Below are 56,040 nucleotides of genomic sequence, written 5' to 3'. Positions count from 1 at the left end.
CGCCGACGCCATCGTATTCGACGGCTAGGTGAGCAGCAGCGCCACAGCGATCATGGCGGGAACGGCCACGATGGTGGTGATCAGCACGGTGTCCTTGGCTACGGTGATTCCTGCTTGGTACCGGTTGGCCGCGACGAATACGTTTTGGGCAGTGGGCAGCGCCGAAGTCACCACCACGGCGAAGAGCGCATGCCCCTCCATGCCCAACGCAAAGCGGGCAAAAACGTACGCGATCAGCGGGTGGACTATGAGTTTGAAGCCGCTGGCCAGCAGGGTGTCCAGTCTCCGCCCGGCTTCCTTCTGCAGGGGTTTGGAACCGTTGAGGCTCATGCCAAAGGCCATCAGCATGGCGGGAATCGCGGCTCCGCCAATCAAGTGGATGGGTTCCAGGATGAGTGTCGGCACCTGAAAACCGGTCCCCGCTACCAGCAGGCCGAGCGCAGAGCCCACGATCATGGGGTTCCTGACGATCATCAGCAGGAAGCGCAGGGGAGTGGTGCGGTGCGAACTGGTGCTGGCGTCCAGGGCCATCAGGTACATCGGCGTGAAGAATGCGAGCTGGAAGATCAGCAGGGGCGCCACATAGCTCGCGTCGCCCAGGACAAACACGGCGATGGGGATGCCGAGGTTGGCTGAGTTGGCCAGGGAAGCGCTCATGGAGGACATGAGGGCTTCGGGCATGGCCCGTTTCAGCCAGAACTTCACGATCAGGAAGAACAACAAGCCGGTGAGTACTGCGCCCACGGCGGTGACCAGGAGCGGCGCGGCGAAGACGTCATGCAGCTTGGCCTTGCTCAACGTTTCGAACAGGAGGGCAGGGCTGGCAACGAAGAATGTCAGGGAGCTCAGCACCGACCGCGCGTTCTCGCCCAGGATGTTGCGCCGCCCAACGAACATGCCCACCAGAATGATGGCCCACACCACGAAGAACCCGGACAGGACGCCAATCATGGCGTTGTGCGGGCGGAGGGCTGTTGGGTCACGAAAGACAGCTTAACCATAAACAGGACCTGAGTAAGCGTTTTCTCGCGAGGGTTCCGTCATGCGGACGGAGGAGATCTTGTGCAGCAGGTGACCCTAAGCGGTGGTCCTGGGCGCCGTATCTGTACTAAAACGCGCTCGACGTCGGCGCCTGGCTTGAGTGTCGACGTCGGCCGTTAGTTTGTGCCCGGCGTCCCGGTGGCTCCGTTTGCCGGCTCGAGTGCGGTTATCAGCCGGGCCACTTGATGAACGGCGGCCCTGATTCGGGCAGGGTCGCTCATGGTGACGAATTGAAGCATGAGGCCGTCGAGCGCCGCGAAGATGGCAAGCGCAGCTTCGTTGCCCGTGTCCAGTCCGCGACGGGTCAGCGCCTCTTCAACCGTGCTGACGTAGCTTGCGTAGAGCCGCTCAACCAGCGTGCGGATCTGCGGGTTGCGTCTTGACTCGAGGACCATTTCGAACTGGAACAACTGAAGCTCGGGTTCGGCGGAAACGGTAGCGATGAGTGAATCGGCAAAGTTCCCGTCGGGTTCGGCGAGCCCCGAGAGGCCGGTTTCCTGGATTGATCGTTGCACCGACCACTCCATGGTGGCGGCCAGAAGCCCTTCCATGGACCCGAAGTGATGGGTGATCAAGGCGTGGTTGACGCCGGCGCGCGCGGCAACTGATCTGTAGCTCGCTCCGCGCAGGCCCTTTTCTGCCACAACGTCCAGCACGGCAGAAAGCAGCGCATCCCTGCCGTCCCCGTAGGGTAACTTGCGCGCTTCCTGGCTCATAAGGCGAGTCTAGCGGCGAAGAAATCGGAGGGGCGAACCCATTGACACCTCAAACTATACAAACGTATAGTTTGAAATGTGGTCCGGATCACCCCTGCCACCCAGAGCAGCTTCAGCCTCGCCGCTCGGACGTTCGTCCTTCGGCCGCAAGGCTCCCTATCCCTCCGCACTGGCGACGGCGCCAGTGCATTCCGGAAAGAACAGCCTCATGAACGAATCCAGTCAGACCTCGGCACAGGCAGGTCCCCAAAGCACAGGTTCCGCGGACGGTCCCCAAGGCGACAGTCCCGCGGCCGGGGTAGTCCGGCTCCGGGCCAATAAGCTTGGCGTCGTTGCCATAGCCTTCTTCGCCATTGCCGCAGCCGCACCCATGGCGGCTGTTGTGGGAGCCAGCCCCGTCATCTTCTCGGCGAGCGGCCCCGGAACCCCTGTGATCTATGTGATCGCTGCCCTTTTGGTGGCCCTGTTCTCCGTGGGCTATTTGAGGATGAGCCAACACATCACCAACGCCGGCGGTTTCGTGGCCTACATCGCCAAAGGCTTGGGCAACAAATGGGCCACAGGAGGCGCGGGGATTGCCATCCTGACCTACCTCAGCCTGCAAATCGGCCTATGGTCGCAGTTCGGAGTCTTCGCCCGGCAACTCGTGGAAAGCCTCACGGGAATAGGACTGCCGGTCTATTTCTGGATCGTCGCACTGTTGGCGTTGACCACCTTCCTGACCATGAAGGGCGTGGATGCCAGCCTCAAGGTGCTGGGAGTGCTCATCCTTGGTGAAACGCTGGTGGTTGCCGCCCTTGTTGGCTCCCTTGTTATCCAAAAGGGGCTGGGGATCTTCACGTTCGCAGGGTTCACGGGAGAGAACATTTTTGGGCCGGGCCTGGGCATCTCGTTGCTGTTCGCCTTCGCCTGCTTCACCAGCTTCGAAGCCACGGTGGTCTTCGCGGAAGAAGCCAAAGAACCGCGGCGTACCATCCCACGTGCCGCTTACCTTGTCATCGCGTTCATCGGCGTCTTCTACATGGTTTCCACGTGGGCCATCAGCGGTGCCGTGGGCATCGAGGGGATCCAGGCGATAGCCACCGAAAACCCCTCCGGAATGATCTTCGATCTTGCAGAGTCCAGCGCGGGTGCCTGGCTAAGCATTGCCATGCAGGTGCTGGTTGTGACGAGCTTCATCGCGATGCTTCTGGGGCTGTCCAATATGTTTTCCCGGTACCTGTTCGCACTGGGCAGGGCGGGCGCACTCCCGGCCAAGCTGTCCTCAGTTTCCAAATCGGGGGCACCATCGCTTGCAGGGCTGGTCAACTCCCTGGTTGTCCTGGCCATCATCAGCGCTTTTCTGCTGGCCGGTGCTGACCCGATCGCCACCGTCTTTGCCTGGTTTGTGGCCTTGGGAACGGCAGGATTTATTTCCATCCTGCTGCTGACATCGGCCGCAATCCTGGTGTACTTCGCCAGATCCGGAACCAGGGACAACGTGTGGGTCACGGTAATTGCTCCAGCTCTCTCATTCCTGGCGTTCATCGTTGTGGGCTACCTGACCCTGGACAACTATGACGTCCTCCTGGGTGGTGCAGGAGGGGTTGCCCGATGGCTCCTCCTGGGCATCCCGCTCATCTTTGTGGCCGGCCTGATTCGGGGCATGCGCAGGCCCGCCATCAACTACGCTGCGGAAATTCTCTGAGCGCAACCCTCCGCGTAAACCAACTGCCTGAAACAAGCAAAGGACCCATCACATGACCACCACCGAAGTCCAGGATTACGTTCCCGAGGAAGAATGGCCGCCGGTTTCCACCATGCTGGACGGCTTCGGGGACCAGACACTGCCTGCTTCCCCCGCGCTGGCGAGCACAAAAATCGCCCTTGAGGCAGCTGATGGAACGACCATCGAGTACAGCTTCCTCACTGCGTCACAACTTACGTGGACCGAGGGCACTGCCAGCGGGACCGCTGATTACAAGGCCATTGAAGCCCGCCCGGGAATCTTCATCATCGACTTTGTCCGTGGGCAGGGGCCCCGAGGCGGCGCCCAAGGCAGCGGCCAGGATACCAACGCCGAAAACGTCACCATTATTCTCGACCGATCCACAGATGCAGTGACCACTGCGGTATCCCGTTTTGTCACTGTTGACGGCAAAGTCCGCGGAACTACTGACTTCACGCATTCCAACGCCGGCGGACAGCCCACTGTGCACCAGCGGTCCTCGGAACTCGTGGGCAAGCGCATCTTCTACCGCTACAGCGACGTCGAGTCCTACGAGCACATCTACCTGAATCAAGGGACTTTCACCTGGCATTGCGTGCGGGGCGGGGAAGCGGGACTTGCTGACACTGACCGTTGCATGACCTGGGCCGTTACAGAGGACCTGTACATCTTCTTCTGGACAGAACAGGTGATGACTGTTGAAGCCGTGCTCCTGATAGATCTGCGTGAGCAGCGTTCCATCGGGCGGATGTTCGGCTGGGACAATCCCTCCGCCCAACCGGTGAGCCTCCCCTTCAATTCCAGGCTCAGCGTCCTGAACAGCACGGCCTACCCGCAAGACACCCACAAACACTGAACACCCCGCAAATACTGACAGGAGCAACACCATGTCCCAGGTCTTCCATGCCCAGCTTGACCACGCAGCGTTCGAACCGTTTGCGTTGGGATCTGTCCAATGGCTCAGGCGTGCAGGTGCGAACGGAAACGAAACGCTGAGCGGCGGGATCTGGAAAGTCTCTCCGGAAGAAGCCCCGGAACCCTTCGACCTGCCCATCGGCCAGGACGAAACCATATACATCGTCTCGGGGCACCTGCGGATCGAGGTCAAGGACGGAAACATCCTTGAGCTGATGGAAGGTTCCATGGCCTCCCTCTCCAAGGGGGCAATGACCCGTTGGACAGTCCTGGAGCCAACCATCGAATTCTTCGTTTACAGCTAAGGCAAGGACAGAGTGGAAACCTCCGACGTCATAGTTATAGGTGCCGGCTTTGCCGGGCTCACGGCTGCAAGGGAACTCTCACGCAGCGGCCACGCCACCATCGTGTTGGAAGCGAAGGACCGGATTGCCGGACGAACCCATCTGGCGGAACGCCTTGGCCGGAACCTGGAGCTCGGGGGAACCTGGGTTCACTGGACCCAGCCCTACGTTTGGGCGGAAATGGGGCGGTACGGGATCAAGGCCTTACCGGGCCCGGAGTTCACCAAGGCCCTCTGGACCCTGGGCGGCCAGCGTCACGAAGGATCACCTGAGCGCTTGATGGAATTGCTGGACGGGCCAAACAGGTTGCTGTTGGCTGACTCACGACGCTATTTCCCCATGCCGTGGCAGCCCTTGGATAACCCCGATGTGGCGGACATCGACGGTATGACGCTGTCGGAGGCCATCGACCGCCTGGGTCTCCCTGAAGATCAGCGCCGGCTCTTGAGGTCCTTCTGGACGCTGAATTTCAACGGCAGGCTGGACGAGGCGGCCTACACCCAGGCGTTGCGCTGGTGCGCAGTTGCCAGTGGGGACTGGCAGCTTATGTTTGAGGCCTGCGCCAGCTTTAAGATCGACGGCGGCACCCGTCGGCTCGCCGAGGTGATCCTTGCGGACTCATCGGCACAGCTTCGGCTGAAGCAGCGGGTGGTGTCCGTCGAGCAGGACGCCGGGGGAGTCGTGGTGGGAACTGACGCGGGCAAACAATACCGAGCCCGCCAGGTTATCCTCGCACTGCCGCTCAGCGTACTGAACGGCATCGACGTCCAACCACCGTTGTCGCCCGGTAAGAGGGAAGCGGCTGCAAGGGGACAAGCGGGCCGCGGCGCCAAACTGTGGATCAAGGTGGACGGCCGGCAGGAAAGGTTCGTGGCGTTCGGGCCCGAAACGGCAGCCCTGAACTTCGTCCAAGCCGAGTACATCGATCAGGACACCACCACCCTTGTGTGCTTCGGTCCAGACGCCGGTGCTGTGGACGTCGACGACGTCGCCGAGGCACAAGGACACCTCGACGCCATTGTCCCTGGATTGAAAGTGCTCGAAGTCGCCGGGCATGACTGGGTATCCGATGAATATGCACGATCCACTTGGCCCATGCATTACACGGGCTACCTCACCCGGCATCTGGCCGAGCTCCAGAGGCCCGAGGGGAGGATCCGTCTCGCCGGTTCGGATTTCGCCAATGGATGGGGAGGCTTCATCGACGGCGCCATCGAAAGCGGCTTCGATGCTGCCCGCCAGGTGGCATCCGCACTCACCAGTGAAACGCGCCCACCCCTGCGGGCTCCTGCTCCCGTGAGCTAAAGCAGCCCGCAAAAAGTTCGACGTCGGCACTCACCCGAGTGCCGACGTCGAACGCTGCTTCTGGAGCCTGTTGTGGAGCCTTAGCTGAGGTGCGCCGCGTTGCTGAGCGCGTGCGGCGGACGCATGAGCCCGGGGGTGTGGCCCTCTGCCGGGTCATTGCCGAGCTGCAGGATCTTGTTGTCCTTGCCTACGTGGACCACCTTGGGCTCGTAGGCCCTGGCTTCCTCCGTGGTCATTTCCGCGTAGGTGATGAGGATGACGGTGTCCCCAACGTGGACCATGTGGGCGGCGGCGCCGTTGATGCCGATGACACCGGAACCGCGCTCGCCGGCGATGGTGTACGTTTCCAGGCGGGCGCCGTTGGTGACGTCAACAATGGAGACGAGCTCACCGGGGAGGATGTCGGCCGCGTCCAGGAGGTCCAGGTCTACGGTGACGGAACCGACGTAGTGGAGGTCGGCATGGGTGACCGTTGCGCGGTGGATCTTGGACTTGAACATTGTGCGGATCATAGTGCCACCAGTTTAGCGCGGCACCCTCATCCGGCGCTGTGACGTACCAGACTCGGAGGCCTGCAGAACTTGTGGCTTCCTGACCCTGTTTGACGGAATGATGGCCGCAAAGCAACCCGTGCAGGTTGTTTCGCGGCCACCCTCGTATCAAAGCGGGTCAGGACGAGACGTCACTGACAACGCGTGCACCGCTAAACTCGTAGCGTTCCAAGCTGGTGCCCGCTGCAACCAACCGGCGCAGCTCGGCCAGCCCACCGGCCACCACCCCTGCTGCGCGGGCCTGGACCAGGACATTGCCTTGCGCCGTTCCCTCAACGGGCCCGGCGATCACGGGCTTGCCGGTAGCCTCGGCGGTGAGCTGGCACAGGAGCCTGTTCTGCGAACCGCCCCCCACAATGTGCACCACTCCGGTGTTGCGGCCGGTGAGCCGTTCGGCATCAGCCAAGGTCCGGGCGTACCCGGCGGCGAGGCTGTCCATGATGCAACGCACGACGGCGGCGGGCCGGTCCGGGAGTACGGCACCGGTGTTGCGCACGGCTGCCCGGATGCGATCAGGCATGTTGTCCGGAGCAGTGAAAGCAGGATCATCGGCATTGATCTGCGGACCACCGGCAGGAAGCGCTGCCGCCGAGTCGAGCAAGGCCGGGAGTGCTTGGGTATAACCCTCCGCGGCCCACGCACGCTGGCATTCGCTGAGCAACCACAAGCCACCCACATTGCGGAGGTAGCGGATGGTGCCATCAACGCCGCGTTCGTTGGTGAAGTTGGCCTTGCGACTCGCTTCCGTGAGGACGGGCCGGTCCAGCTCCACACCCACCAAGGACCAGGTTCCGGAGGAGATGTATGCGAAGTCTTCAAGCCCAGCGGGGACAGCTGCCACCGCAGACGCCGTGTCATGCGACCCCACGGCAACCACTGTGGTGTCGGCGGACAAACCCGTTTGTTCCAGGATTCCCGGCAGGAGCCTGCCCACGATTTCGCCGGGCTGGATGAGCGGCGGGAAGATGTCCCGGGGCAGCCCGAGTGCGTCCATGAATTCCGTGGCCCACTCACCGGCAACAGCATCAAACAGGCCCGTAGTGGACGCGTTGGTGGCTTCAGTCCGCCGCTCGCCCGTCAGCAGGAAAGCGATAAGGTCCGGGATCAGGAGGGCTTGCACCCCGTCCAGCTTGGGTTCCGCTGCGAGCTGATACAGGGTGTTGAACTGCAAGTACTGCAGACCTGTGACGGCGTACAGCTTCTCCGGGGAAATGAGCGCATGGACCCGTTCCACCGTGGCCCGGCTGCGCTCGTCCCGGTAGCTGTGCGGTTGCGCCGTGAGTTCACCGGCGTCGTTCACCAGACCATAGTCAACGGCCCAGGTGTCGACGCCGATGCTGACGATGCTCTCGCCGTTCGTGGCCGCTGTGTCAGCGGCAGCCGCCAAGCCCTTGAGTACCTCGGCGAACAGGGCGTCGAAGTCCCAGCGGAGGCCGCCGTCGAGCTCCACCACTCCGTTGGGGAAGCGGTGAATCGTCTCGAGCGACACCCCGGACGCCGTCGAAACGCGGCCCAACATGACGCGGCCGGAGGATGCGCCAATGTCGATGGCGGCAAAGACTGCGTTCTGGGCGGACACCGTCCCGGCGTGTGCCGGGGCGGTGCTCGCGGTGGTTCCGTTGTTCACTGACAGTCCTAGCGGAGGAACGCTGCCGCGACGCCGGCGTCCACTGGGATGTGGAGGCCGGTGGTGTGGGACAGTTCGTTGCTGGTGAGCACGGACGCGGCGTTGGCCACGTGCTCCGGGAGGACTTCGCGCTTGAGGAGAGTGCGCTGGGCGTAGTACTTGCCCAGTTCCTGCTCGTCCACGCCGTAGACCGCCGCGCGCTTGGCGCCCCAGCCGCCGGCGAAGATACCGGAGCCGCGGACCACGCCGTCGGGGTTGATGCCGTTGACGCGGATGCCGTGGTCGCCCAGTTCGGCGGCGAGCAGGCGGACCTGGTGGGCCTGGTCAGCCTTGGTGGCCGAGTACGCGATGTTGTTGGGCCCGGCGAACACGGAGTTCTTGGAGGAGATGTAGATGATGTCTCCGCCCAGGCCCTGATCGATCATGACCTTGGCAGCGGCCTTGGACACCAGGAACGAGCCCTTGGCCATGACGTTGTGCTGGAGGTCCCAGTCCTTCTCCGTCGTTTCCAGCAACGGCTTGGAGATGGACAGGCCGGCGTTGTTGACCACCAGGTCCAGGCCGCCGAACGCGAGCACGGCCTCCTGGATTGCGGCCGCGATCTGGGCTTCGTCGGTCACGTCGGCCTGGACGCCGATGGCGACGTCGGAACCGCCCAGTTCCTCGGCTACCTTTTGCGCGTTCTCAAGGTTGAGGTCAGCAATAACGACGCACGCGCCGTCGGACGCCAATCGGGTGGCGATCGCCTTGCCAATGCCCGACGCCGCCCCGGTCACCAGTGCGATGCGTGTGGCGTGCGACTTGGGCTTGGGCATCCGGGCGAGCTTGGCTTCTTCCAACGCCCAGTACTCGATGCGGAACTTCTCGGATTCCTCGATCGGGGCGTAGGTGGAGATGGCTTCGGCGCCGCGCATCACGTTGATGGCGTTGATGTAGAACTCACCGGCCACGCGTGCGGTCTGCTTGTCCTTGCCGAAGGAGAACATGCCAACGCCGGGGACCAGCACGATCGCCGGGTCAGCACCGCGGAGCGCCGGGCTGTTCTCGTCGGCGTGGCGGTCGTAGTAGGCCTGGTAGTCCTCGCGGTACGCGGCGTGCAGCTCCTTCAGCCGGTTGACGGAGTCTTCAATAGAGGCATCCGCGGGAAGGTCCAGGACCAGCGGCTTGACCTTGGTGCGCAGGAAGTGGTCCGGGCAGGAGGTTCCCAGGGCGCCCAGGCGCGGGTGCTCCGCGGACTCAAGGAATTCAAGCACGACGGCGTCATCACTGAAGTGCCCCAGCTGCGGTTTGTCCGTGGAAGCCAGGCCGCGGATCACAGGCGCGAGGGCCGCTGCCTTCGCCCGGCGCTCAGCTTCGGGGAGGGCGCTGTAGCCGGGGAGCTTGGCGCCGAAGGGCTCGGCCTTGCCGTTGTCCTTGATGTAGTTCTCGGCCTGGTCGATGATCCAGAGCGAGTTGGCCTCGGCCTCTTCACTGGTGGCACCCCAGGCGGTGATGCCGTGGCCACCCAGGATGGTGCCGATGGCCTGGGGGTTGGCTTCCTTGATGGCAGCGATGTCCAGGCCCAACTGGAAACCGGGACGACGCCACGGAACCCAGACCACTTTGTCGCCGAACACCTTTGAGGTCAGTGCCTCGCCGTCCACCGCCGTCGCGATCGCGATGCCCGAGTCCGGGTGCAGGTGGTCAACGTGTGCAGCGTCCACCAGGCCATGCATGGCGGTGTCGATCGACGGCGCAGCGCCGCCCTTGCCGTGGAGGCAGTAATCGAACGCGGCCACCATTTCGTCTTCACGCTCGACGCCGGGGTAAACGGACTTCAGTGCCTGCAGCCGGTCCAGCCGGAGTACTGCCAGGTTCCCGGCTTTCAGGGTGCCGAGGTCGCCGCCGGAACCCTTGACCCAGAGCAGTTCGACGTCCTGGCCGGTGACGGGGTCCTTTTCGGTGCCTTTGGCGGAGGTGTTGCCGCCGGCGAAGTTGGTGTTCCGTTTGTCCGCGCCGAGGCGGTTGGAACGGGAGATCAGCTCTTCAACTGTGTTGGTCTTGTTCTGCGTCATGCTTATGCGCCCCATCCGGCTTGCTGGCCGCCAGCGCGGTCCTCGTTGATCTTCTTCTGGTACCCGCTGGCCTTGTATGCGGCCATGGGATCGGCGGGGAGGCCGCGGGATTCGCGCCACTCGGCCAGGACCGGCCGGACATCGGTGTAGAAGGCATCGTTGAAGATGCCGTTGGCGGCCAGGACATCGCCGGCCCGCTGGGCTTCGGAGAGTGCTGCCGTGTCCACGAGGAGCGCACGGGCGGTCATCTCCTGGACGTTCAGGACCGAGCGGATCTGGCCCGGGATCTTCTCCTCCAGGTTGTGGCACTGGTCAAGCATCAGGGCGACGCCTGAATCCTTGCCGAAACCGCCCCCGCGGATGACCTCGTGCATGATGCGGAACAGCTGGAACGGATCAGCGGCGCCAACAATAAGGTCATCGTCAGCGTAGAAACGGGAGTTGAAGTCGAAGGAACCCAGCTTGCCGAGGCGCAGGAGCTGCATCACGATGAACTCGATGTTGGTGCCCGGAGCATGGTGGCCCGTGTCCAGGCAGACAAACGCCTTCTCACCCAGGGCCAGGGTTTGCGCGTAGGAAGTACCCCAGTCCGGAACATCGGTGTGATAGAAAGCGGGCTCGAAGAACTTGTACTCGAGGACCAGGCGCTGCTCATCGCCGAGGCCTGCGTAGATTTCCTGCAGTGACTCGGCAAGGCGGTCCTGGCGGCCACGGATATCGTCCTGGCCAGGGTAGTTGGTGCCGTCAGCCAGCCAGATCTTCAGGTCTTTGGAACCCGTGGCGTGCATGATCTCGATGCATTCCAGGTGGTGGTCGATGGCGCGCCGGCGCACGGACTCGTTGGACGAGGTGAGGGAGCCGAACTTGTACTCGTCGTCCTGGAAGGTGTTGGAGTTGATGGTGCCCAGGCCAACCCCCAGTCCTGCGGCGTACTCGCGGAGGGCTGCGTAGTCATCCACCTTGTCCCACGGAATGTGCAGGGCCACGGTGGGGGCCAGCCCGGTGAGTTCGTGGACCTTAGCGGCGTCGGCGATTTTTTCCTGGACGGTGCGCGGAGTACCCGGAGTGCCGAAGACCTTGAACCGGGTCCCGGAATTTCCGTAGGCCCAGGACGGCACTTCAATGGCCAGTTCCCCTAGACGGCCCAGGGCCGATTCTGTGGTGTTCATGCTTGTTCCTTTTGGTATTCGTGGGCTGGGTCTTTGTCTATGTGTGCGGTGCCGGCGGCATCTGTGACGCTGCCCGCGGCGGCAAGCTGGTCTTCGAGGTTGAAAACTTCCTCGACGATTTCGAAGCCCTGGTCCGGAGGGACGTCGCTGTTGGCGAAGAGGGTGGCCATTTCGGCCTGCCATCGGGCATTGACCTCTGTCACCGCCATGCGGGCTTGGGCGGCTTGGTAGTCATCGCACTCCAGATAGCCGATCAATTGGCCGTCAGGAGCGAGGAACAGTGAGTAGTTGTTCCACCCCGCGTTTTTCAGTGCTGACAGCATCTCCGGCCATACGTTGGCATGGCGTTGCTTGTACTCGGCCATCAGTTCCGGTTGGACTGAGGAGCGGAAACAAACCCTCATGTGCGGTTCTCCAGGGTTACTCGTCTTTGAATCGTTTCATTTGTTACGATTCAAATTACCCTCGGAAACGCGGGGGTGTCAAGGCGTTTCCAGCACATTGACGTCAGCCAACGGAGATCGGAAAGCATGTCCCAGACAGCCAGCATCAAAGACGTTGCAACCCACGCCCAAGTAGCAGTGGGCACTGTTTCCAATGTGCTGAATTATCCGGACAGGGTTTCCCAGAGGACAAAGGAACGCGTCCTCAAATCCATTGCAGAACTCGGGTTTGTCCGCAATGACGCCGCCCGCCAGCTCCGCGCCGGCCAGAGCCGGACCATCGGGCTGATAGTGCTGGACGTCGGAAACCCCTTCTTCTCCTCAGTCGCCCGTGCCGCAGAGGATGCTGCCACCGCACTCGGAAGCGTGGTGCTGGTGGGTGACAGCGGGCAGGACGCCTCCCGCGAAGCGCACTACATGGACCTCTTCCAGGAGCAGCGCGTCCAAGGGCTGCTCCTTTCCCCCGTAGGCGATGTGGCGGAGCGGATCGATACTCTGCGTGAACGGGGCGTGCCCACCGTTCTGGTGGACGAACTTGCAGACACCGACCGCTGCAGCTCAGTCTCCGTGGATGACCAGGAAGGCGGTTATCTCGCGGCCAGGCACCTGCTGGACCTGGGCCGCCGTCGTCTGGCCTTTGTTGGTACGCCGTCCATCCGCCAGGTCGCGAGCCGACTCAAGGGCGCGCAGCGTGCTGTGGCAGAGGTATCCGGGGCCAGTGTTGAGGTCCTGGATTCTGCTGGCCAGACCGTTCTGGCCGGCAGGCAGGTGGGCAACAGCCTGGTGGAACGCGCCCCGGAGCTCCGGCCTGAAGCCGTGTTCTGCTCCAACGACCTCCTGGCGCTCGGTGTCATGCAGTCGCTGACCATGTTGCGGACGGTCCGGATCCCGGAGGACATTGCGCTCATCGGATATGACGACATCGATTTCGCCATTTCCGCAGTGGTCCCGCTCTCGTCCATCCGCCAGCCCACCGAGGCCTTGGGCCGCACGGCGATCGAGCTGCTCGCGGAAGAACAGGAGAGCGGCGGCACCAAGCACCGGGCAGTGGTGTTCACGCCTGAACTTGTGGTCCGCCAAAGCACTGCCGGCGCACCCAACTAAGTAAGTTGGGGGTGCAGGCGGTGCTCCCTGGGCGCAGGCCTAGCCTCGCTTGACTGTTACGTCCAGAGGAAGCGTCGCGGGGGCTTCGATCGGCCACCGCCCGTTCGTGGCGATCCGGGACAGGTTCCGTTCACCGTCCGGGTCGTCGATATCCACGGGAATGAGCACCGTGTTCCGATCACCGATCTGGGTTGCCTTGGCGGTCAAGTGGGCAGCTTCCGTTGCCGCAACCAGATCGAAACGGGGTTCCCATTCGGCAGTGGTAACCACCAAGCGTAGTTCCTCGGTGGGCATATATCCCTCTCCGATCGACCAAATGAGGCGGACAACGTAGTCGATGAGAAGGTCGCCGCGTTCGACGCTGTAGCCGGGCTCGATCTCAAACTCCACTGCGTAGCCGGTGTTGCCTTTGACGTTTGGCTTGTCCCCTCCGGAAAAGCCGGTGACGGTGATTCCAGGCACCGCTTCCAAGGCTTCCCGGGCTTCTGCGCGAGTCTGTCCTGCTTCAGAGTCATGTGGCACGGTGCTGCACGAACTCAGCGCCAACATGCCCACAACTGCCACGCCAATGAGTTTCCTGAATCCGGTCTGCACGCCATTCCCCATAACTTCAACTTCTCATAGATCGAGGTGAAGAACTCTCCTCATGAATGGAGTGGAGTCGTGGCAGCTTTCATGACGGTGGCTACAGGGCGTAAATGCTCCAGGACGCGGTGTGCTCCGCGCCCGGTTCCAGCCGGATCAGGTCCGTCCCGCTGTTGAAGGCGTCCGGTGGGCACGTCATGGGTTCCACAGCCAGGCCCAGGCGGCTGGGCAGGGGTGCCGGCTTGTCAGCGGTATGGATCTGCAGCCAAGGGCAGCTTTGGTCCCAGGACATTCCGACGCCGGTGCCCGCCGGGTCCCGCAGCGACAGCTGCGCCAGCCCGCCGTCGAACGTTATTCCGGTGAAGGCGTGGTCTATTTCGGTGCTGCCGATGGTGCGCGCTGAACGGAAGTCGAAGGGATGGCCCTCAACCCCCGCCAAGCCCACGGGCAAGAGCCGATCCGGTGTGACTTCCAGGAACGAGTCCGCGCCAAATTCCAGGACCCACTCATCCAGCGGCGAGGAGCCGGCCACCAGGTACGGGTGCGGGCACACGCCGTAAGGAGCAGCGACGTCGGCAGCGTTGCGGGCCGTAACGGAGGTGTGAAGTCCGGATTCGTCCAGCGTGAACCGAGCCTCAAGCTCCAGGACGAAGGGGTAACCCGCAGTCGGACCCACTGTGCACGTCAAGGTGAGCGAGCCGGCGTCGGACTCCTTCAGCGTCCAGTCGAGCGGGAAGGCGAGCCCGTGCAGGGCAGTTGCGCGCTCGGGTTCATTGAGGGGCACGTGGTGCTCGACGTCGTCGAAGGTGTACGTGCCGTCTGCGATCCTGTTGGGCCACGGCGCGGCAATGATGCCGCGGTAGTCCGGGATCGGGCCGCCTTCGGTGAAGGGGACAATGAGGTCCCGGTCCTCGAACCGGAAGACGCGCAGCGCGGCCGCGCGGGCGGTCACGATTGCTGTGTAACCGCCCGCGCTCAGCGTGAATTCAGTGCTCACAGGCCGCCGGCCAGTTTGTAATACGCGGCGTTCCAGTTGAGTTCCTTCTTGAACTGTTTGATGGTGGTGCCTTCGTCGATGGTGAGGAGTTCGGTCTTGGCGATTTCGGCGAAGTCCTCGAACACCTCAAGGCCCACCTGCGTGGACAATACCGTATGGTGGGCGGCGCCCGCAGTGAGCCACGCGGCCGCCGAAGTGGCGAAGTCGGGCTTCGGTTCCCACAGTGCGCGGGCAACCGGCAGGTTGGGAAGCGGCTGGTCGAGATCGACGACATCCACCACATTGGCGACCAGGCGGAAACGGTCACGCATGTCCGAGAGGGCAACAACAATGCCCGGGCCGGCGTCAGTGTCGAACACCATGCGGACGGGGTCTTCCTTGCCGCCAATGCCCAGCGGGTGGATCTCAACGCGGGGCTTCGAGGCGGTCAGGGACGGGCAAACCTCCAGCATGTGCGCGCCCAGGATCTTCTCGCTGCCCGGTTCCAGGTGGTAAGTGTAATCCTCCATCAGCGACGCACCGCCGGGCAGGTCACCGCCCATGACCTTGGCAGCGCGGACCAGGATGGCGGTCTTCCAGTCGCCCTCTGCGCCGAAGCCGTAACCGTCAGCCATGAGGCGCTGGACGGCCATGCCCGGAAGCTGCCGCAGCTCGCCCAAATCCTCGAAAGAGGTGGTGAACGCTGCAGAACCATTGGCCTCCAGGAAGCTGCGCAGTCCCAGCTCGATCCTGGCGCTGTACCGCAGCGACTCATGGCGGTCACCGCCTGCCTTCAGCTCCTCAGCCACCTCATAAAGGTGCTCGTACTCGGCAACCAAAGCGTCGACGTCGGACTCTTCCGCGCCGTGCACAGCGTCGGCGAGTTCATTGACGGACCAGGTGTTCACTGAGACGCCGAAACGAAGCTCGGCTTCGGTCTTGTCGCCTTCGGTGACGGCGACATTGCGCATGTTGTCGCCGAAGCGGGTCAGCTTCAGCGTGCGGACGGCGGCCCAGCCGGCCGAGGCGCGCTGCCACGCACCAACCTGGCGGGCAACCTCAGGATTGGAAACATGTCCGACGACGGTCTTCCGCGGCACGCCGAGTCGCGACTGGATGTAGCCGAATTCGCGGTCGCCGTGGGCTGCCTGGTTGAGGTTCATGAAGTCGAAATCGATGTCAGCCCATGGCAGGTCCCTGTTGGCCTGGGTGTGAAGGTGCAGCAACGGCTTGCGCAGTGCATCCAAGCCCTGGATCCACATTTTTGCGGGGCTGAAGGTGTGCATCCAGGCCGTCACGCCAATCACGGAGTCATCCGAATTGGCTTCCAGTGCTGTGCGGCGGATTGCGTCGGAATCGGTCAGGACCGGCTTCCACACAAGCTTCACCGGAACGTCGCTGCTGGCATTCAGGGCGTTGGCAATCTCCTGTGACTGCGCAGCGACCTGCTTGAGGACATCCTCCCCGTACAGGTGCTGGCTGCCGGTAAGGAACCAGACCTCGTACTGCCCCAGGGAGGTGGAGTTGGCGGATGTGCTGTTGGCGCTGGGCATTGTGGTGGCTCCTGGTTTTCTGGATTTCGAGTGGCTTGCGGCGTCCGCGTCAGCGGCCGTAAACGTTCTGGTATCGGTCGAAGAGTGACTCGATCTTGGCTTGGTCGATAGGCAGGGGATCGCCGAGTTGGCGGGAGATGTGGACTGTCCTTGCCACTTCCTCGCACATCACCGCTGCCTTGACGGCGCTGCGGGCGTCCTTGCCTATGGTGAAAGGCCCGTGGTTCTGCATCAGGACCGCCGGGGAGTTGGAGTTTTTCAGGGTCTCAACGATGCCTTGGCCGATGGAGTCGTCCCCGATCAGTGCGAACGGGCCAACTGGGATGGGTCCGCCGAACTCATCACCCATCATGGTCAGGACGCAGGGGATTTCCTCGCCGCGGGCAGCCCAGGCGGTGGCATAGGTGGAGTGGGTGTGGACCACGCCGCCTACCTCGGGCATGTGCCGGTAGACATACGCATGCGCGGCCGTGTCCGAGGACGGGGAGAGGTCCGGGTTGCCCCAGTCCACAGTCCCGGCACTTCCGGTGTTGATGCCCCGCACAGGTGTGCCATAAAGATCAGTGACCACCATGAGCTCGGGCGTGAGGTCGTCATAGGAAACGCCCGAAGGCTTGATGACCATGAGGTCATGCCCGGGGATGCGGCCGGAGACGTTGCCGGCTGTCCAGACCACCAATTGGTAGCGGGTGAGTTCTGCATGCAGCTCGCAGACTTCCTTGCGGACTTTGGCAATGCTTTCCAGCAGGGCGCTCATGCGGAAGCTCCTTCGAGGGTGCTCGGCTGGGTTGGCTGTGCTGTGTTTTGCTCTGCTGTGTTTTGCTGTCCCGAACCTTGGATCGCGGCGCGTTGGATGGCCTTCAAGCGGTGCATGACGTTGTTGGTGCCGCGTCCGAAGTAGTCGTGCAGGGTTTTGTATTCCTGGAAGAGGACCTCGTAGGCCGCCACGTTTTCGGGGATGGGGGTGTAGACCGCGCCGGGAGCAGCTGCCATGGACGCCGCTGCTTCACGGATGTCCTTGTACTTTCCGGCGGCAACAGCGGCGTGGATGGCCGAGCCCAGCGCAGGACCCTGTTGGGACCCGATGGTGGAGAGCTGCAGGCCGGTGATGTCGGCGTAGACCTGCATCAGGAACTTGTTCTTCAGCAGCCCCCCGGCCACGATGAATTCCTTGACCGGAACACCTGAGTCACGGAAGGCGTCAACAATGGTCCGGGTTCCGAAGGCCGTTGCTTCCAGCAACGCCCGGTAGGTGTCTTCAGGCTTGGTGGCCAAGGTCTGGCCCACCACCACGCCGGAAAGTTCGTGGTCAACCAGCACTGAGCGGTTGCCCGATTGCCAGTCCAGCGCAATGAGTCCGTGCTCGCCGATTGCCTGCTTCTGCGCGAGTTCGGTCAGGTACTCGTGGATACCCAGGCCTTTGTCTTTGGCGGCCTGGTGGTACTCCGGCGGGACACCGTTCTTGGTGAACCAGCCGAAAATGTCGCCAACTCCGGACTGCCCGGCTTCGTAACCCCAGAGGCCGTCCACGATGCCGCCGTCCACTACCCCGCACATGCCGGGGACTTCGCGGAGGACGTCCCCGTTCATGACGTGGCAGGTGGAGGTGCCCATGATGGCTACGAGCTGTCCGGGTTCAACGGCGTTCGCAGCCGGGGCGCTGACGTGGGCGTCCACGTTGCCCACGGCCACGGCAATTCCTGCCGGAAGCCCCGTCCATGCTGCGGCTTCTTCGGTGAGGTATCCCGCGGCATCGCCCAATCGGCCGATGGTGTGTTCCAGCTTTTCCGCCACGAAGCCCTTGAACTCCGGGTTAAGCGCCGCCAGAAAGTCCTCGGAGGGGTACTTTCCGTCTTGGTAGATGCCCTTGTAGCCCGCGGTGCAGGCGTTGCGGACGTAGCTGCCGCAGAGTTGCCAAACGATCCAGTCGGCGGCTTCAACCCAGTGGTCCATGGCGCCGTAGACTTCGGGATCTTCCTCAAGAAGCTGAAGTCCCTTGGCGAACTCCCACTCGGAGGAGATCAGGCCGCCGTAGCGGGGAAGCCAGGCCTCGCCCCGTTCCTCAGCCAGCTTGTTGATCCGGTCAGCTTGAGGTTGGGCTGCGTGGTGGCGCCACAGCTTCACGAAAGCGTGGGGCCGGTCCGCGAAGCGTTCCAGTTCGTTCAGTGGCGTGCCGTCTGCCGTCGTCGGAACCATGGTGCAGGCGGTGAAGTCGGTGGCAATGCCAACCACGTTTTCGGGGTTGATTCCCGCATCGGCGACGGCGGCCGGTACAGCATTGCGCAGGACGTCGCGGTAGTCGTCAGGGACCTGGAGCGCCCAATCTGCGGGAAGCCGCTGGCCGCTGCCCGGCAGGTTCTCCGACACGACGGCGTGCGGGTATTCGAACACGCCGCTGCCAAGTTCTGCCCCGTCCGATACACGCACCACAACAGCGCGTCCGGACAAGGTGCCATAGTCCACGCCAATGACGAATTGCTCATCCAGCGGGAGGTTTTCAGAAGTATTCATGGGGTCTCCATCCGGCTGGCCAGGGCCTCATTGCCGGGGGTTGGGGTGGAAAAGTGAAGAAGGTCTGATGTAATTGTTAGCGCTAACAACTTTGATGTCAAGAGCGGGAGCGGTGGAACGGGCTGCTACCTACTTTGTGGGGGAGGGGGCCGTGGTGGAGCGGACCACCAGGCGCGGTACGACGGCGGCCGCGGAAACGCTGCTGCCATTCTCCAAGCGGTCCAGCAGCAAACGGATGCAGCGCTGGCCGAGCTCCTCGAAGTCCTGCGCCACGGTTGTCAGTGGAGGGATGAAGTAGGCGGACTCTGGCTGGTCATCGAAGCCCACAACGCTGATGTCGGCGGGAACCTGCACGCCTGTCTCATGGAATGCACGCAGCACGCCGAGGGCCATCTGGTCATTGGCCACGAACAGCGCAGTCACGGAACGGTCGGCGGCGACCTTCAAGCCCTCGCGGTAACCGCACTCAGCACTCCAGTCGCCCTCGATCAAGGTTCCCGGTTCAAGGCCGGCCTCCGCCAAGGCCTCCTGCCATCCTTCGATGCGGGCAGCAGCATCAATCCAATCGGCGGGGCCGGAGAGGTGGCCGATCCGCTCATGGCCAAGGCTCAAGAGGTGCTCGACGGCCAGCTTGGCGCCCTGCCGCTGGTCAACTGTGGCTCCCGTGAGGTGCTCATCGCCAACAGATCCAACAGCAACCAACGGCACGTGGGCAGTGATGTCCTTGAGAACTTCAAATGTCCCCGGGTGCGGAACCGTTACTACGATGCCGTCAACGCCTTGGTCCATGAAGTGCGCCATGGCGTCCTTGATGGTCTCCGGCGTCACTTCCCGCAGGCCCGCGACACTGACGAAATAGCCCGCATCCCGGGCCGCAAGCTGGACGCCGAGGAGCGTGTGCGACGGTCCATATTGGGCCATCTCACTGCCCAGAACCCCGATGGTCAGGGAGCGCCGCGTCACCAGGCTGCGTGCCGCCGTGTTCCTGCGGTACCCAAGTTCGGTAATGGCTTGTTCCACGCGCTCGCGGGTCTTGGAACTGACGTTGGGATGGTTGTTCAGCACCCGGGAAACGGTCTGGTGGGAAACTCCCGCCACGCGGGCAACGTCCTCCATGACCGGGGGGCGGGCTGATGCAGATTGATCTGGGCTCACCCTGTCACGATAGAGCACCTGCAGCCGTGATCAGCTCATGGCTGCCTTGGCGGCGTACTGGCGGTACCTCGTCAGGAACGGGGCAGTTCCGTCGGCATCCCGGGGTTTGACGTCCACGCCATCCAAGGGCCACGCGGGCAATTGACCCGTCAGGACGCCGGCTGCCTGGCGGGCAGCTCCGTCAGCAACGTACTCGCCGGGTCGGGGCACGAATATCGGCAGGCCAAAGGCCAGGGAGGCAATCTGCTGGACGGCCTCCGACTGCGCTCCTCCACCCACCAGGATGATGCGCTGGGCAGAGACGCCTTGTGCCTGCAGTGCGGCCAACCCGTCCGCCAAGGAACACAGGACGCCTTCTACCGCTGCCCGCGCCAAGTTGGCCGGGGTGTAGTTGGAGACCGTGATGCCGTGGAGGGAGCCGGTGGCGTCGGGCAGGTTGGGCGTTCGTTCGCCCTCGAAATACGGGACCAGGGTCAGTCCTTCGGCACCTTCCGGAGCGGAGAGGGCCAAGGTGCCGAGCTCGGGCAGGGTGACGCCCAGCAGTCCGGCTGTGGCATCGAAAATTCGGGTCGCGTTGAGGGTGCAGGCAAGGGGAAGGAAGTTGCCCGTGGCATCGGCAAAACCTGCCACCAATCCACTGGCATCCTGTGCGGGGACGTCCGAGACTGCAAACACAGTGCCTGACGTCCCGATGGAAATGACCACATCCCCGACGGCGGCACTCACGCCCAGGCTGGCCGCGGCGTTGTCACCGGCTCCGGGCCCGATCAAAGCACCGCCCGGTGTCTTGCCCGCGGCATCCAAGGGGCCGACAACGACCGGAAGGACGGGAACATGACCGAGCGTGCTCTTGAGCACCTCCGGAAGGTAACCGCCACCGGCAGCTGAGAAATAGCCCGTGCCGGAGGCGTCCGACCTGTCGGTGCGCAGTAGTTCCAGCGATGCCGGGCCGCTGCCTGGACCGTGTCCGGCGAGACGCCAGGACAGCCAGTCGTGAGGCAGGCAGACTGCGGCAGTTCGTCGGGCATTCTCCGGTTCGTTCCGGGCCAGCCAGCGTAGCTTGGTGGCAGTCAAGGATGCCACCGGTACGGTTCCGGTGGTGGACGACCAGAACGAGGCTCCGGCAGCGGCATCGCCTTCGCCGGCTTCAAGAATCAGTTCTTCGGCGTCACGTGCAGAGCGGGTGTCGTTCCACAGAAGGGCGGGACGGGCCACGTTCCCGGACTCGTCGAGGCACACCATGCCGTGCTGCTGACCGCCAACCGATACGGCGTCGACGTCGTCCAGGCCGCCTGCCTCCCTGATGGCTTCCTGGAGGGCCGTCCACCAGTGATCAGGGTGGACTTCCGTACCCTCAGGATGGGGTGCCCGGCCCTGACGTACCAAGGCACCGGTGACGGAGTCACGGATGACCACTTTGCACGACTGGGTGGAGCTGTCGATCCCGGCTACGAGAGGCATGCGTTGTTCCTTTGGCGAACCGGCGCCGGGCCCTGCAAGGCGAAGCTTGGGGGCCCGGCGCCGGGACTGTGGTGGGTTGGTGTTCTTTAGCGGGCGCCGAGCAGGTGCTCGATGGCCAGCTGGTTGAGGCGGACGAAGGCAAACGAGCGCTCGGCGGCGTGATCGGCGTCGAACGTTTCGAAAGCGCTGGCGTCAGCCAGCAGGTCAGCCGTGGTCTCCCCGGCGTTCAAGGTGGGCTGGCCCAGTTCGAAGACGCCTGAGGTTGTGAGGGCTTCTTGGACTTCCGGATCTGCGCGGAAAGCGAGGGCGCGTTCCTTCAGCAGGAGGTACATGGACATGTTGGACTTGGCCGATTCCCAGACGCCGTCGTAGCCGTCGGTGCGTGACGGCTTGTAGTCGAAGTGGCGGGGACCGTCGTATGTGGGCCCGCCGTTGGGGAAGCCGTTCTCCAGCAGGTCCACGGTGAAAAAGGCGCTGGTGAGATCGCCATGGCCGAAGACCAGGTCCTGGTCGTACTTGATGCCGCGCTGGCCGTTCAAGTCGATGTGGAAGAGCTTGCCTGCCCACAGGGCCTGGGCGATGCCGTGGGTGAAGTTCAGCCCGGCCATCTGCTCGTGGCCCGTCTCCGGGTTGAGGCCTACGATGTCGCCGTGTTCCAGCTGGGCAATGAATGCCAATCCGTGGCCAACCGTGGGGAGGAAGATGTCGCCGCGGGGTTCGTTCGGCTTCGGCTCAAGTGCGATCCGGAGGTCGTAGCCCTTTTCCTTGATGTAACCGGCGGCGGTGTCCACGCCTTCCTTCATGCGGTCCAGCGCTGCCGAGAGGTCCTTGGAACCGTCGTATTCGCTGCCTTCGCGGCCGCCCCACATGACGAACGTTTCGGCACCAAGCTCGGCTGCGAGGTCGATGTTGCGCAGGATCTTGCTCAGGGCGAAGCGGCGGATGGAGCGATCATTCGAGGTGAAGCCACCGTCCTTGAAGACCGGGTGGCTGAACAGGTTGGTGGTGACCATCGGCGTCTTCAGGCCCGTCTCGGCCAGGGCGGACTTGAAGTTCTTCAGGATGAGGTCGCGCTCGGAAGCGGTGGCATCAAAGGGAATCAGGTCATTGTCGTGGAAAGTGATGCCGTAGGCGCCAAGTTCACTGAGCTTGTGGACTGCTTCCACCGGATCCAGGGCCGGGCGGGTAGCAACGCCGAAAGGATCGGCGCCGGTCCAACCGACAGTCCAGAGGCCAAAGGTGAAGCGGTCCTGCGGGGTGGGCTGCGGGGTCATTTTGCTCCTTTGCAAAGCACTGGGGGAGGAGGCCAGGGAAAGCACTCCAATTAGTTTTCAATCTGAACTATATGGGGGATGATGGATCATGGTCAATGGAAGCCAGCAACAATTTTTCAAATCCTCAGGGAGTCCCACGCCAGTGAACGAGTCAGCAGCGCCCGGCCGCGTAGGCGATGTCCGCCGTCGAAATCTTTCGCTGGTTCTGGACTCCATTGCCAGGACCGGCGATGCCAAGCCCAGCCGCGCCCAGCTCGCGGCCGGCACCGGACTGACCAAGGCGGCGGTTTCCAGCCTGGTTGCGGACCTGGTGGAGTCGGGCCTTGTCTCCGAAGTGGGCCTTTACCGGGACGGCGAGCGGGGCAGGCCGGGACAGGGTTTGGAGCTCAGTTCGCGCCGCGGCGTGGTGGGCATGGAAATCAACGTTGACTACCTGGCGGTGGGATTGGTGGACCTGGGCGGCAACCTCCGCTTCCGTTCCACTGTTGAATCGCGGAACCGGGGCATGGCGCCTGGAGAAGTCATGGAGCGGCTGCGGGTCCTGGTGGCCGAAGCGGTTGCTGCCGCCTCGCAGGACAAGATCGCAATCCTTGGCGGCGGCCTGGCGGTCCCGGGCCTGGTGGATGAGCGGCGGAACATCGTTCTCTCGGCTCCGAACCTGCATTGGGAAAACGAGCAACTGGACCCCGGCTCATTGCTCCAGGGCGCACCGCTAGGCGTCCGGCTGTCCAACGAGGCCAACAGTGCCGCGCTCGGCGAGCTCTGGTACGGCGGCGGCCCGGCCGACTTCCTCTACGTTTCGGGTGAAGTGGGTGTTGGTGGCGGGGTCATCATTGGTTCGGACCTCTATTTGGGCCCTGGGGGATCTGCGGGCGAATTGGGCCATATTGTGGTCCATCCGGAAGGGCGGGAGTGTTCCTGCGGGGGCGCTGGTTGCCTGGAGACCTTTGCCGGGCAGGAGGCGATCTTCGAGGCAGCCAACATTCCCGAGGGCCCGCTGGGCGACCGCACCGAGCAGCTTCTCGCCGCCTTGGCCGCCCAGGACCCCAACGCCCTGAAAGCAGTCCACGACGCCGGGCGGTACTTGGGCGTCGCGCTCGCCTCCTCGGCCCGCCTGATGGATATTGACTCAGTGGTCCTTGGCGGGCACTTTGCCTTGCTGGCGGAGTGGCTGAGGCCGGCGCTGCTGGCCAGTTTGGAGCGCTATGCGCCGGGTTTGCTGGAGCCGGACAGTTTGAGCGTCTCCAGCCTGGAGCACTCCGGAACCCTCCTCGGGGCTGCCGGGCAGGTGATCAGGTCTGTTATTGAGTCGCCGTTCGAGTTCCTTTTGGCGAGCAAGCTGGCCTAAGCGCATCAATCGCCGGCGGTAATTCGGCGCGGGTTCTTTCGCATTATTCATCAGCATGCTTACTATTGATGGGTCAGTTGTTCGCGAAAACCAACCCACGGACGAGTGCCCCATGACTACACAAGACTCAGCCCACACCAGCACTGCCAAGGCGCAGACCGCCCCTTCCCCGGAAGATTCCCGGAAGCCGGACAGTCCCAACGACCTCGCGAAGCCCACCTGGATGTATATCGCCAAGCGGACACTGCGGGAGTTCAGCAAGGACCAGTGCCCCGATGCTGCCGCCGGATTGACGTATTACGCAGTGCTCTCACTTTTTCCGGCGCTGCTGGCGCTGGTCTCCCTGATCGGGCTCTTCGGCGACGCCGGCAAGACCACGTCCACTTTGCTGGACATGGTCCAGCAGTTTGCGCCGGGGCCTGGCGTCGAGGCCATGCGCAAGCCGATTGAGGAACTGACGCAGTCCAACACGGCAGGCTTCGCGCTGGTTTTCGGTGTCCTGGTGGCACTCTGGTCCGCTTCCGGCTACACCACAGCGTTCAGCCGGGCAATGAACCGGGTCTATGAAGTGGACGAGGGCCGTGGATTCGTCAAGCTGCGCGGCACCATGCTCGCCGTCACCATCGTCGCCGTCGTCGGTGCCGCCCTGGCCGCGGCCATGCTTGTCCTGAGCGGGCCCGTTGCAGAAGCGATTGGCGGTGCCATCGGCCTGTCGGAGGCGGCCCTGACCGTCTGGAACATTGCCAAATGGCCGGTGCTGATCTTGATCGTGGTGGCCATCATCGCAGTGCTCTACTACTTCACCCCCAACGTCAAGCAGCCCAAATTCCGCTGGATGAGCATGGGTTCCTTCATTGCACTGGTGATCTTCGCCTTGGCATCGCTGGGATTCGGCTTTTACGTGGCCAACTTCAGCAACTACAACAAGACCTACGGAGCCTTGGCCGGGGTCATCATCATGCTCCTCTGGCTCTGGATCCTGAACATGTCCTTGCTGTTTGGAGCAGAGTTTGACGCCGAAATGGAACGCGGACGCCAGTTGCAGGGCGGCATTGAGGCTGAGGAAAGCATCCAATTGCCGCCGCGCGACACCAAGAGGAGCGACAAGCAGCAGGAAAAAGAGGATGCAGACATCCGGCGAGGCGAGGAAATCCGTCAAGCCCGTGGCGACGAACCGCGGAAGGAACGGTAGCGGCAATGGGCAATTCGAGCACGCGTGCCGACAGTAAGAATGCCGACAGCAAAAACAGGAAGCTCAAGGCCATCCGGAACGGGGACAGCGTACGGATCAGGGGCGAGGTTTTCCGGGTGGATTCCGTGCTGCCCCTGGAAGGAACGCGGAGCATCAGCCTGGAACTGCAAGCGCCCGACGGCGGATCGGTCACCTTCATCGGCTTGCCGGAGGCAAAGGTCCAGCTCGCTGCGCGAGCCTCCTGAACCGGCCCCTGGGTAACGGCGGTGCCGAGCATTTTCATTTCCCGTTGAGCAAACCTTCCCGTCCGGCCGCACCCGTGCCATTGTTTCACCATGCAAACGGTGTACGAGGCGGCCGGCGGCGCAGATTTCTTCCTTGCTCTGGCGAAGGCTTGGCACGTCAGGGTGGTGGATGACGAGGTAGTGGGGCATGCCTTCAGGCGCGGCGTCCACTCGGAGCACACCCAGCGGTTGGCAGCCTACTGGAGCGAGGCCTTGGGCGGTCCGCCGCTGTACTCGGAAAGCTATGGCGATGAGTCCTCAGTGGTGAGGATGCACAGTGGGAACGGCCCCCACGAAGAGATGAACAGCCGGGCGATCACGTGCTTTGACCGAGCACTGACGGACGTCGGCGTGGTGGACGATCCGCTTCGCACAGTACTGCATGACTACTTCGCATGGGCCACCAACAACTCCATGGCGCGCTATGAGCGCTCATCGGACGACGTCCCGGCCGGACTCAGCCTCCCCAAGTGGTCTTGGGACGGTCTCGTGGCGGGCTGAAAGCTCAGCCCCTCAGCGGGAAAGTTCAATCCACGACTCACAGCTGACACACGAACGGGCACCAAAAAGCGGGCCCCCGCCGTGACCGTGGCAGGAACCCGCTTGTTCTTGGAGTGATCCTCCCGCGGAGCTTAGGGCATCCGCGGGAGGATCACGTGTTACGCGAACGGGAGGACGAGCTCCGCGTAGCGCTGCTTCATGGTTTCCAGGACGGTGTCGCCATCGGCATCCCAGATTTCCTGATTGAAGATCTCAACCTCAATGTCGCCCGTGTAACCGGCATCCCTGACCCAGGTGCCGATCGTGGCGAAGTCAATGACGCCGTCGCCCATCATGCCGCGGGACAACAATGCGTCCGCAGCGATCGGCAGGTTGAAGTCGCACACCTGGTAGGAGGCGATCCGATTCTCACGGCCGGCGCGGTCGATCTGCGCCTTCAGTTCCGGATCCCACCAGACGTGGAAGGTGTCGACGGCGACGCCAACAGCCTTTGCGTCGTACGGCGCGGCGAGATCCAGTGCCTGGCCAAGGGTGGAGATGAGTGCGCGGTCAGCGGCGTACATGGGGTGCAGGGGTTCCAGCACCAGCCGTACGCCGTTTTCGGAAGCGAAAGGAACGAGTTCCTCGAGGCGGTCGGCCACGCGCTGGCGGGCAGCGACGACGTCCTTCTCACCCGGAGCGAGCCCGCCAACCACCAGGAACAACTCCTGGGTGTCCAGCGCTACTGCTTCGCGGACGGCATCGAAGTTGTCAGCGAGTGCGGCAGCCTGGCCTTCAGCGTCGGCCGCCGTGAGGAATCCTCCGCGGCACAGCGAGGAAACGCGGAGTCCTGCGTCCTTGATGAGCTTGGCCGCCTTGTCCAGACCGGCCTCGGCCACCCGGTCGCGCCATGGGCCGATCGCGGGGATGCCGGCGCGGGCGCAACCATCCACGGCTTCGGCAAGCGTCCACTTCTTGGTGGTGGCGCTGTTCAGGGACAACCGGGAGAAGTCGCTCATGCGCCCACCCCATTGATCCGCAGGAAGTCGGACATCCGGAATGCTGCCAGCGACGGATCCTTCAGCAGGCCGGCCTGGTCCGCCAGCTCAAAGGTCTTTGCCAAGTGCAGGACCGAACGGCCCGAGTGCAGGCCGCCCACCATTTGGAAGCCAGGCTGCTTGCCGTTGAGCCAGGACATGAAGGCGATGCCGGTCTTGTAGTAGAACGTGGGTGCGCTGAAGATGTGCTTTCCCAGCTCACGGGTGGAGTCCAGGATGGCACGCCCTTCGGCGCCTTGGCCGGCGTCGTACTTCTGCAACGCAACCGAAGCGGCCGGGTAGATGGCAGCGAAGATGCCCAACAGGGCGTCCGAGTGGTGCGTGTCGTCGCCGTCGATCAGTTCCGGGTAGTTGAAGTCGTCGCCGGTGTAGAGGCGCACATCAGCAGGCAGCGCCGCGCGGAGGGCAACCTCGTGTGAGGCGTCCAGCAGCGAAACCTTTACGCCGTCTACCTTGTCCGAGTGCTCGCGGATCAGGCTGAGGAACGTTTCGGTGGCCACGGAGACGTCGTCGGAGCCCCAGTATCCGGCCAGTGCGGGATCGAACATGGTGCCGAGCCAGTGCAGGATGACGGGCTGGTCCACTTCCTGCAGGAGCGTCGAGTAGACGTGCAGGTAGTCGTCGGCGCCGTTGGCGACCTTGGCCAGGGCGCGGGATGCCATCAGGATGACCTTGGGACCGGCCTCGCTGACGACGCCGATCTGCTCGCGGTAGGCGTCGATCACGGCCTGGATGCCCGCTGCGCCCTCGGGGAGCGCGGCGATGTCCAGCTGGTCAGTGCCTGCACCGCAGGACACGAGGTCGCGGACCGACTTGCCCGCGATGGCTGCGTTGCCTGCCGAAACAACAGAGGCTGCCTCGGCGCCGGTGCGCTTGATGAGCTGCTGCGTGGCTGCCCAGTCCAGGCCCATGCCGCGCTGTGCAGTGTCCATGGCGTCAGCAACGCCCAGGCCGTAGGACCACAGCTCGTGCCGGTAGGCCAGCGTGGCGTCCCAGTCGAGCTGGGCAGGCGCGCCCGGCGTATTGTCGGCTGCTACCTCGGGGATGACATGGGCTGCGGCGTAAGCGCGGCGGGCCGTCAAAGGAGCGGTCGGCTTGGCCCAGGAGGTGGCTGCCTGAAGGCGGTACTCGCGGGTGCCGCCGTCGTCTGTGGGAAGAATCAGTGACGTCATTAGAGGGTGATCTCCGGGATGTCGATGGTGCGGCGCTCGGCCGAGGACTGCAGGCCGAGCTCGGCGAGCTGCACGCCGCGGGCTGCGGAGAGGAGGCCGAAACGGTGCTCGCGGCCGGCGACGACGTCGCGCAGGAATTCTTCCCACTGCAGCTTGAACCCGTTGTCCAGTTCAGCGTTGGCGGGAACTTCCTGCCACTGGCTGCGGAAGGATTCGGTGACGGGCAGGTCGGGGTTCCAGACGGGCTTGGGGGTGTGGGCGCGCTGCTGCGCAACGCACTTGTTCAAACCGGCGACGGCGGAACCGTGCGTGCCGTCGATCTGGAACTCCACGAGTTCGTCGCGGTAGACGCGGACGGCCCAGGAGGAGTTGATCTGGCCGATGACGTCGTCGCCGCCCGGGGTTTCGAGCTCAAAGATGCCGTAGGAAGCGTCGTCGGCGGTTGCCTTGTATTCCTTGCCGGCCTCGTCCCAACGGGCAGGGATGTGGGTGGCAGTCTTGGCATTGACGCTCTTGACCTTGCCGATGATGCCTTCAAGGACGTAGTTCCAGTGGCAGAACATGTCCGTGGTCATTCCGCCGCCGTCTTCCTTGCGGTAGTTCCAGGACGGACGCTGGGCAGCCTGGACGTCTCCTTCGAAGACCCAGTAGCCGAATTCGCCGCGGATGGAGAGGATGCGGCCGAAGAAGCCTTCATCCACGAGGCGGCGGAGCTTCACCAAGCCGGGGAGGTACAACTTGTCGTGCACAACGCCTGCGGTAACGCCGGCTTCCTTGCCGATCTGTGCCAGTTCAATGGCTTCTTCGAGGGTCTCGGCCGTGGGCTTCTCGGTGAAGATGTGCTTGCCGGCGCGCATGGCCTTCTTCAGGGTGGCGGCGCGGAGGCTGGTCATGGAAGCGTCAAAGATGATGTCAACGGTGGGATCGGCGATGACTGCGTCCAGATCGGTGGTCCATTCGGAGACCTTGTGGAGCTCGGCCAGTTCGCGGATCTTGGCCTCGTTGCGGCCAACCAGGATCGGTTCCACCTGCACCTTGGTGCCGTCTTCAAGGGTGAAGCCACCGGCATCGCGGATGGGCAGGATGGACCGCAGCAGGTGCTGGCGGTAGCCCATACGGCCAGTGATGCCGTTCATGGCGATGCGGATCGTCTTTGTTTCGTAGCCCATGTTTTCTCCAGTGCCTTGTGTGCCGGTCGCGGTGCGGATGCCGGTGCTTGCAGTTCGTATGGGAAAGCGCATTCCCGTTGCATTCGATCATGCACCATGACGCGCCGGATTGGCAAGCGCTTTCCCAAAACTTCCGGAAGACTGACATAATTTCCCTAGCGCCAGTCCCGACGCTTGCAGAAAAGGAGGGCCCCGTGGCCGCCAGCACACTCAGTGAAGTTGCCCGTTTGGCCGGGGTTTCCCTGGCCACCGCATCGAGGGTCCTCAACGGCTCGTCCCGGAAGCCCGCCGAAGACATTGCCGAACGCGTCCGCGAGGCCGCCGACAAGCTCGGCTACGTGCCCAACGCGCAGGCGCAGGCGCTGGCAAAATCGAGCTCGGGCTTGATCGGACTGGTTGTCCACGACATCGCCGATCCGTACTTCTCTGCGATCGCCCGCGGAGTACAGGAAGCTGCCCGCCAGCAGAACCGCATGGTGCTCCTGGCCAGCACCTCCGGGGCTCCTTCGGACGAGAAAGAGGCCGTGGCAGCCTTCGCCGCACGTCGGGCAGACTCAATCGTCATTGCCGGTTCGCGTTCCGTCCGGGCCGAGGACAAGCAGGGAAACATTGAACTTGCGGCGGAGTTGGACCGCTACTGCCGCAACGGCGGACACGTGGGAGTGGTGGGCCATCCGGTGGTTGGTGCGTCCACCACTGAGGGTTACCACGTGGTGAAGGTTCCCAACGAGGAACTTGCTGCCGGCCTCGCAACGGAACTGGCCGCCACTCACGACGGCGCCTTCCTGATCATCGCCGGCCCCGAAGGCCTGTACACCTCCGATGACCGTGTTCGCGGTTTCCAGCGCGGACTCGAGGACGCCGGGCGGCCAGCGGCTGAGGTGATCCGCACGGGATTCAATCGTGCCGGAGGATACGAGGCCGGGGCGGCACTTGCCGCCCGGATCAAAGCATCCAAAGAACGCCTCTGTATTTTCGCAGTCAATGACGTCATGGCCATAGGTGTCACAGCCGCCCTTCGGCCCGAGGGCGTGTGGATTCCGCGCGATGCCACCATTGCCGGATTCGACGACATCGAAACCCTGCGCGACTTCCGGCCCGCCCTGTCCACGGTGCACCTGCCGCTGGAGGACATTGGTCGTCTGGCTGCCGGAGATCCTGATACCCCTCCGGTCAGCGGCGCGGTCAAGCTCCGCCGCAGTACCGGGACTTCGGCGGCGGAAGCTCCGGTGGAATCGCAGGTATGACGCCGGTCCCGCAGCCCGCGCGCAAACAGGAGCACGGGCGGGTGCCGGCGGAGGCGCCCCGCGCACTCACGGTGATTCCCGCCGTCGAGCGTTCCATCGCAGGGACAGTCTCCACTCAGGCTGCGCCTGCCATCCTGGTGCTTCCGGGCGGAGGGTATGCAAAGCAGGCTGATCACGAGGCCGAGCCCGTGGCCGAGTGGCTTGCCTCGCTGGGCATCCACGCGTTCGTGTTGCGGTACCGGGTGGCGCCCGATCACCACCCCGCCCCGTTGGAGGACGCCAAGCGGGCCATGTTGTGGATCCGCAGCGGCGGTCATGGCCTGAACGTTGACGCATCCAGGGTGGGCGTTCTCGGGTTTTCCGCCGGCGGGCATCTTGCCGCCACGTTGGCAGTCCAGGTTCCCAGCGGCGATCCTGAACTGGACACCAACGCCGCTGCGCCGGACCTCAGCATTCTCTGCTATCCGGTGATTTCGTTCGTGGACTCGGTTCATCAGGGGTCCGTGGACAACCTGGCCGGCGCGGGCGCCCCGGCTGAGGTCCTGCGGGAGCTTTCACCAGAGCTGCATGTCACGCCGGCTACACCCCCGGCGTTCCTGTGGCATACCGCCGATGACCACTCCGTCCCCGTCGCCCATAGCTTCGCTTACGCCGGGGCGCTCAGCCGCGCCGGTGTCCCGGTGGAGCTTCATGTCTTTCCGCATGGCATTCACGGTATTGGCCTGGCCCTGGGGACGCCGGGCGCTGATCAGTGGCCGTCACTGTGTGCGTCGTGGCTCGGCCGACGGGGTTGGACCCAACTGTAGGTCTCAGTCCTCGCCCAGGGTGATGGTGTGGAGGAAAGAGGCGTCGTTGATGACGTTTTCCGGAAGATCGTCCTCGACAAATTCCAGCATGATGTCCATGTTCTTGCCGTTTCCCCGCAGGACATCGGTGACGGTCTGCCACAGCAATTTCCGGTGCCGCAGCGGAAAACGTTCGGCAACCGGCCCCCAGGAGAAGCAGTGCACACCCACTACGTGCGGGAGGACTTCATGCAAGGATTCCAGCGCCTGCTGGTCTGAAAGTCCGACGGCGGGCTGCCAGTAGGTGCCGACGGTCGGGTGGTTGACCCGGTTCAGTAACTCGAGGGTGGTTGCGGGGGAGTCCGTGAGCGTATTGCCGTGATACTCAAAGGCGATGGAGACGCCCCGGGCGGCTGCGAGATCCGCAATCCGCTGTGTGTCTTTCACTACTGCGTCCCAGTGCTCTTCGCTGGCGTCGGCCGAGCCAAGTTCTCCCGCCCACACCCGGATCCGCGGCGCACCAAGCCCTGCGGCCAGGTCCAGCGCACGGTCGAAGTCTCCGAATACGCCGCAGCGGTAGTACGAGCCGAGGGACAGGACGGCAAGCCCTGCTGCTTGGGTTGCTTCCTTGGCCTTTGCCGCGGACTCGGCATCGCTGACGTGGACATCGGTGCCCCACTCAATGCCGGCCAGGCCCGCATTCGAGGAAATTCGAACCACATCCTCAATGCCGTGGGAGCGGAGAGTCACGGAACATATGCCAGGCGTGAGGTCAGCCAGCGTGGTGAGGTCGGTCATGCTTACAGGATACCGGGAATGCGCTTACCCAGTAAGGGAAGGTCGATCCAGTATCGGCGGATAGGTTCGGTGACACCCAGGTCCGGGCTGAAACTCTCAGGCGGCCGGACGCTTTCAAGAACGCCGCCGCAGGCTTCAATGGTGCGGGCGGACGCCGTGTTGGGCTGCTTGCAGGTCACCATGACGCGTTCCATCCCCAGGGCGCGCGCTTCCTCCAAGGCGCCGTTGAGGGCAAGCTTGGCGAGTCCCCGGCCCCTGGCGCTTGGCCGGATTCCATAACCGATATTGCCTCCCACTTCGGTCAGGTACTCATTGGCCAACGAGTGCCTGAGGCTGGCGGAACCCAGATAAGAACTGCCCTCCACCACCCAGATGGTGCTCTGGTTGACCAAGCCTTCGGGAGGTTGGAATTCTTCCAAGGGCATGTGGTGCAGCAGGTTAATCCATTCCGAAAAATCGCTGCGCTGGCGGAGATCCAGGTTGTACCTCGCGGCTACGAACGCTGCCGAGCCGTCCTGGTCAAGGGTTCCCCACTCGTCCCAGCTTGCGAGCCACGAGGCATGGAAGCTTGCAGATGGCGGCATGAGCTTGGCGTCAATCATTGGGTGAGCCTACTACGGCAGTAGGTTCAGGCTTCCGATGTCTTGGCCGCTTTCGGTGTTCTGGTCGAGGGGCGGGAAGGGGTCCGTTTCCGGACCTCCCGCAACACGATCTGCTCGGGGCAAACCGTGGAAAGGAAGTCTCCCACCGACAGGGCCAGGCGCTCGCCCACGAGCGAGTAGAGAATACGGTTGGCGTCCCGCCGTTCCGTGACCAGGCCGGCCTGGCGCAGCACGCTCAAGTGTCGGGAAATGGTGGGTCCCGTGGCGTTGAATCGCGCAGCGATTTCCCCTGCGGCCAACTCGCCGTCCTTGAGGTCTTGAAGAATTTGCCGCCTGGTGGGGTGCGCCAACGCTGCGAAGATATCCGATGCTGCATCTGCCATGTTTGCAATATAGCACAATTGCTATATACAGTTTAGCTTAATTGCTAATAAGCGAAGGAGCTAGATCATGCGTGTGGCTATTACCGGCGGTACAGGCTTTGTAGGGCGTCACCTCGCAGAACGACTCAATAGGCCGGACACCGTCATCATTTCGCGGCGGACAGGGACCGCAATCACCGACGTCGACGCCTTGACGCAGGCCTTCACGGGTTGCGACGTCGTAGCCCACTGCGCGGGGATCAACCGGGAGATCGGTGACCAGACCTTCCAGCGGGTTCACGTTGAAGGCACCCGCGCAGTCATTGAAGCTGCCCGAAGGGCGGGCGTCCAAAGAATCGTCATGTTGAGCTTCCTTCGCGCCCGTTCGGATTGTGGCTCCGCCTATCACGAGACCAAATGGGCTGCCGAGGAACTCCTGCGGCAGTCCGGCATCGAGCACACGATCCTTAAAGCGGGGATGATCTACGGCAAGGGAGACCACATGGTGGACCACGTGACGCGTGCGGTGCGCAGCTTTCCGGTTTTCGCGACCGTAGGTTATCGGGAGCGGACTGTTCGACCCATACCGGTGGAAGAGGCTGTCAACACCCTGATCGCCGCCCTCGAAGGTCGCGTGCCCACCCCGACCGTCGCTGTTGTCGGAGCCGAAGAGCTTGAACTTGGAGCAGCTGTCCGCAGGATCGCCCGGATGGCGGACGGCCACCCCGTTTACGTCCGCGCCCCCATCTGGTCCATCCGCGCGCTGGCTCAGCTGACAGAATGGACCATGGTGGTTCCCCTCGTCGCAAAAGCCCAGGCGCAGATGCTCGCCGAAGGGGTCAGCGAGCCTTCGCCGTATGCGCCGTGGCTTCCCGTGGAGCTTCGTCCCAGGCTTCCTTTCGACGACGAACGCATCCGGGCCGCCGTACCGGAAGGCCGCTTCGCCCTGGACGACCTTAGGGTAGTGAGGTGGTGGAACGGGCGTAAGGGCCGCATCCGGCCAAACCGCCCAGCCCGCAGCTAGTTCGACTTGCTCAGCGTCCGTCCCATGATGGCCTGTGTGAGTGCATCGATCACTTCTGCGTTGGCCAGCGGGTTGCGGATCAGGGTGAAATCGACGTCACCTACCGGCGGCAGGCCAAACCGTTGCGTGATCACTTTCAAATCCTCGGGAACCAGCGACGCCGGCATCACGGCAACTCCAATGCCGGCCCGCACGGCCGCCAGCACCCCACTGATCTGCTTGGTGCTGCAGGTGATCCGCCACGTCCGGCCTTCGGCTTCCAAGGCATCGATGGCAAGTTTCCGGCTGAGGCTGGGCGCGGGGTAGGCGATGAGCGGCACTGGCGCCCCGGGCTCCAGCACGGTCTGTTCCACGCCCACCCAGGCGAAGTTGTCGTGGCGGACCACCGTGCCTTCCTTGGCACCGGCCACCCATTTCACGAACACCAGGTCCAGCTGCCCGGCGTTGAGCCGCTTGTACAACTGGTCGCTTTGGCTGACGGTGAGCTCGAGGTTGATCTGCGGATAGAGCTGCCGGAACTCGCGCAGGATCCGTGGGAGGCCCGTGATGGCGAGGTCGTCGGCGGTTCCGAACCGGAGACGTCCGCGCATGGCCGAACCGGAAAAGTACCGTGCCGCGGAATCATGGGCGGCCAGGATGTTTCGGGCAAAACCAGCCATGGCATCACCGTTGTCAGTGAGCCGCACTTCACGGGTATCCCGGGCGACCAGTACGCGCTTGGCGGCGGCCTCCAGCTTCCGGACGTGCTGGCTGACGGTGGGCTGGGCGAGCCCCAGCCGTTCGGCGGCTTTGGTGAAACTCAGGGTTTCCGCAACGGCCAAAAAGGAGCGGAGCTGGACGGGTTCGAACACGGAACTCCTTTAAGCGCAGGTCAGCGCACGGCCGGAGTACTGCGCCGATGCCCCTTGTCCCGCAGGCACCTCATTGCATTCCGCAATGCTAGTTATAGGCGCAATACGCTTCCATAATTGCTGCTGGCAACCATAGCGTTAAACGCATCCCACCGAAACTCTCGATCCGAGGACTACTTTTGGCACCCCCACCGCCTTCAGCGGCAAACGTCAGCCAGCCCGTCATCGATTCCCTGTCCGCCCGTCCCTTGCCGGACATAAGCCAGCCGGACCAAGGCCAGTTGGACACAAGCCAGCAGGACCCAGGCCACGCGGCCGAAAGCCGCCCCGCCGCAAGCCAGCCGGACAACGTCACCCAGCCGATCGCCGTCGTGAGCGAAAAGCTGCCCTGGCGTCATACTTTCATCTCCCTGAAGGTCCCCAACTTCAGGATCCTCGCAATCGGCCATTTCATCGCCGTGATCGCCATCTGGATGCAGCGCATCGCCCAGGACTGGATGGTGCTCCAACTCTCCGGTTCCGTGACCGCCGTCGGAATTACCGTGGCACTGCAGTTCATGCCGTCACTTTTCCTGGGACCGTGGGGCGGCATGATTGCCGACCGTTTCGCCAAGCGCAGGATCCTTATCATCTGCCAATCTGCGGCGGCGGTACTGGCCGCTGCGCTGGCGGTGCTGTCCTTGAGCGGCCTTGTCCAGGTCTGGCACGTGTACGTCATTGCCTTGGTTCTGGGCTTCGTCACGGTGCTCGACCAGCCTGCCCGGCAAGTGTTCGTCAATGAGCTGGTCGGCCCTAAGTACTTGCGGAACGCCATCAGCGTCAACTCCACCACCTTCCAATTGGGCGGCCTGATCGGGCCGGCATTGGCGGGCGTGCTCCTGACTGCCGTTGGCGCCGGCTGGGCTTTCGCCGCCAACGCAGTGGCCTGTTGCTCCACCGTGGCCATGCTGCTGATCCTCCGCAAGGACCAGTTGCACCTCAGCCAGCCCACACCCCGAAAGAAGGGGATGCTGCGCGAGGGCCTCAATTACGCCCTCAGCAAGCCCACCATTTACTGGCCTTGGCTGATGGCCGGGTTCGTGGCAGTTTTCGCAATGAGCCTTCCGGTGCTGCTGGCCGCTTTTGCGGACCACGTGTACGACGCCGGTGCCGGAGGCTACGGCCTGCTCAACGCGATGGTTGCGCTCGGTGCACTGACAGGAGCGGTGGCCTCCACCCGGCGTCGTCAACTGCGGTTGAGGTCGGTAGTGATGTCCGCCGGGTTGTACGGTTTGATGCTCTGTGTGTCATCGCTGATGCCTTCCATGGTCTGGTTCAGCGTCACCATGGTCCTAGCCGGATTCTGGTGCCTCATGTTCCTCACCGCGGCCAACCAAATGGTGCAGACCAGCTCCAACATGAGCATCCGCGGCCGCGTCATGAGCCTCTATTTGGTGGTCCTGATCGGTGGGCAGGCTATCGGCGGCCCCATGATGGGATGGCTCGCGGAGCACCTCGGCCCACACTTGGCTGTCCTCATCTCGGGCGGGGTGCCCGCCATTGCTGCTGCGGTAGTCGCCGTCGTACTGGCCCGAAAGTCATCGCTGCACCTGAAAGTGGACCTGCGCGACAGGCGCCGGGTGCTGAGGATCGTGCAGGAACCTCAGACCGCCTGAGTGCCGGCGGGATCAAAGAGCCCACGGGCCAACGGTGGAAGCGCTTTAACCGTGAACCGCTGTGACAACTGAAGAGCTGGAACAAACAGAAGAGCTGGACAACAAAAGCGCCCCCGGCAGGACCGGGGGCGCTTTTTGTTGGCCGCTGAGGTGTTTGTCGGCTCAGGCCACAGGCAGGTGCGGGTACTCCGCGGAGCGTCCCTGGAATTCAAGAACGTCCGGGTTGCGGATCACGCCGTCGCGGATTTCGATGGCACGGGAAATGGTCTCGTTGGCGTCCCACCCGGCCGGACCGGCCATCACGGTGTCCAGGAACGGCAGCAGGGCCTCACTGATTTCCCAGCTGGCCGAGTTCCAAAGGTACGACGGGCTGTGGTCCACGGCGTAGTAGTTGACGTGTCCGCCCACGCGGAACATGGGGTCGTCGAACGTGGTGGTGCGGGCCCAGCTGAACCCCATACCTTCGTCGCAGGAAACGTCCACGATCAAGCTGTCAGCCCGGAAATCCGTCAGGTCCTCCGTGCGGAGGTACGTCAGCGGGGCGTTGGGGTCCTGCAGGGTGCAATTGACCACGATGTCCGCCGCCGCCAGGAACGGCGCCAACGGTTTGCGTCCCTGGTCTGTGATGACTTCGCTGAGGAACGGAGCCTCGTTGTCGTGGTCAAATTGCACGATCCGCACTGAATGGATCGGAGATCCGACGGCGGCGACGCCCCGGTTGGTCAAAACCTGGACGTCGTGGACACCATGGGCATTCAAGGCCGTCACGGCACCGCGCGCAGTGGCGCCAAAACCGATGACGACGGCGCTGAGCCGGCGGCCGTAGTCGCCGGTGGAGCCCGTGAGCGCCAATGAATGGAGGACGGAGCAATAGCCTGCGAGTTCGTTGTTCTTATGGAACACGTGCAGGCCAAAGCCACCGTCGCCGGCCCAATGGTTCATGGCCTCGAAGGCGATGAGTGTGAGCTTCTTATCGATGGCCAGCTGGGTGATGGCCCGGTCCTGGACACAGTGCGGCCAGCCCCAGAGCGTTTGGCCATCGCGGAGCTCGGCCAGGTCCTGGGCCTGCGGTTTAGGCAGCAGGATGACATCGCTGGAGGCGATCAACTCCTCGCGTGTACCTAGTCCGCCAACCAGCGCTTCAAGCGCGGTGTCGGAGACACCAAAGCGGTCTCCATAACCACGTTCAAAGCGGAGCTGTTGGCGCAGGGCAGGATCGATGCGTTCCAGGTGCTGCGGGTGGATCGGCAGGCGACGCTCGTTCGGTTTCAGCGAGGTAGCAAGGACGCCGATGCTCAGCTGACCGTTGGGCGCCGTCACTTCTTGCTGCCGGTTGAAGGTTTTGCTGCCTCCGCGGCGGCGGAGCCGGAAGCCCGCTTATCCGCCCGTTTTTCCTTGATGGACTTGCTGGATTTCTTCGATGCGGTTTGGCGCGGTGATTTGTCGCCCATGATGGCTCCCTTAGAGCGGAGCCGAAATGGCTCCTGACTCCTGACCCTACACCTCGGCGGGGGTCACAGTGGCCGCGGTCACCCTCCCTGCCCAGGCGCCAGGCGCGCGTCCCCGGCGGGGCGAGCGTCGTCGTCGGGCCTTCCGCCCGGATACAAAAGCCCGGAACGCGAAAGCCCTGAACGCGAAAGCCCCGGGCGCAAAGCCGCGGGCACGATAACGCCCGGGACACGTGAGGCCCGGGATGTGCGGAAGCCCGGAGCGCAAAAGCTCCCGGCCACGAAAAAGCCCCGGATCCTGGGATCCGGGGCTTTCCTTGAGCGGGCGACGGGAATCGAACCCGCGTATCGAGCTTGGGAAGCTAGCGCTCTACCATTGAGCTACGCCCGCGCTGCCCGGGAGAAATTCGCCCGAGCGAGTCCTAGCTTAGCGCAGTTGAGGGGCAGCTCATGACAAGCGCGTCGGCCGCCTACTTGAACAGTTTCAGTCCGTTCCATCCGGAACCCACCTGGCGGTACGTTGTCCACTGGCCCCGGCCCAGGCCGTAGTTGTAGAGGTTGCCGTCGGCAGTCTGTGCCGTGATGCCGCGGGTGCCCGCGCCGGTCAGCCCGAAGCTCGGGGCCAGCACCCGCATGTACTGCCAGCCCGTGCCCACGGTAGTGGCCGGCCCATAGAAGCCTGCCCAACCGTCGCCCCGGTAGTTGATGAGGGCCCCGGAGCCCGTCCTTGCCAGGATGTCGTTGGCGCCATCGCCTTCCCAATCGGCGATGGTCAACTCCATGCCGTTCCAGCCCTTCCCGATGATCTGCGGAGCGCTCAGCGCGCCACCAAAGGTGTTGGGGTAATAGCGCAGGACGCCGTCCGGGAAATAGCCGACGACGCCGGGCCGGCCATGCGCGTGCGTCCACTTACCCACGGTGATGGTCATGCGCTCCCAGCCTCCGTTGCCCACCACTACCTGGTTGGCGAACCCGCCGCCCGGAAGGCCCCGATAGACCCCGAGGACGCCGTTGTTCCATTGCGCCAGGAGATCGTAGACGCCATCAATGTCCCAATCCACCACGAAAGCCTGCTTCAACCCGGTCCAACCCGAACCGATCTGGACGGCGCCTGCATAGCCGCCGGCCGCCGTCGCGGGGTAGCGCAAAAGGCGGCCGGAAGAGTCTGCGGCCACCAGGTCCGCGCCGGACTTGATGCTGGCCGCGGCTGCGGTGTTGCCCGCGAAATAGTGCTCCAACGTGGGGAACCCGCGCCGGTTCATGTCGGTGGCCAGGTCTACGCCCACGTAGCGCAGATGCCAGGGCTCGTAGCTGTACCCGGTGGTGCCCGTGTAGCCGTTGGGGTAGCGGACAATGAAACCGTACTTGTGGGCGTTGGCCGCCACCCACTTGCCCGCGGCTGTATCGCCGAAGCAAGTGCTGAGCCCACAACTGCCGGCAGCGTTGCCGATGTCCATGGCGAGGCCAGTCTGGTGCTCGCTGTAGCCGGGCCGGGCCGAAATGGTATCCGCATAGGCCTGGCCGTAGGCGTTGACGTAGCCCCAGTAAACCTGGGTTTGGGTGGCGTAGGAACGGTAGCCGCTGACGATCGACAACCCGCCGGTACCTGCGTCAGCGGCCCCTTGGAACAAGCCGTTGAGCCAGGCGGCAGCTTCCGCCCGCATGTACTGGCCCGAGCCGCGTGCGTTAATAAGGTCCGACGGCGCGTAGCTCGCCGGATTCAGCGGCCGCGACTTGTTGACCAGGACCGAAAAGCTGGCTGGATCCCCGATGGGATCCACGCTCGGCAACGGATTGACAGTTGTGGGGACTGCTGTCTTCGCCGGGGTGCTTGCAAGCGGTGGTGCCGCTGTTGCCGGAACCGCTGTGACAACCCCACCAGCCACCGCGACGGCGAGGAAAACAGCGCACGCGGCCACCCGGCGTCGTGCCTTTGAAGCGAAAGTTTGTTGTTTCAGAACCCGCATAATGCCCCCACATCGGTTTAAGCCAGCCTCGGGAACTCTACCCCGTAGCGCCTTGCCCTGTCAGTGGTCACTTTATGAAGGCGCCAGATAACCATTCGGTCAAGGCTCGACCTTTATGTGTGCCCGTTCATGGTCCGCTGACTATTCTGAAGGTGTTAGCTGCTGCGTATGGGGAACCGGGCTAAGACATTCGAACCGTACGCGAAAGAGGTTTCCATGGCATTTGCAGACTACGAAGTGGTGATCAGCCGGGACGCCATGACCGTCTACGGATTCCTCATGGACGGCATGAACAACTCCCTCTGGCGCTCCGGAATCCGCAGCATCTCGCTCCGTTCCGGCATCCGTGGCCAAAAAGGCGCGCTCTACCAGCAGACCCTCAACGGACCCGGTGGCCGGCCCATCGCCGCCGATTTCCAGATCACCGAGGCCAGGCCGGGAGCGGAAGTGCGGTTCGCCGTCGTCGCAGGTCCCGCCCGGCCCACCGGCGGCTACTACCTCAGCACTGAAGGCCAAACAACGCGGCTGCGGTTCGCCCTCGAATACCACCCCAAGGGCCTCCGGAAGCTCATGAACGGCATGATCCAGAAAACCATGGAAAGTGAAGTCGCCCAGCTGGAGCAGCTCAAGACCGTGATGGAGTCCCGCTCGGTGGTGTGAGCGGTTCCGTTGTTGCCCGGCTGTTGGGCGGTGTTGCCCGCCCGGGCTGGGTGTTGGGCGGTGTTGCCCGCCCGGGCTACCGGGTGTTGGGCGGTGTTGCCCGCCCGGGCTACCGGGTGTTGGGCGGCTTGGGTGTTGGGTGGCTATTGGGCGAGCTTGTAGCCGCTCCACCCGCCACCCACGGCGACCGGCGTCGTCAGCCTTCCCGAGGTGAGGTCCCAGTACTCCAGTACCCCGTTGGTACCCAGTCCCGCGATGCCGGTGGTGTTCGCTCCCGTTACGCCCTTCAGTGAACGCAGACCCGAGTAGTCCGTCCACGCAGCACCCACCACAGGCCGCGCTTCCTGCTTGGGCGTAGCAAGGCCGGTGCCCCGGTACAGGCGCAGGGAACCGTTGGGCTCAACGGTCAGGAGATCCTGGAAGCCATCCGCGTTGTAATCAACCATGCTGAGCCGGATTGCCTTGTTGCCCGTGCCGATCGCTGCCTGGGAACGGATGTACGTCATCCCCGCGTTCTTGTATAACCAGAGACCGCCCGAAGCGTCCATGGCCACAATTTGCGGAAGCCTGTTGTTGGCACACCAGTTGCCCACGGATATGTTCAGGGACTGCCATCCGTGGCCCAAAACCCCTGGAGAGCCGAAGCCGCCCGTCTGCCTGCCCGGATACACCAGCAGTGCTCCGTCGGTGCGTTGGGAAATGAGGTCGAAGACGCCGTCCCGGTCCCAGTCACTGACGAACAGTTCCTTGAGCCCGGTGAAACCAATGCCGATCTTGCGGGCCGCGCCGTACTTCGCATTCCCCAAGGAAGGGTAGGAATACACGGTTCCGTCCGCCGCGATGGAGACGAGGTCGGCTGCACTCCTGATGGATGCGTTGCTGAGGTTCAGCGTGGGCGGCTGGTACTTATCCCCGGGCTGGCACGCTCCAATGGGATCCGCGGGGGGAGTGACAGTTCCGCCCGGTGACGTAGTGGTTCCGGCCGGGAGCGTGGTGTATCCGAAGAAATTCACTACACCCCAGAGCGTGTAGCGGTTCGGCGTGGTCTGCCAGTTACCGTCCGTGTACGTAATGCCGATGCCCATGACGTTGAACCGGGGATCCCGCAGCAGGGCATCGTGCCCCGGAGAACCCTTCCACCACTCCACCAGTTGCGCAGCATCGCGGTCCCAGCGGACTGCGATGACCTCACCGGCACCATTGTTGGGGCTTAGCGCCCGCGGGTCTGTCCAGAAATTGGGTCGGTGCTGGATCACTTCCCGTGTTGCGATGTTGTTCGACCACTCCTGGGCCAGGCCCGCCACTGTGGCGTGATACTTCACCGGCGCCAGCCCCAGCGACGCCCGGTAGCTGTTGATCGCGTTGAATACCGTCAGGATCGCGGCGGAATTGCTGTCCGGGAGCAGGGCCAGGGCACCGTTGTCCGGGTTGCTTTCACCGCTGGGGGATTTGCCGGGAAAGGGGGTGGTTGATGGTTCCTGCGTTGGTGTTTGCGTCAGCGTGGGGGCAGGTGTGGCGCTGTCTGTTGGTGTCTCGCTGGGCGCTGGTGTTGTCGAAGCCGGTCCCGACGGCGAAGCCGTGGGAGTTGCCGTTGGGGTTGCCGTCCGAGTGGGGGACGGTGTGGGCGACGTCGGACTGACAGACGGCGTGGGCTCTGGTGTTGGTGTTGGTGTTGGTGTCTGGGTCGCCGTCGGTGCCGCTGAGCCGGAGGTAGAAGCCGTGGGGACGGGGCCCATGGCCGGCGCTGTCGGCGTCGGAAGTGCCGAGGATGACGACGGCGATGGTTCAGCAGGACTGGAAACCACAGGATCGCTTGGGGCCGGGTTCTCCGGGCCTTCCGTTGACGGACCATCAGGACCCCATGAAGGTCCGATGTTCGGCACCGGCGGTGGCGTCTCAATGACCGGGTCCACGGCAATGGGCCTGGTGGGTACGCTGCTGGGGGATCCTTCCTCCGGGGTGGGAAGAGAGGCGGGGTCGGAGGCCTCCCCGGTGGCGGGGGCGTCGACGGAAGGTGAGGCGTCCGGCGTCGTACTTGACTCAGGTGCCGTTAAACCAGACTCGACGCTGGCAGAGGGGGTGGTGCTGCCGCCGGGACCTGCGTTCGTAGCTGGAAGGATCTGGCTGGAGGCCGCCACGCCAAGGGCCAGCGCCCCGGCCAGCACAATGGAAGCCGGCACTGCCAGTTTTTTCACAATTACCCCGCGAATGCTCGTTGCCCCCAGGTACGGGCGCGGCTCTACATGTCCGGGAACTATAGTCCCACGAGGCCGCCCGGACAATGCATGGGGACTTGGACGCATGGGGTATTTTTGATGCTGTGCTGATCTCTGACCGCGACATACGTGCCGAAATAGACTCCCAACGGATTGTTCTTGAGCCGTACGACCCCGCGATGGTGCAGCCGTCTTCCGTGGACGTCCGGATCGACCGGTTCTTCCGGCTGTTCGACAACCACAAATATGCCCACATCGACCCCGCCGAGGAACAGCCCGAGCTGACCCGGTTGGTTGAAGTTGAAGGCGACGAACCCTTCATCCTGCACCCCGGCGAGTTCGTCCTGGGCTCCACGTATGAAACGGTCAGCCTCGCCGACGACATCGCTGCCCGCCTTGAAGGCAAATCCTCACTGGGCCGGCTCGGACTGCTCACGCACTCCACTGCAGGCTTCATCGACCCCGGATTCTCGGGCCACGTGACGTTGGAACTGTCCAACGTGGCAACCCTGCCCATCAAGCTATGGCCCGGCATGAAGATCGGCCAGTTGTGCTTCTTCCGGCTGACGTCATCAGCAGAACACCCCTACGGTTCCGGTGAATACGGCAACCGGTACCAGGGCCAGCGCGGCCCCACCGCCAGCCGCAGCCACCAGAACTTCCACCGGACGTCCATCTAACCCCCTCCCCGCGAGGGGTTAGCTTTCGGCACTTTGGTGGGTGTCATCCCCTGCGAGGGGTTAGTTCTCGGCGCTTTGGTGGGTGTCATTCCTCGCGAGGGGTTAGTTCTCGGCACTTTGGTGGGTGTCATCCCCTGCGAGGGGTTAGTTCTCGGCACTTTGAGTGGGTTTTTCAGTTGAGATCCCGCCCCTCGATGGGATGTGTTTGCGGGTAACTTCTGCCTTACGGAGTCCAGGGCGAGCATTGCCGAGGGGTTAGTTCTCGGCACTTTGAGTGGGTTTTTCGGTTGAGATCCCGCCCCTCGATGGGGCTGTCGGAGCTCCACTAGTCCTCCACACTGTGGGTAACCTCTCGGGGCCTCCAAGACCATGCCAACAATGGCTGATGAGGATTTCCGCACCACTCCCGATTGAGTTTCTGGGCCGTTCCTTTACGCTTGCCGAGCAACGGGCGGCAGGCATTCCGGATCATCGTGCGTGGAACAGCGATCTCCAGGTGGCCAGCCGGGGAATCCGCGTTCCTTGGGGTGAGGAGCAGGATCTTGCCCATACAGCGAGACTCCTTACCGGGATCAGTGAGGGAGCCATTTGCTGTCGTGAAACGGCTGCCATGCTCTGGGGCTGCCCCCTCCCTTGGGATTCACAGCAGGATTTCCTGCTTCATTTGACGAGGTCCGACGGTGCTTTCCGGCCCCAACGCAAGGGAGTCAAGGGGCATCGGATGGTGTTGGCGAAGTCCGATGTCAGAACCTGGCAAGGGATTCCCCTGACAAGCCCCGCCCGTACATGGCTGGACCTGGCTGCTGTGCTGCCCTTCGAGGACTTGGTCGCAGCCGCCGACCATTTCATCTGCAAGCAAACGAGGAGTTTTGGTCACAACCGGATACCTCTCTGTTCCCTTGACGATCTCAAGGCGCAGGTCTATCGGCACGCCGGCATGCGTGGCATCCGCAAAGCCCGCGCCGCGTTGGAATTGACGCGGGTGGGGGCTGATTCCGTGCCTGAGACGAGCTTGCGTTTGGCGATCGGCAGGGGCTTCTTACCGGAACCCGTGCTGAGCTACGTGGTATGCGATGGCTCAGGGCGCGAAGTGGCGTGGCCGGATCTCGCCTTTCCAAGCTTCAAAGTGGCAATCAATTACGACGGCGGCCATCACCTTAGCGCCGCGCAGAAGGAATCCGACATCCGAAGGGAAGCCGCGCTTGCAGCAAACGGCTGGATCTCCGTTGTGGTCACAGTGGAGCAGATTCGGGAGCTCGGCTATGACGGGGTCGCGCGTCGGATCCGGGAGTCTTTGATCCGGGGTGGGTGGTCGCCGAGGGGTTAGCTTTCGCCCGTTTGGGTGGGCTTTGGAGTTGGGATGTCGCCCCTCGGTGGAGGGCAGGGGTTGGGGTGGTTGCCGAGAGGTTAGCTTTCGGCTCTTTGGGTGGGCTTTTGGAGTTGGGATGTCGCCCCTCGGCGGCCTTTTGGGGTTGGGATGTCGTCCCTGGGAGGAGGCCAGGGGTTGAGGGCGGTCGCCGAGGGGTTAGCTTTCGCCCGTTTGGGTGGCTTTTTGGGGTTGAGATGTCGCCCCTCGGCGGAGGGGTGCGGAGGGGAGGAGAGGGCGTGGGGAGCTGGCGCCGGAGTTAGGCCGGGGCCCGTTCGGCGGTCCGGGGTGGGGCTCCGGGGGTTCGGCGGAGGGCCTTGACCACCGGTTCCACGAAGCGGGCTGCCAACGGACCCAGGATGGCCATGATGAGGACGTAGGCCGTGGCGAGTGCGGCGAGCTCGTCGGGGACTGCCCCCGAAGCGACGGCCAGGCCAGCGATGACTATGGAGAATTCACCGCGGGCGATCAAGGCTGCTCCAGCACGGAAGCGGCCGGGCATGGCGATACCGGCACGTTTCGCGGCCCAGAACCCGGTCAGCATCTTGGTTGCTGCAGTGATGACGGCCAGGACAAGGGCCCAGCCGAGGACCGGAGGTATGGAAGTGGGGTCGGTGTTGAGTCCGAAAGCTACGAAGAAGATCGCCGCGAAGAGGTCCCTCAGCGGTTCGAGGATGCGGGTTGCGTTGTGCGCGGTTGCACCGGAGATGGCAATGCCCAACATGAACGCTCCCACGGCTGCTGATACCTGGAGCGCGGAAGCGATGCCGGCAACCAAAAGAGCCAGTCCCAGGACATTCAGCAGGAACACCTCGGAGTTCTCGCTATGAACTGCCTGCGAGACCCGGTGTCCGTGCTTGAGCGCGATCACCAGCACCACGGTGACCACGGCAAGGGCAATGCCAACGGTCTGCAGCCCGCCAAGGAAACCGACGCCGGCAAGGATGGCGGTGAGGATGGGCAGGTAGATGGCCATGGCCAGGTCTTCGAAAACTAGGATGGAGAGGACCACGGGGGTTTCACGGTTGCCGATCCGGCCGAGGTCGGTGATGACCTTGGCCGCGATTCCCGACGAGGAAATGTAGGTGACGCCGCCCATGACGATGGCGCCCACCAGCCCCCATCCGAGGAGGACGGCCAGGCCAGCGCCGGGGAGGAAGTTGAAGACAAAATCCATGACCCCGGCTTGCCAGGATCGCCGCAGGCCAGTGACGAGCTCGGAAGCCGTATATTCCAGTCCGAGCATAAGCAGTAGGAGAATCACGCCGATTTCACCGGAAAGATGCGCGAACTCGTGCATACCGTCCAGTTTGACGAAGCCACCCGCTCCGAAGGCCAATCCACCCACAAGATAGAGGGGGATGGGGGACATTCCGATCCGGCCCGCCAGCCGTGCCAGGAGGCCGAGGCAGAAGACGACGGCCCCCAACTCAACGAGGGCTAGTGCGAGTGGGTCCATCCCGTTCAGCCGTTGCGGAGGATGTCGGCTGCCGAGTCAAGGCCTTCCTGGGTACCGACTGCTACGAGCAAATCACCGGAGTGAAGTACGACGTCGGGTGCAGGCGAAGGGACGACCTCGCCTTCGCGCATGATCGCCACGATGGAGACACCACTCCGGGTGCGGACCTGGGCCTTGCCCATGGGCTGGTTCACAAACGGGGAGTCAGGCGTGATGGAGAACTGGCGTGTGACGATGCCAGGGACCTCCCGGTGTGCCTCCGCCAAGCGCATGGCGATGTGCTGGCCGCCCAGGAGGTTCCCCAAGGTTGCGGCTTCATCGGCAGTCAACGGAATGGAGGCTTGGCAGGTGTCGGGGTCGTCCCAGGTGGAGACGAACAGCTCGGTTTCGCCTTCACGCAACTCCACTACACCGATACGACGACCAGAGGCAGTGACGAAGTCCTTGCGGATCCCCAGGCCCGGGAGTTCGGTCTCATCCACGTTCATAGTTCCACCCTAAACTGTCCTGAACCGGTCCGGTGCGACTCTCGCACTCCGCCGGTCCTTAGTAGTTAACGTTCGGGGACCACAGCTATTTCCACTTTGGCCGGCGGCTTGACCGGCAGTATCACCAAGAGGCCTGCCAGCAGCACCACCATGATTCCCAGAATGCCCCAACGTTGGGCTTCGCCCTCGGCAACCAAGGGCGAGGCGATGGCGATGCACAGGGTGAAGAGTGTTGGTGCAAGGAAGCTGACAGCCCTGCCGGTTGTGGCGTACAGGCCGAAAAGCTCGCCGGCTTCACCGTCCGGTGCAAGCCTTGCCAGGTAGGCCCGCGAGGATGACTGGGCCGGGCCTACGAAGAGGCAGAGCAGAAGGCCGAAGATCCAAAAAGTGTTGCTCGCCGGCCACTCATTGCCCAGGAAGACGTAGTCACCGTTGCCCAGCACCAGAATGAAGGTGCCGGCGATGAGGAGGCCCACCAGCGAAAGGACGATGACGCTTTTGGGTCCGATCCTGTCATCAAGGAATCCGCCAATGATCGCACCCACTGCTGCGACCACGTTGCCGAAGATGGCGAAAAAGATGACTTCCTTGAGTTCGAAACCGAACGTACCGGCTGCGATGACGCCACCGAAGGTGAAGACAGCGGCGAGCCCATCGCGGAAGATCGCGCTGGAGAGAAGGAAGTAGATGGTGTGGGGACTGGTCCGGTAAATGGCCCCGACACGGCGGATCAGCAACTTGTAGGAAGCCAGGAAGCCCAAGGAAGCAGCGGCCTTCTTCACTGGAAGTTCAGGGACCGCGAACATCACTGGCAGGGCAAAGATGAAGAACCAGAGCGCCGAGAAGACTGCTACAAGGCGGATGTTGAGGGAGTCTTCGGTGGAAGCGCCAAACCAGTCGAAGGACGGTTGGACGAACAACTGGAGAACCAGCAGCAGGGCAACGATTCCACCGAGGTAGCCCATGGCCCAGCCGAACCCGCTGACCTTGCCGATGTTCTTTGGAGTGGAGATCTGCGCCAGCATTGCGTTGTAGTTGACGCCGGCAAACTCAAAGAAAACGTTGCCCAGCGCGATGAGGCAGACGCCCAGCAGAAGGAACTCGGGCCGGGGAAAGACGAAGAAGCAGAGCGCAGTCAGCACAGCCGTGGCCGCGGTATTGACGCCGAGCCAGAGCTTGCGGCGGCCGCCGGCGTCCGAACGTTGCCCGGTGACCGGAGCCAGCAGGGCAATGGCCAGTCCGGCGATGGCCAGGGCCGCCCCGAGCGCCGCGGAGGCAGCGTCCTCACCGCCGAAGGCGTTGGACGTGAGGTACACGGTGAAGACGAACGTGGTCATCACCGCGTTGAAGGCCGCTGATCCCCAGTCCCAGGAAGCCCACGCAAGGATTTGGCCCTTCTTGGAGGCGACAGGTCCTGAGGCGAGCTCGGATGTCGGGTGGGAGGCTTCGGGAACTGCGGCCGCGTTCATAGCTCGATGCTATAGCGGAGGGGAGAACGGTGGGCGGATGACAGCCCACTATGTGGAGAACAGGGATTGAAACGTAACCTCAGGGCTGCTTCCCTGGCGAAAAACTGTCCGACCCCCTTGATAAACTAGATGAACTGAACCCAACGTATGACCGCCTGCTCCAACTTTGACAATTCGTTCCTGACTTTGCGGAGAAAACAGTGATCACAGTTCTCGCCATCACCTTTGCAGCGGCAACTGTGGCGCCCTTGATCTTCAGCAAACTCGGCAGAAACGCGTTTTATGTGTTGGCAGCGGTGCCGGCAGCAGCCTTCGTTTGGCTGGTCTTTCAGTACGGGCCCGTATATTCCGGTGGCGGCATAGAAGAACTCCTTCCGTGGATACCCAGCTTGAAGCTCGAGCTGGCCTTCCGCATGGACCCCCTGGCGTGGATCATGTCCCTGTTGATCCTCGGAGTCGGATCCCTGGTGCTGGTCTACTGCGCACGGTACTTCAAGAACGAGGACGCGGACCTCGGCGGCTTCGGCGCCCAATTGTTGGCCTTTGCCGGAGCCATGTTCGGTTTGGTCACCTCCGATGACCTGCTGATGCTGTTCATCTTCTGGGAACTCACCACCATCCTGTCCTACCTGCTGATCGGCTACGCCCGTACCCGTTTGGCAGCCCGCCGCTCGGCGCTGCAGGCGCTGATGGTCACCACTGCCGGCGGCCTGGCGATGCTTCTTGGCCTGATCATCATGGGTCAAGCGGCTGGAACGTACCGCATCTCAGCGATCCTGGACCAAGCGGCCACCCTCATGACCGGACCCATGCAGGGTGCGGTGACGGCCGCCGTCGTACTTGTCCTTGCCGGTGCTGTCACCAAATCGGCGCTGGTCCCGTTCCACTTCTGGCTGCCGGGCGCCATGGCCGCCCCCACCCCGGTCAGTGCGTATCTGCACGCCGCGGCGATGGTGAAGGCGGGCATTTACATTGTGGCGCGGCTGGCTCCGGGCTTTTCCGAGTCGGAATTCTGGCTGCCGGTGGTCCTGGGACTCGGGCTGGCCACCATGCTCGTTGGCGGTTACCGCGCCCTCCGACAGACTGACATCAAACTCATCCTTGCCTATGGAACCGTCAGCCAGCTTGGCTTCCTCACCATGGTGGTGGGGCTTGGACGCCCGGATGCGGCACTTGCCGGGCTGGGGCTGCTCCTTGCACACGGCCTGTTCAAAGCAGCGCTTTTCCTGGTGGTGGGCATCATCGACCACCAATCCGGGACGCGCGATATCCGTAAGCTATCCGGCGTCTTCCGCTCCTCGAGGGCTTTGGGAGTTGTGGCCGCAATCGCCGCAGCATCGATGGCCGGCGTTCCACCCTTGGCTGGCTTCGTTGCCAAGGAGTCCGTGTTTGAAGCATTCGTCCATTACGGCACAGGCGAGGATGCTCCCGCATGGGGTGTCTGGATCCTGGTTGGCCTGGTGATCGGATCAATCCTCACGTTCGCCTACAGCGCCCGGTTCATGTGGGGGGCGTTTGCCGTCAAGCCGGGGGTTGAACCTACGCCGTTCAAGCCCATTAAGCCTGCGTTCCTGGCGGCTCCGGCGATCTTGAGCCTGCTCACCATTGTCTACGGTGTGTGGCCCGCTGCCGTTGACACCTGGATCCAGCCTTATGCGGCGTTGTTCGCCGAGGCCCCGGACGCCGTCGACGCCGGACACTTGGCTTTGTGGCACGGCCTCACCCCTGCGCTGGGGTTGACTGCGGTGACTTTTGCAGCCGGTGCCGCGATGTTCTACGGACGCAACATCGTCTCCCGCGCCCAAAGCCTGGTTCCGGACTGGATTGACGGCGACCGCGCCTACCAGCACACCATCGGAGCCCTGGATGACATCGCGGTCTGGGTCACCGGCCGCACGCAGCGTGGTTCGCTGTATTTCTACTTGACGGTCATCCTCACCGTAGCTTTCGCGGTACCACTCGCGGCTTTGATCGCGGCCAACAAGCCACTGCCGGACGGCATCTACTTCATCGATCCAAACTCTCCGCTGCAGATGGTTGCCGGCGCCGGAATCGTGGTGGGCGCCCTGGCTGCTGTCCGCGCCAACAAGCGCTTCCTTGCGGTGCTGATGGTGTCCGTGACGGGCTACGGCATTGCCCTGATGTTTGCCTTGCAGGGCGCCCCGGACCTTGCACTGACACAGATGCTGGTGGAAACGATTGTCCTGGTGGCGTTCGTGCTCGCCATGCGGAGCCTGCCCGCTGAGCTTCGCGACAGGACCGGCGGACGGCTTCGGGTGATCCGCGTGATCATTGGCGCGGCCTTCGGCATCACCATGATTTTCGTGGCGATCTACGCCATGGGCGCCCGCGTGGCCACGCCGATTTCCCTGGACTTCCCCCGCCTGGCCTACGAGGGCGGTGGCGGCTTGAACGTTGTCAACGTGACCTTGGTGGACATCCGGGCCTGGGACACGTTCGGCGAGATTTCGGTGCTCGCCATCGCAGCCACGGGTGTCGCGAGCCTGATCTTCGTCCGCAGCCGCGGCGACCGCATCAAGACCTCGGAGGCGGTGCCGGAAGGCAGCGTGGGGCGCCGCACCGGCGTCGAGCGTGACTCGCGTGACGGTGTCACGCTGGCCTTGGCGAAGAAGTTCACGGACGTCAGCCGTGACGCATGGCTGGTCGCGGGACGCACCTTGGCGCCCGAACGCCGCTCCATCATCTTCGAGGTGGTGACCAGGCTGATTTTCCACTCGATGATCGTCTTCTCCATCTACCTCCTCCTCGCCGGCCACAACCTGCCCGGCGGCGGCTTTGCAGGCGGCCTCACGGCGGGCCTTGCCCTGACCATCAGGTATTTGGCGGGCGGCCGCTTCGAGTTGAGCGAGGCTGCGACAGTCAGTGCCGGCACCCTTTTGGGGACGGGACTTGCGACGGCGGCGGCCTCGGGTCTGGTACCGCTGTTCCTTGGCGGACAGGTGTTCCAGAGCGCGATCATAGAGTTCTGGCTGCCGGTCTTCGGCGACGTCAAGTTCGTCACCTCCACCATCTTCGACATCGGCGTTTACATCGTGGTCGTCGGCTTGGCGCTCGACGTCCTCCGCAGCCTTGGTGCCGAAATCGACGAACACTTTGAGGGCAAGGGGGCGCCCCTTGCTGAGGAAGACGCCGCCGATCTTGCTGAAGAAGCCGCAGAATCCGCCGCTTCCGGGAAAGGTACCGCATGAGCATCAACCTGACCCTGCTGATCGTCATGGGCGTGCTGTATGCCTGCGGCATCTACCTGATCCTGGAGCGGAGCCTGACGAGGGTGCTGTTGGGTTTGATGTTGCTGGCCAACGCCACCAATATCCTGATCCTGACCACCGGCGGCTACGCGGGATTGGCGCCCCTGTTCACCAAGGAAACAGCCCCCGAAGCCTACAGCGATCCCCTCCCGCAAGCGTTGATCCTGACCTCGATCGTCATTTCCTTCGCTGTAACGGCGTTCATGTTGGGCATCATCTACCGCACGTGGGTCCTGGCGCGGCAGGACGAAATCCAGGATGACCTTGAGGACCGCCGCGTGGCCGAGACGCCGAGCTTCGATGCCGAGGACGACGCGATTGTGCCTTTGGAAACCTCGGAATTCGCCGTCACACCCACCTCCTCCCACCACACTCACCCCGAAGCCACCGAGACTCCGAGCAAGGCACCCAACCAGGAAGGAGGCAGCGCGTGAACCTCGCAAACCTGTCGCCGCTAGCTGTCCTCCTGCCGATCCTGGGTGCCGCACTCGCGTTCCTGTTGATCCGGCACCACACTGCCCAGCGCGTGGTGAGCATCGGTATCCTCAGCGCCACATTGCTGCTCGAGTGCCTCCTGCTCGTCTCCGTATGGGACGGCGGTACAACCTCAGTCACGTTGGGAGGATGGCTGCCGCCATGGGGCGTGGTGCTGGTGGTGGACCAGTTCTCCTCGCTCATGCTGGTTGTATCCACCGTGGTGAGCCTTGCGGTGTTGATCTACGCCACCGGCCAAGGCATGGCCGACGGCGACCAGGAAGCCCCCGTCTCGATCTTCCACCCGACGTACCTGATCCTGGTGGCCGGAGTCTCCAACGCCTTCCTCACCGGCGATCTCTTCAACCTCTACGTGGGCTTCGAGATCCTCCTGACGGCGAGCTACGTGCTCATGACCCTCGGAGGCACCGGACCCCGCATCCGCGCGGGCGTCACCTACGTGGTGGTCTCAGTGGTCTCCTCCGTGCTGTTCCTCATCGCCATCGCCATGATTTACGGGGCCACCGGAACCATCACCATGGCGGACCTGGCCATCAAACTGGCCGAACTGGACCAGGGGACGCAAAACCTCCTGCACGTCATGCTCCTGGTTGCTTTCGGCATCAAGGCGGCTGTGTTCCCGCTGTCCTTCTGGCTCCCCGATTCCTACCCGACAGCGCCGGCGCCGGTTACCGCAGTGTTCGCCGGGTTGTTGACCAAGGTGGGCGTCTACGCAATGGTTCGCACGGAAACGTTGCTTTTCCCCGGGGACACACTGAATGTTCCACTCATGGTGGTGGCGTTACTGACCATGGTGGTGGGCATACTCGGCGCCCTGGCCCAAAGCGACATTAAACGTCTGTTGTCGTTCACTTTGGTCAGCCACATCGGTTACATGGTGTTTGGCCTGGCCATGAGTTCCGTAGCCGGGCTGGGTGCCGCGGTCTTCTATGTGGCGCACCACATTACGGTGCAGACCAGCCTGTTCCTGGTCACAGGCCTCATAGAACGCCGGGGCGGCAGTTCCTCCATAGACCGGCTGGGTGGCCTGGCCAAACTCTCCCCGTTGCTTGCGCTGCTGTTCTTCATCCCGGCCATGAACCTCGCAGGCATCCCGCCGTTCTCAGGCTTCCTGGGAAAACTGGGCCTCCTGCAGGCCGGGGTGGAGCTGGGAACACCACTGGCCATCACGCTGGTGGTTGGCGGCGTTGTCACCAGCCTCCTGACGTTGCTGGCAATCGCGCGTGTATGGAACAGGGCCTTCTGGCGCAAGCCCGAAGACGCCGAGTATCCGGACCCTGCGCTTCAGGCGCCGGGGAACGTGGGCGTCCTGCCGCGAACCATGGTGGGGTCGACGGCGGGACTGGTAGTTTTCGGTGTGGCGCTGACCGTCTTTGCTGGTCCGCTGTTCAAGGTTGCAGACGGCTCAGCTGGGATCATGCTGGACCGTTCGGCCTACATCCACTCGGTCCTGGGTGATTCGGTCGAGGTGCCCCCGCTTGCCCAGCCCGAGGAACCGCAGCCGGGTGGTGCCAAATGAGCCGTAAGCCTATTTCCTTCCGTACCGAACTGCCACTGCTCATCTGGTTGGTGATCGTCTGGGGTGCGCTGTGGCGGGATTTCAGCCCAGGCAACCTGCTGTTCGGGGCATTGATCGCGGTCTTGGTGGCCAAGCTGTTCTACCTTCCACCAGTGGAACTGAGCGGCAGGTTCAACATCCTGCGCGCCATTCCCTTTGCGCTGATGTTCCTCGCCAAAGTGGTGGCAGCGAGCTTCCTGGTGTTGTTCCTGGCCGTAGTCAAGGGACCCAAGGTGCGCAGCGCCGTCGTCGCTGTTCCCCTGCGAAGCCACTCGGACCTGATGGTGACCGCCACCGGGCACGTCATCTCGCTGATCCCGGGCTCGCTGGTGGTGGAAGTGGACCGGTCGACGTCCACCCTTTATTTGCACGCCCTGAACATTTACGAAGAAGCGGACATTGACAAGATCCGTCAGGAAGTCCAGACCATCGAGGCACGACTGATCCGGATCATGGGTACGCCCGAGGAAGTGCAAGCGCTCAACGCTGAAGTACGTCCGGGAACCGAAGGGGCAACACGATGAAGGAAATCATCCTCGTGGTGACGGCAGTGATCCTCAGCCTGGCTGCCGCAGGTGCGATTGTGCGCATCGCCATTGGTCCGTCCCTGTTGGACCGCGTGCTGGCATCGGACGTTTTGCTGGCCATTCTGGGTGCTGCGCTGGCGATCGACATGGCGTTGAACAGGCACCTCAACAACTTGATGCTGCTGGTAGCGCTCGCTGTGATCGGCTTCATCGGATCGGTGACCGTTGCGCGGTTCGTAGCGGAACGGAGGGAACAGAGCAATGAATCCTGACGCTACCGGCGTGGATGCCGTGATCGATGTTGTGACCGCTGTGTTCCTGGTGGTGGGAGCCTTGATGTCCTTAGGCGCCGCAATCGGCCTGCTCCGGTTCCCGGACCTCATGAGCCGCATGCACGCAGCCACCAAGCCCCAGGTCCTCGGATTGTTCCTCATGCTTGCCGCGATCGGCCTGCAAATGCGGACGTGGTGGGTGTGGCCAGTACTGCTGGTGGCTTGGATCTTCCAACTGCTGACCGCACCTGTGTCCGCCCATATGGTGGGCCGCTCCGCCTACCGAACCAAGCACGGCCACCGCGAGATGCTCACCAAAGACGAACTCGAGGCCGTTGTGCAGCGGGCTGCCGCGGGCCAAGAGCCCCGGAACGACCGCTAAAAGCTCCCAGCAAAACGCGGGGACGCCCTGTGCCCACTGGAGTTCATTCCATCAAGTGGAGGCAAAGCGACCCCGCGTCGTTGTCTGTGGTTGAGGGCTAGACGATGTCCTGCGACTTGGCGAAACGTGCAATGGCGCGCTGTGTGCCACGGCTGGCCAGCACCTGGATCAAGGTGCTGACGAAGGCCGAGATCAGCGCAAAGGTCAGCGCTGAACGCAAGGACGTTTCCATGTCGTCGTTGCCCAGGGGTGGTTTGTTGCCTGTGGCCTTTTCCCACCCTTTGTTGACGAGTTTGGTGCCGACGAAGCCTGCTCCGAGGCTCACTCCGGTACCCAGCAGCTTGAAGAAGAGGTTCATGGCTCCAGCCTAGTCGTCCGGGGCCGAGCCAAGTGTCAGCGGCGGCCTTCCCGCTCTTTCAGGAACGCTGCCAACGACCCCACTGGGGCCAACACCGGAACGACGGCGTGTTCTGCTGACCACACAGCGTCCACGGTTTCAAAGCCGGCGATTTCCTTGAGCAGGTAATAAGTAGGCGGCATCAACTTCAGTGTCCCGGCCGCTTCCGCGTCCAGGATTCCGGTGACAGGCATCCACAAAGATTGCCAGGCCTCGGTGGTTTGATGCTGGGGCGTGGCCCCTGGATGTGGTTTGGCGACGTAAAAGTAAGTGTCAAAGCGCTTGGGCATGTCCGTGGGAGTAATCCAGTTGGCCCAGGGGCGGAGGTCTTCGGGACTGATCGTGAGGCCGGACTCCTCCTGGACCTCCCGGATTGCGGCGGTCAGGACCGTGCCGGCATTGGTTTCGGCCTGCTCGAAATCGGTGCTGGAGCCGGCGTCGGTGCTGGCGCCGCGGCTGGGGCTTGGGCTGAGGCGTGATTCAGGGCCGGGGCCTGATCCGGTTCCGATGGAGCTGGAGCGCCAAGCGGCGGCGTGGCGTTGAAGCAGTTCCGCCGGGTAATCCCATCCTGACTCGTCTGCAACATCCACCCGACCTCCCGGGAAGACCACCATTCCGGCGGCGAAGTCCATGGTGCTGACCCTGTGCTGGACAAAGGCTTCGAGCCCGCCTGGGGCATCGCGAAGAAGGATGACACTGGCAGCAAGCCGGGGTTCCGACGGGGTGTCCTCGCCGGCAGGGTGATTCTGAGTGGGTAGGTCCGTCATGAAATGTGCCCCTTTGCCGCGGTGGATTCTGCTGCATCATTCTCTCAGGTCCCGTTGTGGGGCCCGTTGTGCGGGGTTTGGGGTGGGTGATGGGTGTGGAG

General features: G+C 63.4%; 53 protein-coding genes and 1 tRNA gene. 22 read left to right on the top strand and 32 right to left on the bottom strand.

The features are described 5' to 3' along the window. Positions 1-24: 24 nt before the first annotated feature. Both BLQ01_RS14210 and BLQ01_RS14205 read right to left on the bottom strand, forming a co-directional pair. On the bottom strand, positions 25-951 hold the full coding sequence (locus BLQ01_RS14210) for an AEC family transporter (RefSeq protein ID WP_026543290.1): 927 nt from the start codon (positions 949-951) through the stop codon (positions 25-27). 206 nt (positions 952-1,157) lie between these two features. Beyond that, complete coding sequence (locus tag BLQ01_RS14205) at positions 1,158-1,757, bottom strand: TetR/AcrR family transcriptional regulator (protein WP_091552423.1); 600 nt, start codon at positions 1,755-1,757, stop codon at positions 1,158-1,160. A 208-nt stretch (positions 1,758-1,965) separates the two neighbouring features. Here BLQ01_RS14205 and BLQ01_RS14200 point away from each other — a divergent pair, with 208 nt between their 5' ends. The 4 genes from BLQ01_RS14200 to BLQ01_RS14185 are packed head-to-tail and all read left to right on the top strand — an operon-like array spanning position 1,966 to position 6,029. After that, the gene (locus tag BLQ01_RS14200; RefSeq protein ID WP_091552422.1) at positions 1,966-3,444 is read left to right on the top strand and encodes an APC family permease; all 1,479 of its coding nucleotides are present in this window, start codon (positions 1,966-1,968) and stop codon (positions 3,442-3,444) included. Between the two features lie 52 nt (positions 3,445-3,496). Continuing rightward, positions 3,497-4,321, top strand: a complete 825-nt coding sequence (locus BLQ01_RS14195; protein WP_091552420.1) for a MoaF C-terminal domain-containing protein — start codon at positions 3,497-3,499, stop codon at positions 4,319-4,321. Between the two features lie 31 nt (positions 4,322-4,352). After that, the gene (locus tag BLQ01_RS14190; RefSeq protein WP_091552419.1) at positions 4,353-4,685 is read left to right on the top strand and encodes a cupin domain-containing protein; all 333 of its coding nucleotides are present in this window, start codon (positions 4,353-4,355) and stop codon (positions 4,683-4,685) included. A 12-nt stretch (positions 4,686-4,697) separates the two neighbouring features. Continuing rightward, positions 4,698-6,029 carry a flavin monoamine oxidase family protein gene (locus tag BLQ01_RS14185; protein WP_091552417.1) on the top strand — a complete coding sequence of 444 codons (1,332 nt, stop codon included), beginning with the start codon at positions 4,698-4,700 and terminating at the stop codon, positions 6,027-6,029. An 80-nt stretch (positions 6,030-6,109) separates the two neighbouring features. On the opposite strand, the gene panD is transcribed toward BLQ01_RS14185, so the two are convergent. The 5 genes from panD to BLQ01_RS14160 form a co-directional block, all read right to left on the bottom strand. After that, the gene (gene panD / locus BLQ01_RS14180) at positions 6,110-6,541 is read right to left on the bottom strand and encodes an aspartate 1-decarboxylase (RefSeq protein ID WP_026543295.1); all 432 of its coding nucleotides are present in this window, start codon (positions 6,539-6,541) and stop codon (positions 6,110-6,112) included. A gap of 157 nt (positions 6,542-6,698) precedes the next feature. Next, on the bottom strand, positions 6,699-8,207 hold the full coding sequence (locus BLQ01_RS14175) for a rhamnulokinase (protein ID WP_091552416.1): 1,509 nt from the start codon (positions 8,205-8,207) through the stop codon (positions 6,699-6,701). 8 nt (positions 8,208-8,215) lie between these two features. Further along, complete coding sequence (locus tag BLQ01_RS14170; protein WP_175493444.1) at positions 8,216-10,261, bottom strand: bifunctional aldolase/short-chain dehydrogenase; 2,046 nt, start codon at positions 10,259-10,261, stop codon at positions 8,216-8,218. Positions 10,262-10,263: 2 nt separating this feature from the next. Continuing rightward, on the bottom strand, positions 10,264-11,430 hold the full coding sequence (gene rhaI, locus BLQ01_RS14165; RefSeq protein WP_026543299.1) for an L-rhamnose isomerase: 1,167 nt from the start codon (positions 11,428-11,430) through the stop codon (positions 10,264-10,266). Next, complete coding sequence (locus BLQ01_RS14160; protein WP_091552412.1) at positions 11,427-11,834, bottom strand: L-rhamnose mutarotase; 408 nt, start codon at positions 11,832-11,834, stop codon at positions 11,427-11,429. The genes rhaI and BLQ01_RS14160 overlap by 4 nt, the downstream gene beginning before the upstream one ends. Positions 11,835-11,960: 126 nt before the next feature. Between BLQ01_RS14160 and BLQ01_RS14155 the strand changes: the two genes are divergently transcribed. After that, a complete protein-coding gene (locus BLQ01_RS14155; RefSeq protein WP_026543301.1) occupies positions 11,961-12,977 on the top strand; it encodes a LacI family DNA-binding transcriptional regulator in 1,017 nt (338 codons plus the stop codon). 39 nt (positions 12,978-13,016) lie between these two features. Here BLQ01_RS14155 and BLQ01_RS14150 read toward each other — a convergent pair whose 3' ends face one another. The 8 genes from BLQ01_RS14150 to xylA form a co-directional block, all read right to left on the bottom strand. After that, a complete protein-coding gene (locus BLQ01_RS14150; protein ID WP_139183497.1) occupies positions 13,017-13,571 on the bottom strand; it encodes a hypothetical protein in 555 nt (184 codons plus the stop codon). Positions 13,572-13,662: 91 nt separating this feature from the next. Beyond that, positions 13,663-14,559: an aldose 1-epimerase family protein gene (locus BLQ01_RS14145; RefSeq protein WP_091552409.1), complete on the bottom strand. Its 897-nt coding sequence runs from the start codon at positions 14,557-14,559 to the stop codon at positions 13,663-13,665. Further along, positions 14,556-16,091 carry an L-arabinose isomerase gene (araA, locus tag BLQ01_RS14140; protein ID WP_091552408.1) on the bottom strand — a complete coding sequence of 512 codons (1,536 nt, stop codon included), beginning with the start codon at positions 16,089-16,091 and terminating at the stop codon, positions 14,556-14,558. The genes BLQ01_RS14145 and araA overlap by 4 nt, the downstream gene beginning before the upstream one ends. A 49-nt stretch (positions 16,092-16,140) precedes the next feature. Beyond that, positions 16,141-16,848, bottom strand: coding sequence for an L-ribulose-5-phosphate 4-epimerase (locus BLQ01_RS14135; protein ID WP_091552406.1), 708 nt, complete (start codon positions 16,846-16,848; stop codon positions 16,141-16,143). Then, a complete protein-coding gene (araB, locus tag BLQ01_RS14130) occupies positions 16,845-18,602 on the bottom strand; it encodes a ribulokinase (protein WP_091552405.1) in 1,758 nt (585 codons plus the stop codon). The genes BLQ01_RS14135 and araB overlap by 4 nt, the downstream gene beginning before the upstream one ends. A gap of 129 nt (positions 18,603-18,731) precedes the next feature. After that, a complete protein-coding gene (locus BLQ01_RS14125) occupies positions 18,732-19,718 on the bottom strand; it encodes a LacI family DNA-binding transcriptional regulator (RefSeq protein ID WP_091552403.1) in 987 nt (328 codons plus the stop codon). 69 nt (positions 19,719-19,787) lie between these two features. After that, positions 19,788-21,218: a xylulokinase gene (locus BLQ01_RS14120; protein ID WP_091552402.1), complete on the bottom strand. Its 1,431-nt coding sequence runs from the start codon at positions 21,216-21,218 to the stop codon at positions 19,788-19,790. A gap of 86 nt (positions 21,219-21,304) precedes the next feature. Further along, entirely contained in the window at positions 21,305-22,492 is a 1,188-nt protein-coding gene (gene xylA / locus BLQ01_RS14115) for a xylose isomerase (RefSeq protein WP_026547823.1), read from the bottom strand. Between the two features lie 142 nt (positions 22,493-22,634). On the opposite strand from xylA, the gene BLQ01_RS14110 reads away from it, so the two are divergent. The 4 genes from BLQ01_RS14110 (at position 22,635) to BLQ01_RS14095 (ending at position 25,817) form a co-directional block, all read left to right on the top strand. Continuing rightward, complete coding sequence (locus tag BLQ01_RS14110) at positions 22,635-23,840, top strand: ROK family transcriptional regulator (RefSeq protein ID WP_254779450.1); 1,206 nt, start codon at positions 22,635-22,637, stop codon at positions 23,838-23,840. A 112-nt stretch (positions 23,841-23,952) separates the two neighbouring features. After that, positions 23,953-25,032 carry a YihY/virulence factor BrkB family protein gene (locus tag BLQ01_RS14105; protein ID WP_026543311.1) on the top strand — a complete coding sequence of 360 codons (1,080 nt, stop codon included), beginning with the start codon at positions 23,953-23,955 and terminating at the stop codon, positions 25,030-25,032. A 5-nt stretch (positions 25,033-25,037) separates the two neighbouring features. Then, positions 25,038-25,277 (top strand): hypothetical protein, encoded by a 240-nt coding sequence (locus tag BLQ01_RS14100; protein WP_091552400.1) that lies wholly within the window; start codon positions 25,038-25,040, stop codon positions 25,275-25,277. A gap of 90 nt (positions 25,278-25,367) precedes the next feature. Next, entirely contained in the window at positions 25,368-25,817 is a 450-nt protein-coding gene (locus BLQ01_RS14095) for a group II truncated hemoglobin (RefSeq protein ID WP_091552399.1), read from the top strand. A gap of 158 nt (positions 25,818-25,975) precedes the next feature. On the opposite strand, the gene BLQ01_RS14090 is transcribed toward BLQ01_RS14095, so the two are convergent. The 3 genes from BLQ01_RS14090 to BLQ01_RS14080 are packed head-to-tail and all read right to left on the bottom strand — an operon-like array spanning position 25,976 to position 29,195. Next, positions 25,976-26,815 (bottom strand): sugar phosphate isomerase/epimerase family protein, encoded by an 840-nt coding sequence (locus BLQ01_RS14090; protein WP_091552397.1) that lies wholly within the window; start codon positions 26,813-26,815, stop codon positions 25,976-25,978. Beyond that, positions 26,812-28,026: a dihydrodipicolinate synthase family protein gene (locus tag BLQ01_RS14085; protein WP_091552396.1), complete on the bottom strand. Its 1,215-nt coding sequence runs from the start codon at positions 28,024-28,026 to the stop codon at positions 26,812-26,814. The genes BLQ01_RS14090 and BLQ01_RS14085 overlap by 4 nt, the downstream gene beginning before the upstream one ends. Further along, on the bottom strand, positions 28,026-29,195 hold the full coding sequence (locus BLQ01_RS14080; RefSeq protein ID WP_026543316.1) for a Gfo/Idh/MocA family protein: 1,170 nt from the start codon (positions 29,193-29,195) through the stop codon (positions 28,026-28,028). The genes BLQ01_RS14085 and BLQ01_RS14080 overlap by 1 nt, the downstream gene beginning before the upstream one ends. A 194-nt stretch (positions 29,196-29,389) precedes the next feature. Between BLQ01_RS14080 and BLQ01_RS14075 the strand changes: the two genes are divergently transcribed. Together BLQ01_RS14075 and BLQ01_RS14070 are read left to right on the top strand one after the other, a co-directional pair. Beyond that, positions 29,390-30,442 carry a LacI family DNA-binding transcriptional regulator gene (locus BLQ01_RS14075; RefSeq protein ID WP_091552394.1) on the top strand — a complete coding sequence of 351 codons (1,053 nt, stop codon included), beginning with the start codon at positions 29,390-29,392 and terminating at the stop codon, positions 30,440-30,442. Then, positions 30,439-31,248: an alpha/beta hydrolase gene (locus BLQ01_RS14070; RefSeq protein WP_091552393.1), complete on the top strand. Its 810-nt coding sequence runs from the start codon at positions 30,439-30,441 to the stop codon at positions 31,246-31,248. Before BLQ01_RS14075 ends, BLQ01_RS14070 begins: the two co-directional genes overlap by 4 nt. Before the next feature lie 3 nt (positions 31,249-31,251). On the opposite strand, the gene BLQ01_RS14065 is transcribed toward BLQ01_RS14070, so the two are convergent. The 3 genes from BLQ01_RS14065 to BLQ01_RS14055 are packed head-to-tail and all read right to left on the bottom strand — an operon-like array spanning position 31,252 to position 33,010. Next, entirely contained in the window at positions 31,252-32,025 is a 774-nt protein-coding gene (locus tag BLQ01_RS14065; RefSeq protein ID WP_091552391.1) for a sugar phosphate isomerase/epimerase family protein, read from the bottom strand. A gap of 2 nt (positions 32,026-32,027) precedes the next feature. Further along, complete coding sequence (locus BLQ01_RS14060) at positions 32,028-32,627, bottom strand: GNAT family N-acetyltransferase (protein ID WP_091552390.1); 600 nt, start codon at positions 32,625-32,627, stop codon at positions 32,028-32,030. Between the two features lie 26 nt (positions 32,628-32,653). Further along, the gene (locus BLQ01_RS14055) at positions 32,654-33,010 is read right to left on the bottom strand and encodes a metalloregulator ArsR/SmtB family transcription factor (RefSeq protein WP_026543320.1); all 357 of its coding nucleotides are present in this window, start codon (positions 33,008-33,010) and stop codon (positions 32,654-32,656) included. A 67-nt stretch (positions 33,011-33,077) separates the two neighbouring features. Here BLQ01_RS14055 and BLQ01_RS14050 point away from each other — a divergent pair, with 67 nt between their 5' ends. Continuing rightward, positions 33,078-34,013 (top strand): SDR family oxidoreductase, encoded by a 936-nt coding sequence (locus BLQ01_RS14050; RefSeq protein WP_091552388.1) that lies wholly within the window; start codon positions 33,078-33,080, stop codon positions 34,011-34,013. On the opposite strand, the gene BLQ01_RS14045 is transcribed toward BLQ01_RS14050, so the two are convergent. After that, positions 34,010-34,864, bottom strand: coding sequence for a LysR substrate-binding domain-containing protein (locus BLQ01_RS14045; protein ID WP_026543322.1), 855 nt, complete (start codon positions 34,862-34,864; stop codon positions 34,010-34,012). The genes BLQ01_RS14050 and BLQ01_RS14045 overlap by 4 nt on opposite strands. Before the next feature lie 179 nt (positions 34,865-35,043). Between BLQ01_RS14045 and BLQ01_RS14040 the strand changes: the two genes are divergently transcribed. Continuing rightward, positions 35,044-36,519: an MFS transporter gene (locus tag BLQ01_RS14040; RefSeq protein ID WP_139183496.1), complete on the top strand. Its 1,476-nt coding sequence runs from the start codon at positions 35,044-35,046 to the stop codon at positions 36,517-36,519. Positions 36,520-36,681: 162 nt separating this feature from the next. Here the strand turns inward: BLQ01_RS14040 and BLQ01_RS14035 are convergent, their stop codons facing one another. The 4 genes from BLQ01_RS14035 to BLQ01_RS14025 form a co-directional block, all read right to left on the bottom strand. Further along, complete coding sequence (locus tag BLQ01_RS14035) at positions 36,682-37,839, bottom strand: N(5)-(carboxyethyl)ornithine synthase (protein WP_091552386.1); 1,158 nt, start codon at positions 37,837-37,839, stop codon at positions 36,682-36,684. Next, positions 37,836-37,970 (bottom strand): hypothetical protein, encoded by a 135-nt coding sequence (locus tag BLQ01_RS22800; protein ID WP_263422074.1) that lies wholly within the window; start codon positions 37,968-37,970, stop codon positions 37,836-37,838. Before BLQ01_RS22800 ends, BLQ01_RS14035 begins: the two co-directional genes overlap by 4 nt. Positions 37,971-38,287: 317 nt before the next feature. Next, positions 38,288-38,358, bottom strand: a tRNA-Gly gene (locus BLQ01_RS14030). A gap of 79 nt (positions 38,359-38,437) precedes the next feature. Further along, a complete protein-coding gene (locus BLQ01_RS14025; protein WP_026543325.1) occupies positions 38,438-39,934 on the bottom strand; it encodes a M15 family metallopeptidase in 1,497 nt (498 codons plus the stop codon). A gap of 216 nt (positions 39,935-40,150) precedes the next feature. Between BLQ01_RS14025 and BLQ01_RS14020 the strand changes: the two genes are divergently transcribed. Further along, the gene (locus tag BLQ01_RS14020; protein WP_026543326.1) at positions 40,151-40,594 is read left to right on the top strand and encodes an SRPBCC family protein; all 444 of its coding nucleotides are present in this window, start codon (positions 40,151-40,153) and stop codon (positions 40,592-40,594) included. A 143-nt stretch (positions 40,595-40,737) separates the two neighbouring features. Here the strand turns inward: BLQ01_RS14020 and BLQ01_RS22660 are convergent, their stop codons facing one another. After that, positions 40,738-42,774, bottom strand: coding sequence for a CAP domain-containing protein (locus BLQ01_RS22660; protein ID WP_254779448.1), 2,037 nt, complete (start codon positions 42,772-42,774; stop codon positions 40,738-40,740). Positions 42,775-42,914: 140 nt separating this feature from the next. On the opposite strand from BLQ01_RS22660, the gene dcd reads away from it, so the two are divergent. Further along, positions 42,915-43,490: a dCTP deaminase gene (gene dcd / locus BLQ01_RS14005; RefSeq protein WP_011776299.1), complete on the top strand. Its 576-nt coding sequence runs from the start codon at positions 42,915-42,917 to the stop codon at positions 43,488-43,490. Positions 43,491-43,875: 385 nt separating this feature from the next. Next, positions 43,876-44,817, top strand: a complete 942-nt coding sequence (locus BLQ01_RS14000) for a PDDEXK family nuclease (protein ID WP_091552385.1) — start codon at positions 43,876-43,878, stop codon at positions 44,815-44,817. Positions 44,818-45,115: 298 nt separating this feature from the next. On the opposite strand, the gene BLQ01_RS13995 is transcribed toward BLQ01_RS14000, so the two are convergent. The 3 genes from BLQ01_RS13995 to BLQ01_RS13985 all read right to left on the bottom strand — a co-directional run bounded on the left by BLQ01_RS13995 (position 45,116) and on the right by BLQ01_RS13985 (position 48,272). Beyond that, positions 45,116-46,315 (bottom strand): cation:proton antiporter, encoded by a 1,200-nt coding sequence (locus BLQ01_RS13995; protein ID WP_091552383.1) that lies wholly within the window; start codon positions 46,313-46,315, stop codon positions 45,116-45,118. A 5-nt stretch (positions 46,316-46,320) separates the two neighbouring features. Further along, positions 46,321-46,803: a cation:proton antiporter regulatory subunit gene (locus BLQ01_RS13990; protein WP_026543330.1), complete on the bottom strand. Its 483-nt coding sequence runs from the start codon at positions 46,801-46,803 to the stop codon at positions 46,321-46,323. Between the two features lie 65 nt (positions 46,804-46,868). Further along, entirely contained in the window at positions 46,869-48,272 is a 1,404-nt protein-coding gene (locus tag BLQ01_RS13985; protein ID WP_091552382.1) for an MFS transporter, read from the bottom strand. Between the two features lie 200 nt (positions 48,273-48,472). Here BLQ01_RS13985 and BLQ01_RS13980 point away from each other — a divergent pair, with 200 nt between their 5' ends. From BLQ01_RS13980 to mnhG, 6 genes are read left to right on the top strand one after another with little or no spacing between them, the layout of a single operon-like run. Further along, on the top strand, positions 48,473-51,481 hold the full coding sequence (locus BLQ01_RS13980) for a Na+/H+ antiporter subunit A (RefSeq protein ID WP_091552380.1): 3,009 nt from the start codon (positions 48,473-48,475) through the stop codon (positions 51,479-51,481). Then, the gene (locus BLQ01_RS13975) at positions 51,478-51,975 is read left to right on the top strand and encodes a Na(+)/H(+) antiporter subunit C (protein ID WP_091552378.1); all 498 of its coding nucleotides are present in this window, start codon (positions 51,478-51,480) and stop codon (positions 51,973-51,975) included. Before BLQ01_RS13980 ends, BLQ01_RS13975 begins: the two co-directional genes overlap by 4 nt. Then, positions 51,972-53,555: a Na+/H+ antiporter subunit D gene (locus BLQ01_RS13970; RefSeq protein ID WP_026547835.1), complete on the top strand. Its 1,584-nt coding sequence runs from the start codon at positions 51,972-51,974 to the stop codon at positions 53,553-53,555. The genes BLQ01_RS13975 and BLQ01_RS13970 overlap by 4 nt, the downstream gene beginning before the upstream one ends. Beyond that, positions 53,552-54,118, top strand: a complete 567-nt coding sequence (locus BLQ01_RS13965) for a Na+/H+ antiporter subunit E (protein ID WP_091552376.1) — start codon at positions 53,552-53,554, stop codon at positions 54,116-54,118. Before BLQ01_RS13970 ends, BLQ01_RS13965 begins: the two co-directional genes overlap by 4 nt. Next, positions 54,115-54,393, top strand: coding sequence for an MrpF/PhaF family protein (locus BLQ01_RS13960; protein WP_026547836.1), 279 nt, complete (start codon positions 54,115-54,117; stop codon positions 54,391-54,393). Before BLQ01_RS13965 ends, BLQ01_RS13960 begins: the two co-directional genes overlap by 4 nt. After that, on the top strand, positions 54,383-54,775 hold the full coding sequence (gene mnhG, locus BLQ01_RS13955) for a monovalent cation/H(+) antiporter subunit G (RefSeq protein WP_026543337.1): 393 nt from the start codon (positions 54,383-54,385) through the stop codon (positions 54,773-54,775). The genes BLQ01_RS13960 and mnhG overlap by 11 nt, the downstream gene beginning before the upstream one ends. Before the next feature lie 97 nt (positions 54,776-54,872). Here the strand turns inward: mnhG and BLQ01_RS13950 are convergent, their stop codons facing one another. Together BLQ01_RS13950 and BLQ01_RS13945 are read right to left on the bottom strand one after the other, a co-directional pair. Next, the gene (locus BLQ01_RS13950; RefSeq protein WP_026543338.1) at positions 54,873-55,133 is read right to left on the bottom strand and encodes a DUF4235 domain-containing protein; all 261 of its coding nucleotides are present in this window, start codon (positions 55,131-55,133) and stop codon (positions 54,873-54,875) included. A 35-nt stretch (positions 55,134-55,168) separates the two neighbouring features. Further along, the gene (locus tag BLQ01_RS13945) at positions 55,169-55,939 is read right to left on the bottom strand and encodes an NUDIX hydrolase (RefSeq protein WP_091552374.1); all 771 of its coding nucleotides are present in this window, start codon (positions 55,937-55,939) and stop codon (positions 55,169-55,171) included. Positions 55,940-56,040: the final 101 nt, after the last annotated feature.

It is taken from the genome of Arthrobacter sp. UNCCL28, from assembly GCF_900102805.1.
Taxonomy (GTDB): Bacteria; Actinomycetota; Actinomycetes; order Actinomycetales; family Micrococcaceae; genus Arthrobacter; species Arthrobacter nicotinovorans_A.
The sequence above is the reverse complement of the archived record's forward strand: the minus strand, read 5'-3'. Positions and strand labels throughout refer to the sequence as shown.

Excerpts from the sequence above, each read along its gene's own strand:
- BLQ01_RS14210 (WP_026543290.1), bottom strand. The coding sequence starts at position 951 with ATGATTGGCGTCCTGTCCGGGTTCTTCGTGGTGTGGGCCATCATTCTG.
- BLQ01_RS14205 (WP_091552423.1), bottom strand. The coding sequence starts at position 1,757 with ATGAGCCAGGAAGCGCGCAAGTTACCCTACGGGGACGGCAGGGATGCG.
- BLQ01_RS14200 (WP_091552422.1), top strand. The coding sequence starts at position 1,966 with ATGAACGAATCCAGTCAGACCTCGGCACAGGCAGGTCCCCAAAGCACA.
- BLQ01_RS14195 (WP_091552420.1), top strand. The coding sequence starts at position 3,497 with ATGACCACCACCGAAGTCCAGGATTACGTTCCCGAGGAAGAATGGCCG.
- BLQ01_RS14190 (WP_091552419.1), top strand. The coding sequence starts at position 4,353 with ATGTCCCAGGTCTTCCATGCCCAGCTTGACCACGCAGCGTTCGAACCG.
- panD (WP_026543295.1), bottom strand. The coding sequence starts at position 6,541 with ATGATCCGCACAATGTTCAAGTCCAAGATCCACCGCGCAACGGTCACC.
- BLQ01_RS14170 (WP_175493444.1), bottom strand. The coding sequence starts at position 10,261 with ATGACGCAGAACAAGACCAACACAGTTGAAGAGCTGATCTCCCGTTCC.
- rhaI (WP_026543299.1), bottom strand. The coding sequence starts at position 11,430 with ATGAACACCACAGAATCGGCCCTGGGCCGTCTAGGGGAACTGGCCATT.
- BLQ01_RS14160 (WP_091552412.1), bottom strand. The coding sequence starts at position 11,834 with ATGAGGGTTTGTTTCCGCTCCTCAGTCCAACCGGAACTGATGGCCGAG.
- BLQ01_RS14155 (WP_026543301.1), top strand. The coding sequence starts at position 11,961 with ATGTCCCAGACAGCCAGCATCAAAGACGTTGCAACCCACGCCCAAGTA.
- araA (WP_091552408.1), bottom strand. The coding sequence starts at position 16,091 with ATGCCCAGCGCCAACAGCACATCCGCCAACTCCACCTCCCTGGGGCAG.
- BLQ01_RS14135 (WP_091552406.1), bottom strand. The coding sequence starts at position 16,848 with ATGAGCGCCCTGCTGGAAAGCATTGCCAAAGTCCGCAAGGAAGTCTGC.
- araB (WP_091552405.1), bottom strand. The coding sequence starts at position 18,602 with ATGAATACTTCTGAAAACCTCCCGCTGGATGAGCAATTCGTCATTGGC.
- BLQ01_RS14125 (WP_091552403.1), bottom strand. The coding sequence starts at position 19,718 with ATGGAGGACGTTGCCCGCGTGGCGGGAGTTTCCCACCAGACCGTTTCC.
- BLQ01_RS14120 (WP_091552402.1), bottom strand. The coding sequence starts at position 21,218 with ATGCCTCTCGTAGCCGGGATCGACAGCTCCACCCAGTCGTGCAAAGTG.
- xylA (WP_026547823.1), bottom strand. The coding sequence starts at position 22,492 with ATGACCCCGCAGCCCACCCCGCAGGACCGCTTCACCTTTGGCCTCTGG.
- BLQ01_RS14105 (WP_026543311.1), top strand. The coding sequence starts at position 23,953 with ATGACTACACAAGACTCAGCCCACACCAGCACTGCCAAGGCGCAGACC.
- BLQ01_RS14100 (WP_091552400.1), top strand. The coding sequence starts at position 25,038 with ATGGGCAATTCGAGCACGCGTGCCGACAGTAAGAATGCCGACAGCAAA.
- BLQ01_RS14095 (WP_091552399.1), top strand. The coding sequence starts at position 25,368 with ATGCAAACGGTGTACGAGGCGGCCGGCGGCGCAGATTTCTTCCTTGCT.
- BLQ01_RS14090 (WP_091552397.1), bottom strand. The coding sequence starts at position 26,815 with ATGAGCGACTTCTCCCGGTTGTCCCTGAACAGCGCCACCACCAAGAAG.
- BLQ01_RS14085 (WP_091552396.1), bottom strand. The coding sequence starts at position 28,026 with ATGACGTCACTGATTCTTCCCACAGACGACGGCGGCACCCGCGAGTAC.
- BLQ01_RS14080 (WP_026543316.1), bottom strand. The coding sequence starts at position 29,195 with ATGGGCTACGAAACAAAGACGATCCGCATCGCCATGAACGGCATCACT.
- BLQ01_RS14070 (WP_091552393.1), top strand. The coding sequence starts at position 30,439 with ATGACGCCGGTCCCGCAGCCCGCGCGCAAACAGGAGCACGGGCGGGTG.
- BLQ01_RS14065 (WP_091552391.1), bottom strand. The coding sequence starts at position 32,025 with ATGACCGACCTCACCACGCTGGCTGACCTCACGCCTGGCATATGTTCC.
- BLQ01_RS14060 (WP_091552390.1), bottom strand. The coding sequence starts at position 32,627 with ATGATTGACGCCAAGCTCATGCCGCCATCTGCAAGCTTCCATGCCTCG.
- BLQ01_RS14055 (WP_026543320.1), bottom strand. The coding sequence starts at position 33,010 with ATGGCAGATGCAGCATCGGATATCTTCGCAGCGTTGGCGCACCCCACC.
- BLQ01_RS14050 (WP_091552388.1), top strand. The coding sequence starts at position 33,078 with ATGCGTGTGGCTATTACCGGCGGTACAGGCTTTGTAGGGCGTCACCTC.
- BLQ01_RS22800 (WP_263422074.1), bottom strand. The coding sequence starts at position 37,970 with ATGGGCGACAAATCACCGCGCCAAACCGCATCGAAGAAATCCAGCAAG.
- BLQ01_RS14025 (WP_026543325.1), bottom strand. The coding sequence starts at position 39,934 with ATGCGGGTTCTGAAACAACAAACTTTCGCTTCAAAGGCACGACGCCGG.
- BLQ01_RS14020 (WP_026543326.1), top strand. The coding sequence starts at position 40,151 with ATGGCATTTGCAGACTACGAAGTGGTGATCAGCCGGGACGCCATGACC.
- BLQ01_RS14000 (WP_091552385.1), top strand. The coding sequence starts at position 43,876 with ATGAGGATTTCCGCACCACTCCCGATTGAGTTTCTGGGCCGTTCCTTT.
- BLQ01_RS13995 (WP_091552383.1), bottom strand. The coding sequence starts at position 46,315 with ATGGACCCACTCGCACTAGCCCTCGTTGAGTTGGGGGCCGTCGTCTTC.
- BLQ01_RS13990 (WP_026543330.1), bottom strand. The coding sequence starts at position 46,803 with ATGAACGTGGATGAGACCGAACTCCCGGGCCTGGGGATCCGCAAGGAC.
- BLQ01_RS13985 (WP_091552382.1), bottom strand. The coding sequence starts at position 48,272 with ATGAACGCGGCCGCAGTTCCCGAAGCCTCCCACCCGACATCCGAGCTC.
- BLQ01_RS13975 (WP_091552378.1), top strand. The coding sequence starts at position 51,478 with ATGAGCATCAACCTGACCCTGCTGATCGTCATGGGCGTGCTGTATGCC.
- BLQ01_RS13965 (WP_091552376.1), top strand. The coding sequence starts at position 53,552 with ATGAGCCGTAAGCCTATTTCCTTCCGTACCGAACTGCCACTGCTCATC.
- BLQ01_RS13960 (WP_026547836.1), top strand. The coding sequence starts at position 54,115 with ATGAAGGAAATCATCCTCGTGGTGACGGCAGTGATCCTCAGCCTGGCT.
- mnhG (WP_026543337.1), top strand. The coding sequence starts at position 54,383 with ATGAATCCTGACGCTACCGGCGTGGATGCCGTGATCGATGTTGTGACC.
- BLQ01_RS13950 (WP_026543338.1), bottom strand. The coding sequence starts at position 55,133 with ATGAACCTCTTCTTCAAGCTGCTGGGTACCGGAGTGAGCCTCGGAGCA.
- BLQ01_RS13945 (WP_091552374.1), bottom strand. The coding sequence starts at position 55,939 with ATGACGGACCTACCCACTCAGAATCACCCTGCCGGCGAGGACACCCCG.